This window comes from Hymenobacter lapidarius (assembly GCF_001816145.1).
Taxonomy (GTDB): Bacteria; Bacteroidota; Bacteroidia; order Cytophagales; family Hymenobacteraceae; genus Hymenobacter; species Hymenobacter lapidarius.
On record NZ_MDZB01000100.1, the window covers coordinates 1 to 57,671 of the forward strand.

General features: G+C 61.0%; 46 protein-coding genes and 2 pseudogenes (1 of these 48 running past the window's edge). 25 read left to right on the top strand and 23 right to left on the bottom strand.

The features are described from left to right. Positions 1–94: 94 nt before the first annotated feature. Both BEN47_RS23090 and BEN47_RS09475 read right to left on the bottom strand, forming a co-directional pair. Positions 95–1,667, bottom strand: a pseudogene (locus tag BEN47_RS23090) (ABC transporter permease/substrate-binding protein). Then, positions 1,655–2,638 carry an ABC transporter ATP-binding protein gene (locus tag BEN47_RS09475; RefSeq protein ID WP_070727674.1) on the bottom strand — a complete coding sequence of 328 codons (984 nt, stop codon included), beginning with the start codon at positions 2,636–2,638 and terminating at the stop codon, positions 1,655–1,657. Before BEN47_RS09475 ends, BEN47_RS23090 begins: the two are co-directional and overlap by 13 nt. A gap of 118 nt (positions 2,639–2,756) precedes the next feature. Here BEN47_RS09475 and BEN47_RS09480 point away from each other — a divergent pair, with 118 nt between their 5' ends. The 3 genes from BEN47_RS09480 (at position 2,757) to BEN47_RS09490 (ending at position 6,069) form a co-directional block, all read left to right on the top strand. Continuing rightward, complete coding sequence (locus BEN47_RS09480) at positions 2,757–3,752, top strand: DUF1028 domain-containing protein (RefSeq protein WP_070727677.1); 996 nt, start codon at positions 2,757–2,759, stop codon at positions 3,750–3,752. 151 nt (positions 3,753–3,903) lie between these two features. Further along, a complete protein-coding gene (locus tag BEN47_RS09485; RefSeq protein ID WP_070727681.1) occupies positions 3,904–5,553 on the top strand; it encodes a M28 family peptidase in 1,650 nt (549 codons plus the stop codon). A gap of 93 nt (positions 5,554–5,646) precedes the next feature. Further along, on the top strand, positions 5,647–6,069 hold the full coding sequence (locus BEN47_RS09490) for a BrxA/BrxB family bacilliredoxin (protein WP_035567043.1): 423 nt from the start codon (positions 5,647–5,649) through the stop codon (positions 6,067–6,069). A gap of 74 nt (positions 6,070–6,143) precedes the next feature. Here the strand turns inward: BEN47_RS09490 and BEN47_RS09495 are convergent, their stop codons facing one another. The 3 genes from BEN47_RS09495 to recQ form a co-directional block, all read right to left on the bottom strand. Beyond that, positions 6,144–6,644 (bottom strand): EamA family transporter, encoded by a 501-nt coding sequence (locus BEN47_RS09495; RefSeq protein ID WP_083322287.1) that lies wholly within the window; start codon positions 6,642–6,644, stop codon positions 6,144–6,146. A 65-nt stretch (positions 6,645–6,709) separates the two neighbouring features. Further along, entirely contained in the window at positions 6,710–7,042 is a 333-nt protein-coding gene (locus BEN47_RS09500) for a GxxExxY protein (protein WP_239691555.1), read from the bottom strand. 134 nt (positions 7,043–7,176) lie between these two features. After that, positions 7,177–9,381 carry a DNA helicase RecQ gene (gene recQ / locus BEN47_RS09505; protein WP_070727687.1) on the bottom strand — a complete coding sequence of 735 codons (2,205 nt, stop codon included), beginning with the start codon at positions 9,379–9,381 and terminating at the stop codon, positions 7,177–7,179. A gap of 325 nt (positions 9,382–9,706) precedes the next feature. On the opposite strand from recQ, the gene BEN47_RS09510 reads away from it, so the two are divergent. Both BEN47_RS09510 and BEN47_RS09515 read left to right on the top strand, forming a co-directional pair. Further along, on the top strand, positions 9,707–10,726 hold the full coding sequence (locus tag BEN47_RS09510; RefSeq protein ID WP_070727690.1) for a KpsF/GutQ family sugar-phosphate isomerase: 1,020 nt from the start codon (positions 9,707–9,709) through the stop codon (positions 10,724–10,726). An 84-nt stretch (positions 10,727–10,810) separates the two neighbouring features. Then, positions 10,811–11,893, top strand: a complete 1,083-nt coding sequence (locus BEN47_RS09515) for a mannose-1-phosphate guanylyltransferase (protein ID WP_070727691.1) — start codon at positions 10,811–10,813, stop codon at positions 11,891–11,893. 112 nt (positions 11,894–12,005) lie between these two features. On the opposite strand, the gene BEN47_RS09520 is transcribed toward BEN47_RS09515, so the two are convergent. From BEN47_RS09520 to BEN47_RS09530, 3 genes are read right to left on the bottom strand one after another with little or no spacing between them, the layout of a single operon-like run. Further along, on the bottom strand, positions 12,006–12,263 hold the full coding sequence (locus BEN47_RS09520; protein WP_070727694.1) for a hypothetical protein: 258 nt from the start codon (positions 12,261–12,263) through the stop codon (positions 12,006–12,008). Next, positions 12,260–13,327, bottom strand: a complete 1,068-nt coding sequence (gene rlmB / locus BEN47_RS09525; RefSeq protein WP_083322288.1) for a 23S rRNA (guanosine(2251)-2'-O)-methyltransferase RlmB — start codon at positions 13,325–13,327, stop codon at positions 12,260–12,262. The genes BEN47_RS09520 and rlmB overlap by 4 nt, the downstream gene beginning before the upstream one ends. Then, positions 13,273–14,556, bottom strand: a complete 1,284-nt coding sequence (locus BEN47_RS09530) for a GWxTD domain-containing protein (RefSeq protein WP_070727697.1) — start codon at positions 14,554–14,556, stop codon at positions 13,273–13,275. The genes rlmB and BEN47_RS09530 overlap by 55 nt, the downstream gene beginning before the upstream one ends. Before the next feature lie 388 nt (positions 14,557–14,944). On the opposite strand from BEN47_RS09530, the gene BEN47_RS09535 reads away from it, so the two are divergent. The 3 genes from BEN47_RS09535 to BEN47_RS09545 all read left to right on the top strand — a co-directional run bounded on the left by BEN47_RS09535 (position 14,945) and on the right by BEN47_RS09545 (position 16,756). Continuing rightward, a complete protein-coding gene (locus BEN47_RS09535) occupies positions 14,945–15,496 on the top strand; it encodes a Riean_0653 family protein (protein WP_070727701.1) in 552 nt (183 codons plus the stop codon). Between the two features lie 31 nt (positions 15,497–15,527). Continuing rightward, positions 15,528–16,079, top strand: coding sequence for a Riean_0653 family protein (locus BEN47_RS09540; RefSeq protein ID WP_070727703.1), 552 nt, complete (start codon positions 15,528–15,530; stop codon positions 16,077–16,079). Positions 16,080–16,198: 119 nt separating this feature from the next. Next, positions 16,199–16,756 carry a Riean_0653 family protein gene (locus BEN47_RS09545; protein WP_125921598.1) on the top strand — a complete coding sequence of 186 codons (558 nt, stop codon included), beginning with the start codon at positions 16,199–16,201 and terminating at the stop codon, positions 16,754–16,756. Positions 16,757–16,892: 136 nt separating this feature from the next. Here the strand turns inward: BEN47_RS09545 and BEN47_RS09550 are convergent, their stop codons facing one another. From BEN47_RS09550 to BEN47_RS09560, 3 genes are all read right to left on the bottom strand, one after another. Further along, the gene (locus tag BEN47_RS09550; RefSeq protein WP_070727709.1) at positions 16,893–19,904 is read right to left on the bottom strand and encodes a glycosyltransferase family 117 protein; all 3,012 of its coding nucleotides are present in this window, start codon (positions 19,902–19,904) and stop codon (positions 16,893–16,895) included. Positions 19,905–20,175: 271 nt separating this feature from the next. Beyond that, positions 20,176–20,823, bottom strand: coding sequence for a T9SS type A sorting domain-containing protein (locus BEN47_RS09555; protein ID WP_070727713.1), 648 nt, complete (start codon positions 20,821–20,823; stop codon positions 20,176–20,178). Positions 20,824–21,081: 258 nt separating this feature from the next. Beyond that, positions 21,082–21,840, bottom strand: a complete 759-nt coding sequence (locus tag BEN47_RS09560; RefSeq protein WP_070727790.1) for a biotin--[acetyl-CoA-carboxylase] ligase — start codon at positions 21,838–21,840, stop codon at positions 21,082–21,084. Between the two features lie 67 nt (positions 21,841–21,907). On the opposite strand from BEN47_RS09560, the gene rsfS reads away from it, so the two are divergent. From rsfS to BEN47_RS09595, 7 genes are all read left to right on the top strand, one after another. Further along, positions 21,908–22,288 (top strand): ribosome silencing factor, encoded by a 381-nt coding sequence (rsfS, locus tag BEN47_RS09565; RefSeq protein ID WP_070727716.1) that lies wholly within the window; start codon positions 21,908–21,910, stop codon positions 22,286–22,288. Between the two features lie 114 nt (positions 22,289–22,402). Next, entirely contained in the window at positions 22,403–24,529 is a 2,127-nt protein-coding gene (gene ftsH, locus BEN47_RS09570; protein ID WP_070727719.1) for an ATP-dependent zinc metalloprotease FtsH, read from the top strand. Between the two features lie 130 nt (positions 24,530–24,659). After that, positions 24,660–25,322, top strand: coding sequence for a LutC/YkgG family protein (locus tag BEN47_RS09575; RefSeq protein ID WP_070727793.1), 663 nt, complete (start codon positions 24,660–24,662; stop codon positions 25,320–25,322). Positions 25,323–25,368: 46 nt separating this feature from the next. Next, positions 25,369–26,151 (top strand): UDP-2,3-diacylglucosamine diphosphatase, encoded by a 783-nt coding sequence (locus BEN47_RS09580; protein WP_070727723.1) that lies wholly within the window; start codon positions 25,369–25,371, stop codon positions 26,149–26,151. Between the two features lie 134 nt (positions 26,152–26,285). After that, positions 26,286–27,176: a hypothetical protein gene (locus tag BEN47_RS09585; protein WP_070727726.1), complete on the top strand. Its 891-nt coding sequence runs from the start codon at positions 26,286–26,288 to the stop codon at positions 27,174–27,176. 112 nt (positions 27,177–27,288) lie between these two features. Continuing rightward, complete coding sequence (locus tag BEN47_RS09590; protein WP_070727730.1) at positions 27,289–28,455, top strand: zinc-dependent alcohol dehydrogenase; 1,167 nt, start codon at positions 27,289–27,291, stop codon at positions 28,453–28,455. Between the two features lie 185 nt (positions 28,456–28,640). Further along, positions 28,641–31,319: a S8 family serine peptidase gene (locus tag BEN47_RS09595; protein ID WP_094123020.1), complete on the top strand. Its 2,679-nt coding sequence runs from the start codon at positions 28,641–28,643 to the stop codon at positions 31,317–31,319. A gap of 192 nt (positions 31,320–31,511) precedes the next feature. On the opposite strand, the gene BEN47_RS09600 is transcribed toward BEN47_RS09595, so the two are convergent. Both BEN47_RS09600 and BEN47_RS09605 read right to left on the bottom strand, forming a co-directional pair. Then, positions 31,512–32,288 carry a M57 family metalloprotease gene (locus BEN47_RS09600; protein WP_070727736.1) on the bottom strand — a complete coding sequence of 259 codons (777 nt, stop codon included), beginning with the start codon at positions 32,286–32,288 and terminating at the stop codon, positions 31,512–31,514. A gap of 207 nt (positions 32,289–32,495) precedes the next feature. Next, positions 32,496–33,200: a M57 family metalloprotease gene (locus tag BEN47_RS09605; RefSeq protein WP_239691556.1), complete on the bottom strand. Its 705-nt coding sequence runs from the start codon at positions 33,198–33,200 to the stop codon at positions 32,496–32,498. Between the two features lie 485 nt (positions 33,201–33,685). Between BEN47_RS09605 and BEN47_RS09610 the strand changes: the two genes are divergently transcribed. Continuing rightward, entirely contained in the window at positions 33,686–35,152 is a 1,467-nt protein-coding gene (locus BEN47_RS09610) for a PSP1 domain-containing protein (RefSeq protein ID WP_239691557.1), read from the top strand. A 325-nt stretch (positions 35,153–35,477) separates the two neighbouring features. Here BEN47_RS09610 and fahA read toward each other — a convergent pair whose 3' ends face one another. The 5 genes from fahA to BEN47_RS09635 form a co-directional block, all read right to left on the bottom strand. Beyond that, the gene (fahA, locus tag BEN47_RS09615) at positions 35,478–36,770 is read right to left on the bottom strand and encodes a fumarylacetoacetase (protein WP_070727741.1); all 1,293 of its coding nucleotides are present in this window, start codon (positions 36,768–36,770) and stop codon (positions 35,478–35,480) included. 143 nt (positions 36,771–36,913) lie between these two features. Further along, complete coding sequence (locus BEN47_RS09620; protein WP_070727744.1) at positions 36,914–37,165, bottom strand: NifU family protein; 252 nt, start codon at positions 37,163–37,165, stop codon at positions 36,914–36,916. A 10-nt stretch (positions 37,166–37,175) separates the two neighbouring features. Beyond that, positions 37,176–38,279, bottom strand: a complete 1,104-nt coding sequence (locus tag BEN47_RS09625) for an Mrp/NBP35 family ATP-binding protein (protein ID WP_070727796.1) — start codon at positions 38,277–38,279, stop codon at positions 37,176–37,178. A 199-nt stretch (positions 38,280–38,478) separates the two neighbouring features. Then, on the bottom strand, positions 38,479–40,329 hold the full coding sequence (locus tag BEN47_RS09630) for a glycoside hydrolase family 2 protein (protein ID WP_070727747.1): 1,851 nt from the start codon (positions 40,327–40,329) through the stop codon (positions 38,479–38,481). Positions 40,330–40,501: 172 nt separating this feature from the next. After that, complete coding sequence (locus BEN47_RS09635) at positions 40,502–41,767, bottom strand: asparagine synthetase B (RefSeq protein WP_070727751.1); 1,266 nt, start codon at positions 41,765–41,767, stop codon at positions 40,502–40,504. 215 nt (positions 41,768–41,982) lie between these two features. Between BEN47_RS09635 and BEN47_RS09640 the strand changes: the two genes are divergently transcribed. From BEN47_RS09640 to BEN47_RS09650, 3 genes are all read left to right on the top strand, one after another. Further along, on the top strand, positions 41,983–43,221 hold the full coding sequence (locus tag BEN47_RS09640; RefSeq protein ID WP_070727800.1) for an ABC transporter permease: 1,239 nt from the start codon (positions 41,983–41,985) through the stop codon (positions 43,219–43,221). A gap of 38 nt (positions 43,222–43,259) precedes the next feature. After that, complete coding sequence (locus tag BEN47_RS09645; protein ID WP_125921599.1) at positions 43,260–43,919, top strand: hypothetical protein; 660 nt, start codon at positions 43,260–43,262, stop codon at positions 43,917–43,919. Between the two features lie 185 nt (positions 43,920–44,104). After that, positions 44,105–44,917, top strand: a complete 813-nt coding sequence (locus tag BEN47_RS09650; RefSeq protein WP_070727757.1) for a helix-turn-helix transcriptional regulator — start codon at positions 44,105–44,107, stop codon at positions 44,915–44,917. Between the two features lie 223 nt (positions 44,918–45,140). On the opposite strand, the gene mtaB is transcribed toward BEN47_RS09650, so the two are convergent. Then, complete coding sequence (gene mtaB, locus BEN47_RS09655) at positions 45,141–46,475, bottom strand: tRNA (N(6)-L-threonylcarbamoyladenosine(37)-C(2))-methylthiotransferase MtaB (RefSeq protein WP_070727760.1); 1,335 nt, start codon at positions 46,473–46,475, stop codon at positions 45,141–45,143. Between the two features lie 73 nt (positions 46,476–46,548). Next, positions 46,549–48,363, bottom strand: a complete 1,815-nt coding sequence (locus tag BEN47_RS09660; RefSeq protein WP_158010961.1) for an LTA synthase family protein — start codon at positions 48,361–48,363, stop codon at positions 46,549–46,551. 294 nt (positions 48,364–48,657) lie between these two features. On the opposite strand from BEN47_RS09660, the gene BEN47_RS09665 reads away from it, so the two are divergent. After that, positions 48,658–50,847, top strand: a complete 2,190-nt coding sequence (locus tag BEN47_RS09665; RefSeq protein ID WP_070727766.1) for a glutamine synthetase III family protein — start codon at positions 48,658–48,660, stop codon at positions 50,845–50,847. A 148-nt stretch (positions 50,848–50,995) separates the two neighbouring features. On the opposite strand, the gene BEN47_RS09670 is transcribed toward BEN47_RS09665, so the two are convergent. Then, positions 50,996–51,541: a hypothetical protein gene (locus BEN47_RS09670; protein ID WP_070727771.1), complete on the bottom strand. Its 546-nt coding sequence runs from the start codon at positions 51,539–51,541 to the stop codon at positions 50,996–50,998. Between the two features lie 140 nt (positions 51,542–51,681). Here BEN47_RS09670 and BEN47_RS09675 point away from each other — a divergent pair, with 140 nt between their 5' ends. The 3 genes from BEN47_RS09675 (at position 51,682) to BEN47_RS09685 (ending at position 53,795) form a co-directional block, all read left to right on the top strand. Further along, complete coding sequence (locus BEN47_RS09675; RefSeq protein WP_125921600.1) at positions 51,682–52,080, top strand: hypothetical protein; 399 nt, start codon at positions 51,682–51,684, stop codon at positions 52,078–52,080. After that, a complete protein-coding gene (locus tag BEN47_RS09680) occupies positions 52,077–52,622 on the top strand; it encodes a PAS domain-containing protein (RefSeq protein WP_070727777.1) in 546 nt (181 codons plus the stop codon). Before BEN47_RS09675 ends, BEN47_RS09680 begins: the two co-directional genes overlap by 4 nt. A 102-nt stretch (positions 52,623–52,724) precedes the next feature. Beyond that, complete coding sequence (locus tag BEN47_RS09685) at positions 52,725–53,795, top strand: NAD(P)H-quinone oxidoreductase (RefSeq protein WP_317039498.1); 1,071 nt, start codon at positions 52,725–52,727, stop codon at positions 53,793–53,795. A 109-nt stretch (positions 53,796–53,904) separates the two neighbouring features. Here BEN47_RS09685 and BEN47_RS09690 read toward each other — a convergent pair whose 3' ends face one another. Continuing rightward, positions 53,905–54,516 carry a thioredoxin family protein gene (locus BEN47_RS09690; RefSeq protein ID WP_070727779.1) on the bottom strand — a complete coding sequence of 204 codons (612 nt, stop codon included), beginning with the start codon at positions 54,514–54,516 and terminating at the stop codon, positions 53,905–53,907. A gap of 69 nt (positions 54,517–54,585) precedes the next feature. After that, on the bottom strand, positions 54,586–55,071 hold the full coding sequence (locus tag BEN47_RS09695; protein WP_070727782.1) for a TlpA disulfide reductase family protein: 486 nt from the start codon (positions 55,069–55,071) through the stop codon (positions 54,586–54,588). A 176-nt stretch (positions 55,072–55,247) separates the two neighbouring features. Here BEN47_RS09695 and ispG point away from each other — a divergent pair. After that, positions 55,248–57,235 (top strand): annotated as a pseudogene (ispG, locus tag BEN47_RS09700) ((E)-4-hydroxy-3-methylbut-2-enyl-diphosphate synthase). Between the two features lie 154 nt (positions 57,236–57,389). After that, positions 57,390–57,671, top strand: partial view of a hypothetical protein gene (locus BEN47_RS09705; protein WP_204378300.1) — the 5' portion only. Its footprint extends 1,569 nt past the window's final position; the window shows 282 of its 1,851 coding nt (coding positions 1–282); the start codon lies at positions 57,390–57,392; the stop codon falls past the right edge of the window.

Sequence of the window (57,671 nt, forward strand, 5' to 3'; positions counted from 1 at the left end):
AACCCACTTTCAGTGGTTTCTTTCAGTCGGCTTTAGCCGAAACCCGCGAATTCCATTCGCAACCCAAACCTATGGACTTCCAGTCCATAGTCGTTTAGTGCCGCAAATACTGCCCCAAATCCGACACGCTTGCGATGCTCAACTGCTGCGCCTGCTGCTGGCGCATGAGCAGTGCGTAGGTGTTGTTGAAACCCAGCGGGGCCAGCCACTCCAGGTTGTAGCGGCGGCGAAATTCAGTGCGCACGTAGTGGAGCACGGTATCGGGCCGGCCGCCCAGGGAGTCAACCACGGCGGGCGTGGGCTGCAAGAGCACTAGCAGGCCGGTGCCGGTGTACTCGGGATACATATCGATGGCGCCATCACGCAGGGCCTCGAAGCAGATGGTGGTGCCGCCGAGGCCGGTTTTGGTTTGCACGGCCAGGCCGGTGTTGCCGCGAATGAGGGCGGCATACATTTCGGCCAGAATGTACTGCTCGGCAAAAATCTTGGAGCCCAGGCGCACCACGGGCGCGCCGGCCACGGCCGGCCGGGGTGCCCGCCACAGCCCCCGCCGCCGCAGAAAGCCCTCGGCAATGGCTTGGGGCGACTGGTGCAGGTAGTCGGCGCGGTAGTTCAGGTTGGTCATCACCGAATCCGAAATCTGGCCAGCGAGCAGGGCCAGCACGGGCGCCAGCTCCGGGTGCTCACGCAACAGCGCCGGCCGCACCACGGGCACGGCGTAGTAGGGCGGAAACACGCGGCGGTCGTCGTGCAGCACACGCAGGTTGTAGGCCCGAATGCGGCCGTCGGTGGAGTAACCGTCTATCACGTCCACGTTGGCGTTGCGGGCGGCTTCGTACACCAGCGCGGGCGCCAGCACCACGTTGGGCAGGCGCGTGAGGCCGTAGGTTTTGGTGAGGCTGGGCAGGCCATCGGCCCGGCCCACAAATTCGGGGCTGAACCCGGCCAGCAGCTTGCCCGTGGCGCGGGGCAGCAGGTACAGGGCCCCCAGCAGCGGCAGCGCCACCAGCAGGCCCGCGCCCACCCGGCCCAGGCGCCGGGGCGCTCAGCCGCTGCACAGCACCCAGCGCGGCATCGAAGGCCAGCGCCAGGGCGGCGGCTGGCAGGGCGCCGGCCAGAATCATAGCCGGGTTATTCAGGGCAATGCCACCGAAGATGAACTCGCCCAGCCCGCCCGCCGCAACATAGGCGGCCAGCGTGGCCACGCCCACGTTTATCACCGCCGCCGTGCGGATGCCGGCCATGAGCACCGGCAGGGCCAACGGCAGTTCCACCCGGCGCAGCACCTGGTCGTCGGTCAGGCCCAAGCCGCGCGCCGCTTCCACCACCGCCGGCGCCACCCCCTGAATGCCCGCCAGCGTGTTGCGAATGATGGGCAGCAGTGAATACAGAAACAGCGCAAATATGGCCGGCTTCGGCCCAATGCCCAGCAGCGGAATCAGAAAGCCGAGCAGCGCGATGCTGGGCACCGTCTGGAGCACGCCCGCCAGGCCCAGCACCGCCGGGGCCCAGTGCGGCCGGCGCGACAGCCACAGCCCCACGGGCACGCCCAGCAGCACCGCCAGCAGCAGCGAAACCGCCGTCAGGCCAATGTGCTGCAGGGTTTGCTCGCCGAGCTTGCCGGCCTGCTCGTGCCAGAAAGTGAGCAGCGCGCTTAGCGTTTCCATGCGTCCTCCTCTCGTTGCAGGGCCTCGCCGAAAGCCGCCATCAGCTGCGCCACGGTGAAGGGGAATGACGGGAGCGCCGTATCGGCGCTGGTCAGCCTTTCCAACGCCTCGTTTACGGTGATTTGGGAATTGAGATTGTCGGAATCACGGCGGTTAGTATCGGCCATATTCCAATGCGAGGTTTCGACAAAAACGTCTGCCAGCGTTAGGGTGCGCAACTGTAGCGCCAGCCGCTCGGCGGCGAAGAAGCGGCGCACGAATTCGTTGGCGGGCCGGAAGAGCAGCTCGCGGGGCGTGCCCAGCTGCTGCGGCTGGCCGGCGTCGAGCAGCAAAATCCGGTCGGCCAGCTCGAAGGCTTCGGTCACGTCGTGGGTTACCAGAACTATCGTTTTGCTGCGTAATTCTTCCAGCTCCCGGAACTCGCGCCGGATGCTGGCGCGGGTCAGCGGGTCGAGGGCGCCGAAGGGCTCGTCTAGCAGGACGATGGGCGGGTCGGCGGCCAGGGCGCGGGCCAGGCCCACGCGCTGCTGCTGCCCGCCCGAAAGCTGGTGCGGCAGCTGCCCGGCGTAGCGGGCGGGGGGCAGGTGCAGGCGGGTGAGCAGCGCCTCGGTACGGTCTGCTATGGCGGCCGGGGCGTGGCCCAGCAGGCGCGGCACCACCGCAATATTCTCGGCCACGGTATAGTGCGGCAGCAGCCCCACTTGCTGAATGACGTAGCCGATGCCCCGCCGCAGGAGTTCGGGCCGCTGCGCGAGGATGTCCCGGCCGTTGATTTCTACCGTGCCGCCGTCGGGCTCAACCAGCCGGTTGAGCATCTTGAGCAGCGTGGTTTTGCCGCAGCCGCTGGGGCCGAGCAGTACCAGGGTTTCGCCGGCCGCCAGCTCAAACGAGACATCCTGCACCACGGCGTGCGCCCCAAAGTGCTTGCTAAGGTGGGAAACGCGAACAACGGGCGGCTGATGGGTTGGCATGGGGCAGGAGGGAGGCAAGGTAAACCCGGCAGGTTGATTTGGGTTTGGCCACCGGGGCGTACCCGTGGTTTTTCGCCGCGTAACTTGGCTGCATCATTCCCATCTCACCCGTTTTTACATGGTTTACCGATACCTGCTTTCCTTCCTGCTGCTCCTCTCGTTATGCCTGCCCGCTGCGGCGCAGATGTATTCCAGTACCGACCCGTTTGCGCACACGTTCAGCATTGTGGCGCGCGACCCTGCTACCGGCGAAATGGCGGTGGCCGTGCAAAGCCACTGGTTTTCGGTGGGTACTTCCGTGAGCTGGGGCGAGGCCGGGGTGGGCGTGGTGGCCACGCAGTCGTTCACCAACAAATCATTCGGCCTACGCGGGCTGGCCTTGCTGAAAAGCGGCAAATCGGCCCAGCAGGCGCTGGATGAATTGCTGGCCAACGACGAAGGCCGCGACGTGCGCCAGGTCGCCATTCTCGACAACCAGGGCCGCGTGGCCACCCACACCGGCCAGAAGTGCGTGGACATGGCCGGCCACCAGCAGGGCGCCCAGTTCTCGGTGCAGGCCAACATGATGCTTTCGGATAAAGTCTGGCCCGCCATGGCCAAGGCCTACGAGCAAAGCGCCAAGCTGCCCTTGGCCGAGCGGGTGCTGGCCGCCCTGGAAGCGGCCCAGGCCGTAGGCGGCGACATCCGCGGTCGGCAATCTGCCGCGCTGCTGGTGGTGCGCGACACCACCACCGAAGGCCCCTGGGCCGACCGCCTCGTGGACCTGCGCGTGGACGACCACGCCGCTCCGCTCCCCGAGATGCGCCGCCTCCTGAGCCTGCACCGCGCCTACGAGCACATGAACGCCGGCGACCTGGCCGTGGAGAAAAACGACATGCCTGCCGCCATCCGCGAGTATGAAGCCGCCGAAAAGATGTTTCCCAAAAACCTGGAAATGAAGTACTGGCACGCCATCACGCTGGCCAATAAGCAGCAGGTGCCCGCCGCGCTGGCCCTGTTGCGCCCCATTTTCAAGCAGGAGCCCAACTGGCGCGTCCTCACCGAGCGCCTGCCCAAAGTAGGCCTGCTCACCGTGACCGCCGCCGAGCTAAAGCAGATTCTGGCTTTGAGATAGAGAACTTACGCGCAACCATTTTTCCCGCAGAGGTCGCAGAGGTGAAACCGCAGAGGTAGCCGCTAAAAATCTGCGAACCTCTGCGGTTTCACCTCTGCGACCTCTGCGGGAAACGCTCGTTTGCTTAACGTGCACAACTCATTGTTTGAATATGAAAACGCTTTTTCTGAAAACGGCACTCGCCAGTTTACTCACAGCCAGCCTGGCCCATTCGCAAGCCCCGCTCACCGTTCCCAAGCCCGTGGCTGCGGCGCTGGCCCAGGTGCAGCCCGAAGCCATCAAAGCCCACATTGCTTACCTCGCCGATGACAAGCTGCAGGGCCGCCAAGCCGGCACGCCCGGCTACCAAATGGCCGTAGATTACGTGACCAAACAGCTGAAAAGCCTGGGCGTGCAGCCCGCTGGCGACGCCGGTACCTACATTCAGAACGTGCGCCTGCGTAAGGCCTTTCTCAAGCCCGGCGCCACGTTTGCGGCTATGGGTGCGCAAGGCGCTATGCCCCTCACCGCCGGCCAGGACTACATTGTGTACCCCAGCCCGGAGCTGCCCGCCACCAGCGTGCAGGATGCGCCGCTGGCCTTTGCCGGCTTCGGTATCAGCGCGCCCGAGCTGGGCTACGACGACTACGCCGGCCTCGATGTGAAGGGCAAAGTGGTGGTGATAGTGCGCGGGGCGCCCCGCACGTTTGCTTCCACGGTGGCCGCGGCCAGTCAGGACTTATCGGGCATTTTGCAGGCGGCGGCCCGGCACGGCGCCGTGGGGCTGGTGGTGGCCTCGACGCGCGCCGGCACCCTGCCCGACCTGAAGCGCGGCACCTACAGCGTGCTCGGGCCCAACGGCAAAGTGGCCGCTTCGCGCACCTTTGCCGTGGGCAGCCGCCAGCAGCTCTACGCGGCCGTGAACGCCGCCACTTTCCAGCGCCTCATGCAAACCGCCGGGCTGGACACGGCCCAGATGTTCGCCTCCATTAAGAGCGGCAAGCCTGCTTCGGCCCCGCTGAAAACCGCCGTGAGCGCCAGCGCCGAATCCACTTACCAGGACATCGAGAGCTTCAATGTGGTGGGCAAATTCACGGGTTCCGATGCCAGGCTGCGCGACGAGTACGTGGTGCATTCGGCCCATCTCGACCACTTGGGCATCACCGCCCCGGTGCGGGGCGATTCCATCAACAACGGCGCGCACGACAACGCTTCGGGCGTGGCCTGCGTGCTGGAAATAGCCAAAATCTACTCTAAGCTTAAGGAAAAACCTAAGCGCAGCATGCTTTTCGTACTGATGACCGGCGAGGAGCTGGGCCTGCTGGGCTCGGCCGCGTTCGCCGCCAACCCCACGGTGCCCAAGGCCAGTATCGTGGCCGACGTGAACATGGACATGCCCACCATCATCGCGCCGCTGCTGTCGGTGGTGGCGCTGGGTGGGCAGCATTCCAGCCTGCTGCAACCCGTGTCCAGAGCCGCCGCCTACATGGGCATCACCCTGGAACAAGACCCCGAGCCGGAGCAGAACCGCTTCATCCGCAGCGACCAGTACAGCTTCGTAACCGCCGGCATTCCCGCCCTTCACCTCAAATACGGCAACAAAACCGCCGACGGCAAAAACAACCTCAACGAGACCGTGCAGAAGTGGCGCGCCGTGACCTACCACAAACCCCAAGACGATATCAACGGCCTCTTCGACTTCGAGGCCGGTAAGAAGTACGTGCAGCTCTGCTTTCTGATTGGCTACCAAGTGGCGCAGAATCCGGTGCGGCCAACCTGGAACAAGGGCGACTTTTTTGGGCAGCGCTACGGCAGCCGCTGAGAACCCGCCCCGAAACTTTCCCCGGCCGCCGATGCTTTAGACCTTCGTACTTTTACAGTCCACGCGGCCCCGCCGCTTTTTAACGATAAGACAATGGCAGTTTATCCCGAATACATGGTGGCGCCCATCCGCCAGGACCTCACTGAGGTTGGTTTTGAACAACTGATGACCCCCGAAGCAGTGGATTCCGCGCTGGCTTCGAACGAAGGCACCGTGCTGGTGGCCGTGAACTCGGTGTGCGGCTGCGCCGCTGCCAAGGCCCGCCCGGCCCTGAAAATGGCCTTGGCCAGCGCCGACAAAAAGCCCGGCAAGCTAGTGACCGTATTTGCCGGCATGGAAACCGAAGCCGTGGCTAAGATGCGCGAGCACCTGCTCCCATATCCTCCCTCGTCCCCTTGCATCGCCCTGTTCAAAGACGGCGAGTTGGTGCACATGATTGAGCGCTACCACATCGAAGGCTCCGACGCCATGCGCATTGTGAACAACCTGCAAGGCGCGTTTGAAGAGTATTGCTAGATTTTATAGCGGTTGATGGGCAGCGATTAACGGTCAATGATTGACCGCTGCCCACTAGCCATTAGCCACTGAAATCAAGCATTTGGATTGGCTTCGTAAATGGTCGTTCCGGTTTCGGGGCGACCATTTTTTTGTTGGGCCTCCGCTTTCTCATCGGGCTCGCCGACGGCAATGAGGATGGCCCCGCCCGCCATAAGCGCGGCCCCGACCATAATTTGCCAGGTAAGCTTCTCCTTCAGGAACAGCGCGGCCAGCACGACCGCAAACACCAGCGACACGTTGGTGAGGGGCGATACCCGCGAGGCATTGCCCAGCGACAGCGCCCGGAACGAGAGCAGCGACGACGCGGCCGCAAGTACGCCGGCCCCAATCAGAAACAGCCAGCTTCTACGGTCAACCTTGCCGATTTCGGGCAGCAGCCCTTCCCACACCACGGTGCCCCACGAAACTAGGAGAATCAGCACGGCCTGAATGGCAAAGGCAAGGCTGGGCGGTACGTTCTTGAGGCCGGCTTTCGACAGCGTGACGACGGAAGCCGCCGCAATGGCCGCCAACAAGGCAAATACTACCCACACAGGACCACTGATTTAACGGATTTTAACGGATTAGGACGGATTTTTTGTGGTTCCGCTTTGGGCCACTACTTTTTGAGTGTCTTTACGAAACGTTTGAATTCGAGGCTGGATGCGCCGAAATTTATCAGGAGGCCAACGGGGACTTTAAAGGCTTCTAGGTAATTGATAATCTGGACGTGGTGTGCGGGCACAAGCGCTTCCAACGCTTTCATCTCAACTAATACTCGCCTTTCAATAAAAAAGTCGGCTCTGCGGGAGCCGACTTTTTTGTCATCATAATAAATAGGTAAATCAATTTCCCGCTCGGCTTTCAGCCCTTGCTTGAAAAGTTCGATGGCCAGCGCCCGTTGAAACACCACTTCCGGAAACCCACGTCCCAACTTCCGATGCACCGCCATCTAGCCCCCAATAATGGCATGCGTCAACTGATTATATTCCTCAAGATTAAGCAACCCTGTCATCACCAAAAACCATAGCGCGCGGAACCACAATAAACACGTCTCAATCCGTTAAAATCTGTTAAATCTGTGGTCTAGTTGGCTACCTCGCTGATGAACTTGATGCGCACCAGCCGCAGCTCCTCCTCGCTGAACTCGTCGCCCAGCTCCTTCATGGCCACGGCAATGTTGTCCGTAGTGGCCGACATGAAATAGTCGTAGATTTCTTCCTGGCGGTCTTCCTCCACCATTTCGTTGAGGTAATAGCCGATGTTCAGGCGGGTGCCGGAGTAGCAGATGTGCTCAATTTCCTCCATCAATTCGGCCATGCTGATGCCCTTGGACGAGGCAATGTCCTCCAGCATCATCTTCTTGTCGATTTGCTGGATGATGTAGATTTTGATTTTTGAGCGGTTCACGGCCGACTTCACCACCACGTCCTCGGCGGTTTCGATGTCGTTGTCTTCCACGTACTTCTTGATGGCGGCCACGAACGGCGCGCCAAACTTGCTGGCCTTGCCCTGGCCCACGCCCGACACGTGCGTAAGGTCGTGCAGGGTGGTGGGGTAAGTGGTGGCCATCTCCTTCAGGCTGGGGTCCTGGAAAAGGACGTAGGGCGGCAGGTTTTTCTGCTTGGCCACCTGCTTGCGCAGCTCTTTGAGCTGCGTGAACAGGGCTTCGTCGTGCCCGGCGGCTTGTTGTACCTCCTCCTTTTCCTCGTCGGCCTTCTGCTCCTCGTCGAAGTTGTGGTCCTTCGTGAGGGTGATGGAGCGCGGGTTTTCAATGAAATCAATGCCCTTGTCGGTAATGCGCACCAAGCCCAGGCTGTCGATATCCTTCTCCAAAAAGCCGTTCAGCAGGCACTGGCGCAGCACCGAGTGCCAGAACTGCGCGTCGCCCAGGGCCTTGCCCTGGCCATACACCGGCAGGGCGTTGTGGGCGTAGCTCTCAATGTGCGGGTTGTTCAGCCCCAGCAACACCTGGCCAATGTGGTTGAGGTTGAAGCGGGCCTCCGTCTGCACCGTGGCGCGCAGGGCCAGGCCCACGGCAGCTTCGCCCTCGAACCGTTCCTTAGGGTGGCGGCAGTTGTCGCAGAAGCCGCAGTCGGTGTCCAGCTGCTCGCCGAAGTAGTGCAGTAGCTGCCGGCGGCGGCACACGGCGCTTTCGGCGTAGTTGGTCATCTCGGCCAGCAGTTGGTGGGCGTTGTCGCGCTCGGTGACCGGCTTGTCTTTGCTGAATTTTTCCAGCTTCAGAATGTCGTCGTAGCTGTAGAACATCAGGCAGTTGCCTTCCAGGCCGTCGCGGCCGCCGCGGCCGGTTTCCTGGTAGTAGCCCTCTATGGATTTGGGCGCGTCGAAGTGAATCACGAAGCGCACGTCGGGCTTGTCGATGCCCATGCCGAAGGCAATGGTGGCCACAATCACGTCGCACTCCTCATTAAGGAAAGCGTCCTGGTTGTCGATGCGCACCTGCTGGTCCAGCCCGGCGTGGTAGGGGCGGGCGCGCACGTCGTTCACGCGCAGCAGCTCGGCTATTTCCTCCACTTTCTTGCGGCTGAGGCAGTAAATAATGCCGGCCTTGCCCTTGTGCAGCTTCACGTACTGAATGAGCTGCTTTTTGGTGTTGTGCTTGGCGCGCACCTCGTAGTAGAGGTTGGTGCGGTTGAAGCTGGTTTTGAAGACGCTGGCGTCGTCCATCTGCAGGTTTTTCTGGATATCCAGCTGCACTTTGGGCGTGGCCGTGGCCGTAAGGGCGATGATGGGCACGTTGCCGCCCAGGTTGTCGATGATGCCGCGAATCTTGCGGTACTCGGGCCGAAAATCGTGGCCCCACTCCGAAATGCAGTGGGCCTCGTCGATGGCCACGAAGCTGATGGTTGATTTCAGCAGAAACTCAATGGTGTCGTCCTTGGTCAGGCTCTCGGGCGCTACGTACAGCAGCCGCACGTCGCCGCTGATAACGTCCCGTTTCACCCGGTTCATTTCCGTCTTGGTCAGCGTCGAATTGTACACCTGCGCATTCACCCCAAACGCCCCCAGCTGGTCCACCTGGTTCTTCATCAGGGCGATGAGAGGCGAAATGACAATGGCCGTGCCCGGCAGCACCAGCGCCGGCAGCTGGTAGCACAGGCTTTTGCCGGCCCCTGTGGGCATGATGACGAACGTGTTGTTCCCGGCCAGGATGTTCTGGATTACCGCCTCCTGGGTGCCCCGAAACTGGCCGAAGCCAAATACTTCTTTCAGTGTGTGTTTTAACTCGGCGACGAGGGGCGGGGCTTCTTGGAGGGCAGCAGATGGCATAGGACGTAAGCTCAGGTGGCAGGCAGGCAGATGGCCCGGTTCTTAACGAAGATAAGCACTAGCCTAGTTTTCCGACGTAAAAAAATGGTGTTTTTCGTGAATTGTGGAAAACAATTCAGTCACACTAAATCGCGAGTATTTCGCTCAAGGGGAAGCAAAAGGTAGCTGAATAGCCTCATTGCGGGAGCGTGCCAGTAATAGACGATTCTGAGACTGGCGGTCGCGCCTGGTCAGCTTTGCGCTGATGCCGGGCTGCAGCATGCGCGCCGGGAGTGGGGCTTAGGTTCTTTTCCGCAATTTTGTAGCTCCATTTTCTGCTTCGCTCATGCCTGCTTCCGCTCAATTTACAGACCCCTCCCTTGCTGGCCCGGCCCCGGCTTCTGCCGATGTGCTCGCCATTGCCCGCCAGGTGCTGCACGCCGAAGCCGCCGCCCTGCACGACGTGGCCGATGCCCTTGCTGCCACCCCTGATTTTGTGAGCTGCGTGCAGGCCATTCTGCAACTCAAGGGCCGCGTGGTGGTCACGGGCATTGGCAAAAGCGCCCACATTGCCGGTAAAATAGTAGCCACACTCAACAGTACCGGCACGCCGGCCCTGTTCATGCACGCCGCCGACGCCATTCACGGCGACCTGGGCATGATTCAGCCCGAAGACTTCGTGGTGGCCATCAGCAAGAGTGGCGACACGCCCGAAATAAAGGTGCTGGTGCCGCTGCTGCGCCGCAAGGGCGTGCCGCTGGCCGCGCTGGTGAGCAACGCCGATTCCTACCTCGGCCAGCAGGCCACCTACATTCTGCACGCCCCGGTAACGAAGGAGGCCTGCCCTAACAACTTGGCTCCCACTACCAGTACCACCGCGGCCCTGGCCCTGGGCGATGCCCTAGCCGTGTGCCTGCTCGAAAGCCGCCAGTTTACGGCCGCTGATTTTGCCCGCCTGCACCCCGGCGGCACCCTCGGCAAGCGCCTCTACCTGAAAGTGGGCGACCTGAGCCGCCAGAACCAGCGCCCCCAGGTAACAGAAGATTCCCCGCTAAAGGAAGTGCTGCTGGAAATATCCGGCAAGCGCCTCGGTGCCACCGCTGTGCTCGACGCTGCCGGCCAGCTTGCCGGCATCATCACCGATGGCGACCTGCGCCGCATGCTCGGCAGCTTTTCTGAGTTGGAAAAGCTGAAGGCCCGGGATATTCTCACGCCTCACCCCGCCACTATCGACGTGGAGGATTTTGCCGCCGAGGCCTTGGCGCGGATGCAGCAGCGCAACATCACCCAACTGGTGGTAACGGAAGACGGACAGTTTGCCGGCTTCATTCACTTGCACGATTTACTGCGGGAAGGGCTGGTTTAGGGCGTATGTTGCAGCGCAACCTCCGGGCAGCCGGTGGGCCACCGCTTCCGCCTTAGATTTAAGCCACCGCTTACCTTTACCGATATGAATTCCACCTACCTCATTGTAATGGCCGGCGGTATTGGCAGCCGATTCTGGCCCTTCAGCCGCACCCATCACCCCAAGCAGTTTCATGACGTGCTGGGTACGGGGCGGTCTATGCTCCAGCTTACCGTGGACCGGTTTGCCGGCGTTTGCCCGCCCGAAAACGTGTTTGTGGTCACGAACCGCGACTATACTGACTTGGTGCACGAGCACCTGCCCGAGCTGCCGCTGGACCGGATTCTGGGCGAGCCCATTGGCCGGAACACGGCGCCTTGCATTGCCTACGCCAGCTATCGTATTGCCAAGCGCGACCCCCAGGCCACTATTATCGTGACCCCGGCCGACCACGCCGTGCTGCGCGAAGACGAGTTCCGTCGCCTCATTGGCGTTGCCGTGGACGCGGCCCAGGCCAGCGACGTGCTCATCACGCTCGGCATTCAGCCCTCGCGGCCCGATACCGGCTACGGCTATATTCAGTACATGGACGACCAGTCCTTGCCCGGTGGGCAGCTGCACAAGGTCAAAACCTTTACCGAAAAGCCAAATCTGGAACTGGCCCGCATGTTCGTCGAGAGCGGGGACTTTCTCTGGAATTCCGGCCTGTTTGTGTGGCGTGCCGAGGTTATCATCGCCGCCTTTCGTCACTACCTGAGCGACATTGCCGAGGTATTCGAAGAAGGTGCCGCCATGCTCGGTACGCCGCAGGAAGAAGCATTTATCAGCCAGGCTTACTCGCGCTGCCGCAACATCAGCATCGACTACGGGATAATGGAAAAGGCTGACAACGTGTACGTACTGCCCGCCGACTTCGGCTGGAGCGACGTGGGCACCTGGGACTCCCTGCACCGCATCGGCCAGCGCGACGAGAATGAAAATGTGGTTAGCGGCGACGTGCTGCTCTACGACACCAGCGGCTGCGTCATCAAAACCCCCCCCGAGCGCCTCGTAGTGGTGCAGGGCCTGGAAGACTACATCGTGGCCGAGTACGACAACGTGCTGCTCATTTGCAAGCGCAGTGAGGAGCAGCGCGTGAAGGACTTCGTGGCCGATGTGAAGGCGAAGAAGGGCGCGGGGTATAACTAGCGGCCAAAAACCTCACCCCCAGCCCCTCTCCAAAAGAGAGGGGAGCCTGAGACATAGTAATAAAAAAAGCCTGCTGAACAGCAGGCTTTTTTTGTGGGCATTTTGGCGATGGCTATGACTTCGGGGTCTTGTAAACGCTGAGCGAAATAGCTATAATCAAGCCGATTGAAGCGGCTTTGAGGAAGAGTAATTGCTGGTCAAGCTGCTGGCCGCGAGCCCGCACTTTGGAAAGCGCTGCCTGGGAACCTCCGGTTGCAAGCAACTTCTTTTCGGCAAACTCAGCTTCGTATTTGTAGCTGATTCTGTTGTTGAACCAACCATACAGGCTCAACAGGAAAAGGCCCGCCAGCAGCCAGCTCAGCTTTCTCATTTGCCTGAAGAAACCCGCTGCCGGGCCACCTCAAACAGCATGATGCCAGCCGCCACGCTCACGTTCAGACTCTGAATCTGGCCGCTCATGGGCACTTTGAGCTTCACATCGGCCAGGTTCAGCAGGTCCGGCGAAATGCCGTCTTCTTCCGAGCCCATGAGCACGGCTACCGGGCCGGTGAAATCCACTTCGGCGGCGCCCACGGCTTCGTCGGCTTTCTCGGTACAGGCCACCACGGTCACGCCGGACTGCTGCAGAAATCGGATGGTTTCGTGCAGGTTGTTTTCGCGGCACACGGGCAGAATGTTCAGCGCGCCCGCCGACGTTTTCAAGGCGTCGCCGTTGATTTGGGCGGCGCCGCGGCCGGGCACTACGATGGCCTGCACGCCCAGGCACTCGGCGGTGCGGGCAATGGCGCCGAAGTTGCGCACGTCGGTAATGCGGTCCAGCAGCAGCAAAAACGGCACTTTGCCTTCCTCAAACAAACCGGACACGATGCTGTCGAGCGGCGCGTAGTCAATGGGCGACACGAAGGCCACCGCGCCCTGGTGGTTTTTGCGGGTCAGGTTGTCGAGCTTCTCCACGGGCACCAGCTGCACCTGGATGCCGGCCGCGCGGGCGGCAGCCGAAATGTCCGTCACGAGGCTGTTTTTGGTACCGCGCAACAGAAAAATTTTCTCCAGGGTACGGCCCGCGTTCAGCGCTTCCTGAATCGGGCGCAGGCCAAACAGCATGTCGATGCTGGCGGCCTGGGCCGGGCGGTTTTCGTAGCGGGGGCGGTCGTTGCCGCCGCGCTCGCCGCCTTCATTGCTGCGCTCGCGGTAGGGGGAACGGCTTTCGCCCCGGTCCGAGCGGCCGGTGCGGTCGCCGGCGGCTTCGTCGCGGTTGTCGCTGCCGCCGCGGCCTTTGGGGCGGGCGGGGCGGTCGTCAAACTCGCTGCCGCTGCGCTCGGGGCGGAACTGCTTGGGGGTGACGGGGCGGTTGTCGCCGTCGTAGAAGCGGCGGCCGGCTACCGGGCGCGCGGGACGTTCGGGCCGGTCAGGGCGGTCGGTGGGGTTCTCCATTTTTCAACGGCGGCATACCAGAGCAATTCGTACTCGGGCCGGCGCACCAATTCGTAGTAATCAGGCGCAAAGGTACTAGGCCGGGGGCGGAAGGTGTAGGTGACGGGCCCGCCGTTTACGCCGCCTTCGGAATAAAACCACCGTTCCTCGCCGGTAAAGAGGCGCCGCACGCTGGGCGGCGGCCCCAGCACCACGTACAGCAGGCCGCGGTCGGTGAGCCAGCCGGCCTTGTGGGCGGCAAACAAGCGGTTGGCGGCCGTTACGCGGCCGTAGTAGCGGCGTATCAGTTCTTTGCCCAGGCTTTGGTTGCCCTGGGCAATGTCGAGCCAGAATTTATCCACGGCGCGCTTCGGGTCGGCCGCGTTGGTGAGGCGCTGGCGCTCCTGGCTGGTGGTGAGGTAGCGCAGCGGCTCAATCAGCTCGGCGGCGGTGGTCAGGGCCGGGTAGTCATTGTCTGCTACCATCACCGCCAGCGGGCCGGACAGGGCTGCGCCCGCCCCGCCCACGCGCAGGCTGTACAAGCCCGGCTCATCGAAACGCAACGGCTCGCCCGGGCGGGTAGTGGCGGAGTCCAGCACGGGCAGCACCGCCGGTCCGCCGGGCGCCGCGTTGGAGCGGCTCATGGGTGGCAGGGCCGCCACCTGGCTCACCGCGTAGCGTTTCCAGCGCACGGGCTGGTAGAGGCCGAAATGGTCCACGCCAAAGGGTTCGCCGGCTTGCACGTAGCGTCGCAGCAGGGGCTGGCCGAGGGAGTCGATGAGCACGAACGGGCGCGTCAGCAGGGCGTCGGTGAGGCGCAGCCAGGCCGTGGTGGTGGGTTCCTGGTAGTCTTCTTTGGCATCAACGGGGCTGGTGCGCAACTCCAGCACGGCCCCGCGCGGCAGGCGCGCCGCCGCCACGCAGAAGCTGAGCCGGGTGGCCTCCGTTTCGGGGCGCGGGTGCTGCTGGCGGCGCGGCACGCTGTCCTGCCACAGCGGCACCTTGGCTTCGTAGCTGGGCCACACCGTGAGCTGCAGCGCGTGGCCGGGGCCCAGGCGGGCGGGCGCGGGCAGCCGCAGGTAGAAGCGCAGGCTGTCGCCCTCGCGGCGCGTGTCCACTTCCAGGCGCGGGCCGTCGCGGTACAGGCCGGCGTAGTCAGGGCGCGGTGCGGGGGGAGCAAAGGCGCACAGCAGCGGCAGCAGCCAGCCGAGGCGGACCCAAAAGGGCGAACAGTAGGGGAGGCGTGGCACGATGAAGACGAAATTGTAAAGTCCTTTTTTTCTAACGAAGAAAACGCATGAAACGGCTGCAGGAGATGAATGAAGCGGGGAAGTGACAGGAAAAAAGCGCCCGCCGGGCCTTTTGAAAAGTGCCACAATGGTAAAAATAGTACTGCCGCGCAGCATCACCTGCGTGCTGATAACCAGTAGCTTTAGCCCGTGGTTGCCACCAGATTGGTAGCGCCGCCGCGCAGTTCCTGGTAATTGACGCTATGATATGAAGGTGCTTGCTGGGTCTGCCGTTGGTCGGCTTCAGCTCTGGTTATTGCGTGCTGTCAATAATGCGTGCTGTCAATAAGATAATAACATCACAACTATCCTTCCGCGTGCATTCGCCAACCCTCTCCCCCTTTCTGCCATGAAACTCTGCCTGTTCCTCGGCCTGGCCGCCCTGCTGGCCACCAGCGCCTGCAAGAAAGACGACTTTGATCTCGACGGCTTGGTGCCCGCGACGCAGTCTGGAAAGGACACCGGCGACTTCTTACTCAACGGCCAGCCCTATCGGCCGGGCCGGGGTAGCGCGTATCCCGGCCCAGCAGTGGGCGCCATTTGGTCCAACATCAGGGGCGGACGGAAGATTACGGTAGTAATGGGGCGCAAGTTTGACCGGGATGATACCGGCATCAACATCGTGCTGCCGCGCATCACCGGCCCGGCCGTGTTCACCATCACCGACGGCGTCAGCCCCGTGGTCATCACCGGCAACCGGTCGTACATCATCTACGGCATTACGCAACCGAGTCCGGCGCGGCAATTCCTCACCGGCCCCGCGGCCGTGGGCCGGGTTGAAGTCACGCGCTACGACACGGTGGCGCGCGTGGTGTCGGGCACGTTCGAGGCCATGCTGCGCGAATTCCAAGGGCCGGATTCAGTGGTCATCACCAAAGGCCGTTTCGATTGCAAATTTTAGTTTCTCTATTGACCCTCTCCCCCTTTCTGCCATGAAACCCTACCTGTTCATCAGCCTGGCCGCCCTGCTGGCCACCAGCGCTTGCAAGAAAGACGAAATTGATGCGCTGCCCAAGGCCACGCAGGAGGGCAAGAACACGGCCGGCTGCCTCGTCAACGGCGAAGGGTTTGTGGCCGCCGAGTCGGGCGGTAGCTTGCTGAGCAACCCCACTCCGGCCTTAGCGGGAGGCTTCTACGAGGACAGCCTTTATTACTTAACCTTGGCTGGTAAAACAAGCAGAGGAAAGACGCGCATCCGCTTGTTTTTTCGCTCACAATCGCCCGGCACTTACTTGTTCAATCAAACCACTCCCAACTTGGACCGAGCGGGGTTGCGCTACACCCTTGGGTATGCCGCCTGCGAGTTTTCAGACACCAAGGAATTTTATATCACAAACGCTCAGCACACGGGGCAAGTAGTGTTGACCCGGGCCGACCTGAGCCGTGGCATCACGGCCGGCACGTTCGAGTTCACGGCGGCCAGCACGTTCGACCCGCGCAAAACCATCACCGTCACCAAAGGCCGCTTCGACCGCCGGCAGTAAAGAGCCCCTTGTCCTCCGTTGCCAAGTGGCTGCCAATAACGAGCGCCATCACAATATAGTAGCACTAAACTTTCTTGGTTCTCCCCGTGCATTTCATTTGTCCTTTTCCACTCCCCGCCATGCGAGTCTACTTGTTCCTGCCCTTGGCCGCCGTTTTGCTCACGGCCTCTGCTTGCAAGAAAGACGAAATCGACGCGCTGCCCAAGGCCACGCAGTCGGGCAAGAACACGGGCGGCTGCCTGGTCAACGGCGAAGGGTTCGTGGCCGCCGAGTCGGGCGGCAGCCTGCTGAGCAACCCCACCCCGGCCCTAAGCGGGGGCTTCGCTTTTGACAGCGTGTACTACGTGAGCCTCAACGGCCGGTACCAGAATCGGCGGGCCACCATCCTGCTCTTTTTGCGCACCCGCGTGGCCGGCACCTACCCGCTCAACCGAACCACTTCGTACTACCCGCAAGGTGACCCGCTTCAAATATTCAGCCACGCCACGGTGACCCTGGCTGGGTCGGGCGGGGAAACGTTTGTGACCAGCGCCCAACACACGGGGCAAGTGGTGCTGACCCGAATGGACAAACACGCCGACATCAGCGCCGGCACGTTCGAATTCACGGCAGCCAGCACGTTCGACCCGCGCAAAACCATCACCATCACCAAGGGCCGCTTCGACCGCCGGCAGTAGCACTTTCTTTCACCGTCGCTTCACGCTACTACCAGAGTCTGCTCATTCACTTTGTTCATACGACTATTCAGTTAAGCAAAAAGAGGCCGTTCGCGCACTGCGAACCGGCCTCTTTTTTTCAACTACAACCCGCCTATTAGCGCGGGTAAAATTGCTCCATCAGCCCGCGGGCCTTGGTGCTGCGGGCGGCGTCGCCGCTGCGCTCTGCCGCCTGGTACACGCTTTGCAGGCCCAGGAGGTAGCCGCGCTGGTCGTCTTCAAACAGGCTGGCGTCGGGCTTGGTGGCGTAGTAGGCCAGCATCTGCTCCGAGCGGCGCGTCATGGTGTCGAGAATTTCATCGGCCCGCTTCTTCTCGCCGCCGGCTACCAGCGCCGGTACCAGCTGCGGCGAGTAGTAGTCGTAGGGAATGGTGTTATCCGGCATCAGCTCCAGGGCCTTGACGGCCACTTCCCGGGCCTTGGCCACGTTGCCATCGGCCAGGTACGCCGTGGCCAGGCGGGCAAACTTGTCGCGGTAGTTGGCCGGGAAGCGCAGGTGGTTTTCGTCGTAGAAAATGGTGGGGTCCTGCAGGCCGCGGTACTGGAAATCCTTCAGCAGGTGCTGGTAGGTGATGTCCTTTTCCACGTAGCCTTCCTCGCCGCTGCGGGGGTCGTAGGCGGGGTCGCGTAGCGGTAGCAGGCGGTAGGCCATGCCTTCGAGCTGGAAGTAGGGCTGCAGGTTCATGTAGTCGCCGGGGTTCACTGTGGAGCTGAAGTAGATGGGGCGCTCCCAGTTATTGGTGGCAATCATGTCGAGAATCACCAGATTTTTCTTCTCAATGGCGCGCTTGCCCATGCTCCACTCCATGCGGGACACCAGCTGCTTCTCGCGGTCCTTGGGGATGATGCCCAGCTTCTTAACGGCCGCCGTGTCGATGGGCAGGTAGAAGTTCGGCGTGGGGAACGACATCATGCCCGGGCCGCCTTCCTGGTACTGCACCTGCAGCAGCGGGTTGTTGTTCTGCACCAGCTGAATGAACTCCTTGAGGTTCACGCTCTGCACCGACGGGTTGGCCGCGAACGGCAGCATGTCGTTGGTGCCCTGGGCGTACCGGTCTTCGCCCATGCTGATGGGGAACGGGGCCGACTTGTAGGAGCGGCGCTTCATCTGGGCAATGTACCAGTCGGTGTTCAGGTAGCTGAGCACGGCCACGCGCACGTCGGTCCGGATGCCTTCCACCTCCTGGGCGTACCAGAGTGGGAAGGTGTCGTTGTCGCCGTTGGTGAACAGAATGGCGTTCGGCGCGCAGCTATTGAGCAGGTTCTTGGCCGAGTCCACCGAGTTGTAGCGGTCGGAGCGGTTGTGGTCGTCCCAGCCCTGGGCCACCATAATGCCGGGGATGAGCAGGCCCGCCACCAGGGCCAGGCCGGCGCGCAGGCCGTCGGCCTTCACCACTTTGCGCAGCAGCTCGGCCAGGCCCAGCACGCCCAAGCCTATCCAAATGGCAAAGGCAAACGTGGCCCCCGTAAAGGTGTAGTCGCGCTCGCGCGGCTCACGCGGCGGCTGGTTGAGGTAGAACACAATGGCCAGGCCGGTCATCAGAAACAGCAGGCCGGTCACCCAGGCGTCTTTGCTGTTGCGGCGGCTCTGGAAATACAAGCCAATGAGGCCCAGAATGAGCGGCAGGGCCAGGAAATTATTATGCGCCGGGCTCTCGCCAATGCGCGGCGGCAGATTGGCCGCGCTGGGGCTGAAGGGCGTGACCACGCCCGCCTGCTGCACGTCGGACTCGCGCCCCACGTAGTTCCACATAAAGTAGCGCCAGAACATGTGGCCCATCTGGTAGCGGAACAGGAAGCCCAGGTTCTGGCCCATGCTGGGCTTCACGCCGTCCTGGATGTCCACCCACTTCTTGTAGTTGGCCACCTGGTCGGGCTCGTAGTTGTAGATGCGCGGCAGCAGCATCTTGTCGCCGTCGGGGTAGCCGGCTTCCTGCTGGCGGGGCAGAATTTCCTTGTAGGTGCCAGTTTTCAGGTCGCGGGCGTAGCGGGGGGTGCCTTCCTCGTAGTGGTCGGGCTGCGAAAACAGGTGCGGGCCGTAGAGCAGAGGCCGCGAGCCGTACTGCTCGCGCTTCAGGTAGCTTACAAACGAAAGGACGTTCTCGGGGTCGTTTTCGTTGATGGTGGGCTTAAATGAGCTGCGAATCGGCACGATGAGGTAGCTCGAATACCCAATTAGGATAAACACGAAGCACAACATGACCGTGTTCAGCAGCTGGCTGCGGCGCTGAACCGACTGCCGGAAGCCAACGTAAATCAGGCCCGCAAACAGCACCAGGAAGAGTATTAGACCCGAGTTGAAGGGCAGGCCGATGGTGTTGACGAAGAATACCTCAAACGAGCCGGCCAGCGTGGGCAGGCCCGGAATGATGCCCACCATGATGGACGCTACAATCACCATGCTCACCACCAGTACTATAATGCCTCCTTTGGTAGTAGGATTGGCCGTGCGGCGGTAGTAGTAGATAAAGCCCAGAGCCGGCAGCGTGAGCAGGTTCAGCAAGTGCACGCCGATGCTCAGGCCAATGACGTAGGCAATGAGGATGAGCCACTTGTCGGAGTCGGCCTCGCTGGCGTGGGCTTCCCACTTGAGCATTATCCAGACCACGGCCGCCGTGCAAAGGGCCGACATGGCGTATACCTCGCCCTCCACGGCATTAAACCAGAACGAGTCGGAGAAGGCAAAGGCCAGGGCTCCCACCACGCCCGCGCTCAGTATGAGCAGGGTCTGGGAGCTGCTGGGCTCCACCGATTCGGCGGCCAGGCTGTTGGTGGCGGCGTCGCCGCGCAGCACCAGCTTACGGGCCATGCGGGTGATAATCCAGAAGAGAAACAACACCGTGAAGGCGCTGCTCAGGCCCGACAGAGCGTTGATGAGCACCGCCACCTTGGTCACGTCACCAAACGCGAGCAGCGACATCATGCGGCCCAGCAGCAGGAAGGTAGGCGCGCCGGGGGGGTGCGGCACCAGTAGCTTATAAGAGCAGGCTATGAACTCGCCGCAGTCCCAAAACGAAGCGGTGGGCTCCAGGGTGAGGAAGTACGTGGCGGCAGCAATGGCGAAAACGAGCCAGCCAACGAGGTTATTCAGGCTTTTGAAGGAACGCATAGAATCAGAAAGAGCGCAGGCCCCAACGGCCAACGCAGCAGGCAGAGGGTCGGGAAACGAAAGTTGGGAAAGTAGCTAAAGGTCAAAAGTAGGCATTGCAACGTTGCAGTTGCACGATGTTCGGGCTCCATATTTTTGGGCTAATCAGCGCCCTGGTCCGCGCCGTCCTCGCAGCAAGCCGGGACCAAGCCCCCGATGCGGCCGCCGAACAGGCCAAAAACACGAAAAGCAGCCATAAGCTGCTTTTCGTTTCTCGATCCCAAAAAAAAGGTCAGTTCTGCAGCACCAGCCGCTTGGTAGAGGCCACTTTGCCGTCTACCACCAAGCTGTAGAAGTACACGCCGGCGCGCAGGTTGCTCAGGTCCACGGGCAGGCCGGCGGCGGTGAGCTCCGGCTTGAGGGCGATGGTGCGCACCTCCTGCCCGATGATGTTGCTCACGCGCAGCTTGTAGTCGGCGCCAGGCTTCTGGTTCAGCTGCACCGTTATCTGGCCGCGGGTGGGGTTGGGGTACACGTTGAGGGTGATGCCTGCCGTACGCGCATCGAGCGCGGCCGAAGGGGTGGCCACCACCGTCAGCACGCCGTATTGCCCGAAGCCGGGTGCGCCGTGGGCTTGGCAGTGGTACGGAAACACGCCCGGGGTGTTGAAGGTGATGGAGCGCGTCTTATTGGCGTTATCCATCGCAAAAGTGGGCCAAGCGGCAATGTCCGATACCGTGGGGTGGCTGGACTGGCCCACGTAGCTCCAGGTCACCACATCGCCCAGGCTGATGGTGCGCAGGTCGGAAACCCCCGTGGTGTTGCCTGGGCCGCGGTAATAGTTGTCACCCACCAGAATGGTGATGTTGGCCGCTACCGACGGCACCAGCGGCAAAGCCAGCAAGGCGAAGAAGGCAACAAACTGCGTAAAGAGTTTCATATCGAAAGCAGAAAAAGGTGAGCCAAAAAGGGCAGAAGCCCGAATAGGACAAAGACAAGCACCGTGCCGGAATCGTCCCCGCAACATAGAACTAACGCAAGGCGCCGCCCAACGGATTGATAGACTATCAAAGGAGCCAAAAGTTGTTTGGCCAGTGAATAAATATCCCAGTAGGAAGCCCGCCGGATGCCCGCGCGATTAATTTATTTAAAAATTTAAACGCTCGGAACCTCGATGCCAAAAAGGCCGGAAAGGTTGCTACAGGTGCCGGATTTCTTGCATGCCGAAGCGCCGCAGCTCGTTTCCGACCGCTACGGCCAAGCGGCCGTCTTCTTCCACCCCGACAATCTGGCCACTCACCTGCCGGCCCTCCACCAAAAATAAATGCGTCTCCTGGTAGCGGTAGAGCGCCTGCAGGTACGCCTGCCGCAGCTGCCCCACCTGCCCGGCCCGTAGCTGCAGGTAGCGCCGCTCCAGGCACTCCAGCAGGCGCGCCGCCAGCACCTCGCGGGCATAGGCGCGCCCCGTGAGCTGGCTGAGAGAAGTAGCCGTGGGCAACGCAAACTGCTGTTGGTTGATATTCAGCCCAATACCAATGACGCTGTGTTGAATCTTTGTGCCGCTCAGGCTGTTTTCAATGAGCACGCCGCCCAGCTTTTGGTCGCCGTAGTACAAGTCATTGGGCCATTTTAGCTTGAGTTTGGGGCTGGCGCCGAGCAGCGCGCTGGCCCAGTCGTGCAGGCCCAGGGCCACCGCCTGACTCAATAAAAACTGCTGGGCGGCGGCCAGGAACGTGGGTTGCCACACCACCGAAAGCATCAGGTTTTCGGCGGGAGCGGCCTCCCACTGGTTGCCGCGCTGGCCCCGGCCAGCGGTCTGAAAGTCCGTAATTACGGTGCAGCCGTCGCTGGCCCGGTTTTGGACTATGAGGGCCTGGGCCTCCGTGTTGGTGGAGGCGCACGCCGGCAACCACAGCAATTGCTGGCCCGTGAACAAGGTTTGGGGGGTAACAACCACTTCCTTCTTTCGCGTTTCGTTAACTTCGTAGACTTTCGGCTGCAAAGCTCAAACCTAATACCTCAATATGAAAAGCACGTTGGTCCGTCAGGATTCAGACACATTGGCAGATTTGGTCATCCGCGGGATGCAGGACAAGAAGGCGTCCGACATCGTGGTGCTGAATTTGAAAGAGCTCAAAAACGCCGTTGCCGACTATTTTATCATCTGCTCGGCCAATTCCGATACCCAGATTGATGCTGTGGCCCGCTCGGTGGAAGAAGAAATTGAAAAAGTAACCGGCGAAAGTCCCTGGCAAACCGAAGGCCGCACCAACCGCGAGTGGGTGCTGCTGGACTACGTCGACGTGGTGGTGCACGTGTTCCTGCGCGACCGCCGCAAGTTCTACGCCCTCGAAGAGCTGTGGGGCGACGCCGACATCAGCTACATCGAAGCCGAGCCGGCCTAATTGCGCCAGCCCGGTTAAAATAAATACGCTGGTGAAGCGTCTACTCCAATCCGAACATTTGCTTTCGGCGGGGTGTTGGGCCTGTAGTTATACCTGATTTAACTAGCTATTTTCATGTCGGATAAAAATCCTAATAACAATAAGAAAAAGAAGCCCCTGATGCCCGCGCCCAATCCCCGGCCCGGCATGCAACTGTGGGTGTTGGCTGGCTTGCTGTTGTTTCTGATGGGGGTGATGTGGGTGAACAACACCAACTCGCCTACCAAAATCAACCAGCAGCGCTTCGAGCAGATGCTCACGGCGAGCGACGTGCGCGAAATCACCGTCATCAACGAGAAGATGGTAGAGGTGAGCCTCAAGCCCGAGGCCCTGCGCAAAACCGAGTACGCCCGGGAGCTCACGCGCCGCACCCCGTTTGGCACGGCCACTACCGGCGCGCAGTTCTACTTCCCCATCGTGGACGCCAAGGCGTTCCAGGAGAAGCTGGAAGAGCTGCAGAAGGACGTGCCGGCTACCCAGCGCCTGCCGCTCAACATTGATTCCCGCCAGAGCCCCGGCGACTACATCGGCACCTACGGCTTCATCATTCTGATGATTGTCGGCTTCTGGTTCCTGATGCGCCGCATGGGCAGCGCCGGTGGCCCCGGCGGCCAGATTTTCAGCATCGGCAAGAGCAAGGCCGCGCTGTTTGAAGGCGGCGACAAGGTGAAAATCACGTTCAAAGACGTGGCTGGCCTTGAGGAAGCCAAGGAAGAAGTGCAGGAGATTGTGGAGTTCCTCAAGAACCCCAGCAAGTTCACCATTCTGGGTGGTAAAATCCCCAAGGGTGCCTTGCTGGTAGGCCCTCCCGGTACCGGCAAAACGCTGTTGGCCAAGGCCGTAGCCGGCGAGGCCGACGTGCCGTTCTTCTCGCTCTCGGGCTCCGACTTTGTGGAGATGTTTGTGGGTGTGGGTGCGGCCCGGGTGCGCGACTTGTTTAAGCAAGCCAAAGCCAAGGCGCCCTGCATCATCTTTATTGATGAGATTGACGCCGTGGGCCGTAGCCGTTCGCGCGGCTCCACGCCCGGCGGCAACGACGAGCGCGAGAACACGCTGAACTCGCTGCTGGTGGAAATGGACGGTTTTGGTACCGACTCCGGGGTTATCATCCTCGCCGCTACCAACCGCCCTGATACCCTAGACTCCGCATTGCTGCGCCCCGGTCGTTTCGACCGTCAAATCAGCATCGACAAGCCGGACATTAACGGCCGCACCGAGATTTTCCAGGTGCACCTGAAGCCGCTGACGCTGGGCCCCGACGTGGACGCCCGCCGCCTCTCGGCGCAGACGCCCGGCTTTGCCGGCGCCGAGATTGCCAACGTCTGCAACGAAGCGGCCCTGATTGCCGCCCGCCGCGACAAGAAATTCATCACCGACCAGGACTTCACCGACGCTATTGACCGCGTGATTGGAGGCTTGGAGAAGAAAAACAAAATCATTTCGCCCGGCGAGAAGCGCATTGTGGCTTACCACGAAGCCGGCCATGCCATCGCGGGTTGGTTCCTGGAGCACGTCGACCCGCTGGTGAAGGTGAGCATTGTGCCCCGCGGTGTGGCGGCCCTCGGTTACGCGCAGTACCTGCCCAAGGAGCAGTTCCTGTACAACACCGAGCAGCTAATTGACGAGATGTGCATGGCCCTGGGTGGCCGGGCCGCCGAGGAGCTGGTGTTTGGTAAGATTTCTACCGGCGCCCTGAGCGACCTGGAGCGCATCACCAAAATGGCCTACTCCATCGTGACGATGTACGGCATGAACGCCAAGCTCGGCAACGTGTCGTTCTACGACTCCAAGGGCCAGAGCGAGTACGGTTTCTCGAAGCCGTATTCGGAAGCCACGTCGCAGCTGATTGACGAAGAAGTTCGGACCATCATCGAAAACGCCTACACCCGCACCAAGGAGCTGCTCACCGAGCGCCGCCACGAGTTGGAAGTAGTGGCCAAGGAGCTGCTGGAAAAGGAAGTACTTCAACAGGAAGACCTGACCCGTCTGGTCGGCCCGCGCCCCTTTGACACCCAAACCAACTACCAGGCCCACATGGCTGGCACTGACCGCAGCGAAACCGCCTCGGAAGTGCGCGGCGAGCAAGCCGCCGCCGGTGTCATCAGCGACCTGCCCGACCTGCACCTGCCCGGCATCGACGACGACCGTTCGACGCGTCCCGGCACCGATGTGGAAGCCGGTAGCGCCGCTTCGCCTATGTAAGCTGATGCTTCTTGCATTTAAAAAAGCCAGCCCGCAACGGCTGGCTTTTTTTGTGGGCTTTGCGGGTCCTGCGCGCTACTATTGCCGGGCCGGTTACCTTTGGGGCATTCGTTCACCAGCTTCCCTTTCCATGGCAGAATCATCGCGCGAGGCCATTCTGACCCGCATCCGCCAGGGCTTGGCGCAGCCTGCGCCGCTGCCGCCCCGGCCCGATTTTGCCGCGCCCGTGCACCCTCCGCTCACCAACTCCGACGCGGTGGTGGCGTTTGCCGAGAGCTTCCAGCGCGTGGGCGGCGAGTTCTACTACTGCGAGTCGCTGGCGCACCTGGCCGAGCAGCTGGCGGCATTTCAGAAGCGCCAGCAGGTGGGGGCGCCTTACGTGTGGGAGCCCGCGCTGCAGGCCCTGCTGCAGGCGGCTGGGGTTGCCTACTTGGCCGATGAAACCCGGTTTGTGGAGCAGGCTGACCTAGGGCTGACGTCCTGCGAAGCCTTGGTGGCCCGCACGGGCAGCATTCTGGTGGCCGCTGCTACGGCCAGCGGCCGCCGCCTGAGCATCTACCCCGACCAGCATTTGGTAGTGGCTCGACCCAGCCAAGTGGTGGCCGAAATCGGCGATGCCCTGCGCGTGGTGCAGGCCCGGTACGGCGAGCAGATGCCCTCGATGGTGTCGCTCACCACCGGGCCTAGCCGCACCGCCGACATTGAGAAAACGCTGGTGCTGGGCGCCCACGGCCCGCGCCGCCTCGTGTTGTTTCTGCTGGAAGACGACGAGTTTGCGGCGCTTGCCAATTAAAGAGCCGGAATTACCCACGCTCAACTACTTACCCTATGCTGATTGCATGAAGCCACCCCGCACGTTACCCGACCTGGCGCTGGCGCCCGGCCGCCGGGTGTATTTCGCGTCTGATTTCCATTTGGGGGCACCCGATGCGGCTTCGTCGTTAGCCCGGGAGCGGCGCATTGTGCGCTGGCTGGACGAGGCGGCCAAGGACGCCGCTGCCATTTACCTTCTGGGCGACCTGTTCGACTTCTGGTTTGAGTACAAGCACGCCATTCCGCGCGGCTTCAGCCGCTTGCAGGGCAAGCTGGCCGAGCTGACCGATGCCGGCTTACCCATCGTCATCTTCACCGGCAACCACGACATGTGGATGTTCGGCTACTTCACCCAGGAAATGGGGATTCCGGTGCTGCGCCATGAGGTGACGCAGCGCATCGGCAACCAGCTGTTTCACATCGGCCACGGCGACGGGCTGGGGCCGAAGGACTACAGCTACAAGGCCCTGAAGCGGGTGTTTACCTCGTCGCTGGCGCAGTGGCTGTTTGCGCGGCTGCACCCCAACTTCGGCATTGGCTTGGCCAATAAATGGAGCCGCCGCAGCCGCATGCAAACCGGCAAAGACGACACCAAATACTTCGGAGATGAGGAGTGGCTGCTGCAGTACTGCCGCGAGCAGGAAACGCGCCAGCACCACGACTATTACGTGTTCGGCCACCGCCACCTGCCCCTGGATGTGGCCGTGGGCCCCGGCAGCCGCTACGTCAACCTCGGCGAATGGGTCAATTATTGCTCTTACGGCGTATATGATGGCAGCGAACTGGCCCTGCGGCATTTTGAAAAGTAAGGAAAATGAATAATAAAAAGAACGTTATGCTGCGCTTAGCGAAGCAGCCCTACCGCTCAAGTAATTTAGTTACTGCTGCGGTAGAGCTGCTTCGGCAAGCGCAGCATGACGGTTCTTTTAGGTTAATTTTCTCCTTGTGCCTTCTCACCACCACCGCTTGCGCCCAAGTCACGGCGCCCTCCGCGGCGTCGGTGGCGCCCGCGGCCAGGCAGGTAGCAGCACCCGTGCAAGCCGCTCCGTTGCCTGCAGTTGACGGTGCGCCTGACGCCACCGCGTCCTGGAAACTCATCCGCCTCATCAAGCTGCCCAACCCCGGCGCGGCATCGCTGGACCGGCGCGGCGCGCTCTACGTGGCCGACGCCGACAATAACCTGCGCCAGTACGGGCCCGAGGGCCTGCTGCTGAACACGTACGCGCCCGCCCAGCCCGGCCACGTAGCCCAGGTAGAGGCCTGGAACGTGACCACTACCCTAGTGTTCAACGACGACCGGCAGCAGCTGGTCCTCCTCGACCGCTTCCTGACGCTCATCACCGAAATGCGCCTGGCCGACTTCCTGGACGGCACGGTGCGCGTGGCCACGCTGGCCCCCGACAACCGCATCTGGCTGCTCGACGAAAGCAACCTGGTGCTGCGCGAGTTCGACCCCAACACCCGGCTCGTCATTCAGAATACCCCGCTGGATTTGATTATCGGCCGCGCCCGGCCGGACTTCCGGTTCCTGCGGCAGTATCAGAACAATACCTACCTGGTGGACCGTAACACGGGGATTTACGTGTTCGACAACTTGGGGACGTACCGGAAGAAGATGCCCATTGCCGGCCTGAGCATGGTCGGCTTTCGGGGCGATGAAATGTACTACTTCGCCGACGAGGCGCTGCACTTTGCGCACCTCTACAACCAGACCGAACGCCGCGTGGCCCTGCCCGCTGCCGTGCCGGCGGCCGAGGTGCGCCAGGTGCTGGTGGGGGAGGGGTTTGCGTATATTTTCACCGCTGTGGGAGTGACAGTGTATCAATATAACTAGCGGCTGGTAGTGCCGAGCTAGGGATAATGGAGGGGAGGACAGGGGTAACCTCTGGAAAAGAGGGGCCGTTAGGTTTAGCAAGTCCTTCCTTCTTCCACCATTTCCCCTTCTCATGAAAGCACTCCGAATTCACGGCATGCGCGATGTTCGCGTGGACACCGTCGACGACCCCAAGCTGCTTGATCCGCGCGACGCCATCATCCGCGTTACCAGTACGGCCATTTGCGGGTCCGACCTGCACATCTACAACGGCAGCATTCCGCAGCCCCGGCCCATGGTGCTGGGCCACGAGTTTATGGGCATTGTGGAGGAAGTGGGCAAGGGCGTGGGCAACCTCAAGCGCGGCGACCGGGTGGTGGTGCCGTTCCCCATTGCCTGCGGGCACTGCCTGTTCTGCAACCACGAGCTGCCCGGCCACTGCGAAAATTCCAACCCCGAGCACTACGGCCCCGAAGGCGGCTTGATGACCGAAAAGGGCGGTGCCCTCTTCGGCTACACTGACCTATATGGCGGCTACGACGGTGGCCAGGCCGAGTACGCCCGCGTGCCCTACGCCGACTTCGGTCCCCGCAAAGTGCCGGACAACCTCACCGACGAGCAGGTGCTGTTCCTCACCGACATCTTCCCCACCGGCTACTCCGGCATCGACTGGGCCAACGTGAAAGGAGGCGAAGTAGTGGCCATTTTTGGCGCCGGCCCGGTGGGTATCATGGCGGCCAAGTCGGCGTGGCTGCGTGGCGCCAGCCGCGTTATCATCGTGGATACCCAGGCCTACCGCCTCGACCTGGCCGCCAAAGCCGCCAACGCCGAGGGCATTCTCTGGGAAACCCACGACCAGGTGGTGGACGAAATCCGGAGCAAGAGCCGCGGCTACGGCGCCGATGTGGTAGTGGAAGCTGTGGGCTTCGAGCCCGACCGCAACCTGCTCGACCGGGCCAAGGCCATTATCAACGTCGAAAAAGGCTCTGATAAGGTGCTGCTGGCCTGCCTGAGCGCTGTGCGCCGCGGCGGCTACGTGTCGGTGCTGGGCGTGTACTCCTCGCCCTTCGACAACTTCCCAATCCACCAGTTCTTCGACAAAGGCCTCACCATTCAGGGCGGCCAGGCCCCGGCCCACAAGCACATCGACAAGCTGCTGAAGCACGTATCCGACGGCGACGTGCGCCTCGACGATATTATTTCGCACCGCCTGCCGCTCAGCCAGGCCCCGCACGGCTACGACATCTTCCGCAACAAAAAGGACAACTGCACCAAAGTGGTGCTGAAGCCTGGCGCCTAGGGTCCCGCTGGGAACGACCACGCGGCAAGCAGCCAACGTAAACAGCTCATAGAAAAAGGAACCTTCTTACCGCAGGTTCCTTTTTCTATGAGCTGCGGCTTATTAAAACAGCCGGGATAAACTGGTCTGGTTATCTTTGGCTAGAGACGAGCTAAGCTGATTTTTATACCAGGAAACTTGCCCATATGGGAGCACCACAACGCGGGCCTACGAGCTGCAACACCACAAGCAGCACGCTGCGGCGAGGCGCAAAAACAGTCCTGTTTGCGCTGCTGCTTTCTGCGCAGGCCGTGGTGGCCCAGGCCCAGCTCCGGGCCGAGGTGCAGGCCAAGCTGGCCCCCGGCCTGCAAGCAGCCACGCTGCAAAAAAACACCCGCACCGTGCGCGTGCGCGTGACCGACCCCACGGCTTTCCGGCAGTGGCTGGGGCAGCACCTGCCCGCCGCCCACGCGACGCAGCCCACGCCTTCGGCCCGCACCCTTACCGTGTCGGGCCTGAATGGCTCTGCGCTGGCCCAGCTGGCGGCCTGCCCGCTGGTGAGCTTTGTGGACGTAGCCGACCGCCCCGCCCGCCAGGAGCGGCAACTGAACAACTCCGACTTGTCGGTAAATGCCATTGCAGCCGTGCACGCCCGTTTCCCGGAGCTGGCCGGGCAGGGCCACACGGTTTCGGTGAAGGAATTGCCCTTCGATGCGACCGATATTGATTTTAAAGGCCGGGTGGTGGGCGCCAGCGGCTTTCCGGGGCCGTCTTCGCCCCACGCCACCGACATGGCTACGCTCATCGGCGGCGCCGGCAATTCCAGCCCCCTGGGCCGGGGCGTGGCCCGGCAGGTGCGGCTTGCCACTTCCAACTTCGCCCGCCTGCTGCCCGACGAGGACCAGCAGCTCGTACCGGCCGGCATTTCGGTGCAAAACCATTCCTATGGCACGGCCATCGAGAACTACTACGGGCTCGAATCGCAGGACTACGACCGGCAGGTGCGGGCCTATCCGACCCTGCTGCACGTTTTCTCCTCCGGTAATTCGGGCCTCCTGACCAGCGACGCCGGCCCGTACCGCAACATTCCCCGCGTAGCCAACCTCACGGGCCAGTTCAAGATGTCGAAGAACACCCTGAGCGTGGGTGCCACCGGCCCTTCCGGACAGGTAGACGCCCTCAGCTCGCGCGGCCCGGCCTACGATGGCCGCGTAAAGCCGGAGCTGGTGGCCTACGGCGAAGGCGGTTCTTCCGAGTCGGCGGCCCTGGTTTCGGGCATTAGTGTGCTGCTGCACCAGGTGTACCGCGACCAGAACAACGGCGCATTGCCCGCCGCTGCCCTCGTCAAAGCCGTGCTGCTGAACAGTGCCGACGACATCGGCCGGCCTGCCGTGGACTTTGTGAGCGGTTTCGGCCAAGCCGATGCGTTGGGTGCCGTTCGGGCCATGCGCAACAAGCAGTATTTCAGCGGAACGGTTACCACGGGCTCGCGGGAGTTGTTCACCGTGCAGGTGCCCGCCGGCAGCACCCAATTCAAAGCCACGCTGGTCTGGAACGACCCCGAAGGCGCTGCCAATGCGGCCCAAGCGCTTGTTAACGACTTAGACCTAGTCGTATATGACTTGGTCACTGGCAAAGACACCTTTTACCCGTGGGTGCTGAGTGACTTTCCCCACGCCGATTCCCTGGCTTTGCCCGCCCGCCGGGGCCTCGACCGGGTGAACAACGTTGAGCAGATAACCATAAATCTGCCGTCAAACGGTCGCTACGTCTTGAGTGTGGGAGGTACAAATGTACCTCAGGGCCCGCAGGCCTTCAGCCTCGCCTACGAAATGAGCGCCCCCGGCCTGGAATGGACGAGCCCGCCCACCGCGGGCAACGTGCGGCCCGGCGCCAACACCACCCTGCGCTGGCAATGGCACGGCCCCGCCACCACCGCCCGCCTAGAATACCGGCCCGTGGGCGCGGCACAGTGGCGCGTGGTAAACGCCGCCGTGGCCCTCGCCGAAAACCGCGTTGCCTGGGCCGTGCCTGATACTACCGCGCAGGCGCAATTGCGCCTGGTAGCAGGCAGCCAGGTCTTTACCTCCGATGAGTTTGCCATTGTGCGGGTGCCGCCCGTGCGGGTAGGCTATGCCTGCCCCGATGAGACGCTGCTGCAGTGGACCCGGGTGCCCGGCGCCACGCAGTACCAGGTGTACCAGCTCGGGGCCACTACCCTAGAGCCCCTGTTGCGCACCGCCGATACCACGCTGGTGCTCAACCGCGCCCAGATGGCCACCCGGCACTATGCGGTGGCTCCGATGCTGCGGGGCAAACTGACCGAGCCCGGCACCACCATCGATTACACCACCCAGGGCACCGCGTGCTACTTCCGCTCGTTTCTGGCCCGGCAGCTGGTTGGCGATGTTGTGCGTTTCGACGTGGAATTGGGAAGTGTATTTCGATTGAAGTCGGCCACCTTGGAGCGCATGGGCACGGGCAGCTTTGAAGCCGTGCAAACCATTTCGCCGGTCACGCAAACCAGTTTTCTGGTGACCGATATTCCCCCAGGTGCCGGCCGCTACCTCTACCGCGTGCGGCTGGAAAACCTGGCGGGCCAGCAGTTCTACAGCAACGTGGAAGAAGCCTTTCTCTTGCAATCCGGTGCTGCTCAGGTGTATCCCAACCCGGTGCTGGCCGGCGACGTCCTCAAGCTTGTGGCCAACACCAGCGCCCCGGTCAGCATTCAGCTGTTTGATGTGCTGGGCAAGTTCCAGCGCGAAGCCGAAATAGAGGGGGTCATCAACAACATTGATACCCATGGCCTGAAGCCGGGCCTGTATTTGCTGCGCGTGCGACTGGAAAATCAGGCCGAGCAAATCATTCGGGTTGTCATCCAATAAGTCGTGCCTGCGGGGTTGGCTTTGGAATTCAGCTAATCACGGCTACTGCCTCGTTGAGCGGCAACAAAAAGCCCCGACTCGCAGGAGCCGGGGCAATTTGTTGAATATTGAAGCTGTCGTAAAAAGCCGGTTTTATATGCGTCTCTGCTTCAATCGCAGAATGCCTAGGATGACAGCTCCATTACCTAACGACTAGTACAGCGCATTCAAAGCCGTTTTGTCGTTGGCATTGAACGGGCGGTTGGCACCCGAACCAATGCAAGCCAACATAAAGGAGTTGGGGTCGGCAGCGGCCGGCGTGCCGGGAATCAGGATGGCGCCAACCGTGCTGGCACCCTCGTTGCTGGTCGAACCGCCGCAGCTATAGCTGCGGTCCATGTAGTCGGTGTGGCGGAAGCCGATGCAGTGGCCCACCTCGTGTGCCAGAATGGTAGCAATGTAGGTAGTGGGGTTGGCCGTACCAATGGCACCGGAGTTAATCAGAACTTGGTTGTGGGGGTCGCCAGCGCTGGTAGGAAAGCCAGCCGAGGCCAGATAGCGGGCACTCTTGGGCGCTTGCGCCAAAACGATATTGCCGCCCGATGATACCCGCGACATCGTGAGGGTCAGGTTTTCGGCGTTGTACCGAGCAATCATTTCGTCGGTGGCCGTAACGTAAGCAGCCGGTAGCGCCGTCGACACCGAAATGGTGATGTTGCGGCCCGTGCCAGTGTTCACCAGGTTGGTGGTGCGGTACTGCTCCTCGGCACCCACGCGCATAAGCTTTACCGGGCTGGGGTTGGCGAGGTCTTGCGCGGTGAGGAAAATGTCGCCTTCCACAACGTAGCCGCCTTCAACAGCGATGGCACCTTGGGAAGTAAAGCCCAGTTGCTTGATTTGGCTCAGGACTTCCTTGCTTACCTCGTCAGATTTGGTGAGGGATTCGCTCTCTTTGGAGCGGACGTTAATGCGAGTGCGGAAACGAGGCACAGGCCAGCGGCAAGCAGGTTTTTTGTAAACATATGAGTGGGTAAAGTGGAATTGGGAAAATGGGACAGTTGTGAGAGTAGGAAAAAAAATTATCAATTTAATTCATATACCTGAGTTTTTGAACAAATAAATGGAAACCCAAAAGACCCCAGCTTGATAGGGCCGGGGTCTCTTATTACAAATCAGTTTTGCAAGTTGCCGTGTCGGCTAGTACACGTAATTCAGTGCCGTTACGTCGCTCGAAGTGAAGTAACGGTTCTGGCCGCTGCCAATGCAAGCCAGCATCCACGAGCCCGAGCTAGGACCGGTAGGAGTGCCGGGGATGTGAATAGCACCCACGGTGCCGGCCCCTTCGTTGGAGTAGGAGCCGCCGCAGCTGTAGCTCCGGTCCATGTAGTCGGTGTGGCGATATCCAATGCAGTGACCCACTTCGTGGGCCAGGATGGTAGCGATGTACGTGCTGGCGTTGGCCGTGCCGATGGCGTCGGAGTTCACCTTAATCGAGTTGAAAGGGTTGCCGTCTGAGGGAAAGCCCGCCGAAGCCAGGTAAGTAGAGCCGTCAGGAGCCTTGCTCAGGAAAATCTGGCCGCCGGAGGTAACCCGCACGAAGCGAATGCGCAGGCTCTGGTTGTTATAGCGGCGAATGAGTTCATCGGTAGCCGTCACGTAAGCCGATGGCAGATAGATAGATACTTGAATGCTGATGGTGCGGCCCGAGCCCACGCTTACCAGGTTGCTAGTGCGGTACTGCTCTTGGTCGCCCACGCGCAACAGTTGGTAATCGGGCTTCTGGGCCAGGTTCTCATCGGTTATCACAATGTCGCCCTCAACGAGATAGCCGCCTTCTACCCGCTTGATGCCGTCGGTGGTCAGGCCCATTTCCTTGATTTGGCTGATTACCGCCTGTGACACGCTAATTTCTTGAGTTGGTGCTACGGCTTCCTTTTCTTTTGAGCAGGATGAGAGTGCCAACACCGAGGCGGTACAGAGGGCAGCGGCGGATAGTACATTTTTGAGTTTCATTAGTTTGTTTCCGGTTGGTAAGTGAAAAATTATTAAAGTATGGACGCAATTAGAGGAAAAAAAATGTAATAGACAACAGTATTTAGATGAAACATTAAAAATATTTCAAAGTATGCGTACGTGTGTCTTTAAATGCATTTGTGACTATACCGATAATAGCCGTTTGCCAAAATCTTGTACGTTTCTCGACAAAGTCACAATGCGGCGTTTACTGCGCTTGTTTAATGTTATGTTTGAATTTCCTCATCAAGCCAAGAATGGCTTACTTAGCGGGGCCTGCGTGGCCAAAGTGCCCTAGCCGAATTTCGTATCTTTGCTAGGACCTGAATTTTCGTGGAAAACTTATTTTCCCTCAACTATATAATTTCTTACTAGTGGCTTGTTCATCATGTTCTTCCGGCGGGGGCTGCGGCACCAAGCCGGGCGGCTGCAAATCCAACGGGGGCTGTAGCACCGGGGGCTGCAACCGCCTCAATGTTTTCGATTGGTTGCAGGACGTGGAAGTGCCGGACTCCTTTGCCGGCTTCGATATCGTAGAAATCCGCTTCAAGGGCGGCCGTAAAGAGTTTATGCGCAACGACCAGCGCCTGCCGCTGGTTACCGGCGATGCCGTGGTGGTAGACGCCGCCGGCTCCGGCTGGCACCTGGGCCACGTGAGCCTGAAAGGCGAGCTGGTGCGTCTGCAGATGCGCAAAAAGAAGGTGCCCACCGACTCCAAGGAAATCCGCAACATCCTGCGCATTGCCACTTCCGACGATGTGGAGCGCTGGGAAGCCGTGCGCGACTTGGAGAACGGCACCATGTTCCGGGCCCGGGCCATGGTGGGCGAACTGCGCCTGCGCATGAAGCTGAGCGATGTGGAATACCAGGCCGACCGCACCCGTGCCTTGTTCTATTATTCGGCCGAGGACCGGGTCGACTTCCGCGAGCTCATCCGCCGCCTGGCCGACGAGTTCCGGGTGCGCGTGGAGATGCGCCAGATATCGCTGCGCCAGGAGGCCGGCCGCATTGGCGGCATCGGCGTGTGCGGCCGCGAATTGTGCTGCTCTACGTGGCTGCAGGACTTTAAAACCGTGAGCACCACGGCCGCCCGCTACCAAAACCTGAGCCTGAACCCGCAGAAGCTGGCCGGCCAGTGCGGCCGCCTCAAGTGCTGCCTCAACTACGAGCTCGACGCCTATCTCGACGCCCTGAAGGACATTCCGCAGGTGCAGCGCCCGCTGCAAACGGCTAGAGGTGAGGCGTTTTTGCAGAAGACGGATATTTTCCGCCGCCGCATGTGGTTTGCTTTCAAAGGCGACAACAACTGGGTGATGCTGGACACGGCCCGCGTGCGGGAGCTGCTGGAAATGAACAAGCGCGGCGAGAAAATCGAAAGCCTGCTGCCTCCCCGCGAGGAAGCCCCTGAGCCCGAAGTATCGGCCATCGTGGAAGGCTCGCTCGACCGCCTCGACGATAAAATAAAGTCAAGCAGCAAGCGCACCAAGCGCAAGAAAACCCGTGGCGAAGGCGAAGTGCCCGAAGCCCGCGCCCCACGCGAAGGTGTGCATATCGATGTAACGGAAACCAGCGTCTTCCCGTGGGCTCTCCAGTACCAGTCGGGTGGACGTGAGTTCCTTCACGGTGCTGGCCAAGGTTCTGCTAGGAAGCAGGGGGTTCCTGGTAAGCACGGCAGTGAGGGTCGAGCCGGTGAGGGTATAGCTTCCTACTTCCGACGAAGAGCTGTAGGTGGCGTACATGGTGCCGTCGGCATTATAGGTAACGGCCATGGCGCCCGGCGTAACGATTACACTGCTGGTAACGTCCGCCCCGCCCCCTTTGGGCATTGCGACATAGCTTAGAGCCGTCCATTGCCAAGTGCCGGCGGCAAGTACTACGACACTTGGGGCAAAGGGTGCCGGCGGCGAGTCATTACCAACTTTTGAGCAACTAGCCAGTCCCACCAACAATAGGCAGGGAAGGAGGGTATCTTTCATGCCTGAAAACTACAGAAAAAAATCCTCTTTTTAGCGTGAAACTGTGGATATACCAAACCCTAAGTGGATAAATCAGATAATAGACAAATTGAAGTTCACAAAACTGGTTCAATGAATCTACGTTCACGAAAATCAATTTAAGATGAGTTTCGTGAACGCCTGAATCTGCATAGAATGAGGCTGGGCAAATTTAGTATTCGACAGCTGGGAGCACGGTGCCGCGCACCTCGCCAAAGCCAATGCGCACACCGTCTCTCTCGGCATAGCCGCGCATGGCCACGGTGTCGCCATCCAGGATGAACTTGCGTTCGGTGCCATCGGGCAACTGCAGGGGGCGGGTGCCGCGCCACGTCAGCTCCAGCATCGAGCCCAGGGAGTCGGGGGTGGTGCCGCTGATGGTGCCGGAGGCGTAGAGGTCGCCGGCTTCCAGATTGCAGCCGTTAGAGGCGTGGTGGGTGAGCTGCTGGGCCATGCTCCAGTACATCAGGCCAAAGTTGGTGCGGCTGATGGTGGTTTCGGAGCCCTGCGCGGGGGTAAGGGCCACTTCGAGGTGAATATCGAAGTTATGGGCGCCATCTTGGTTGAGGTAGGGTAGGGGCGTGGGTTCCTGCACGGGGCCGGCAATGCGGAAAGGCTCCAGGGCGTCGAGCGTAACCACCCAGGGCGCCAGGCTACTGCCAAAGTTCTTGCCCAAAAAGGGGCCTAAAGGCACGTATTCCCAGCTTTGCAGGTCGCGGGCGCTCCAGTCGTTGAACAGGCACAGGCCGAAAATGTGCTCCTCGGCCTCAGCAATAGGCACGGTGCTGCCCAGCGCGGTGCCGGTGCCCACCACAAAAGCCATTTCCAGTTCAAAATCGAGCTGGCGACTGGGGCCGAACGTGGGCGCGGCCTCGTCGGGGGCTTTGCGCTGGCCATTGGGGCGCTTGATATCCGTGCCGGACACCACAATGCTGCTGGTGCGGCCGTGGTAGCCAATGGGCAAGTGGCGCCAGTTGGGCAGCAGGGCGTTGGCCGGGTCGCGGAACATGGTGCCCACGTTGGTGGCGTGCTCGATGCTGCTGTAGAAATCGGTGTAGTTGGCGGGCTTCACCGGGCGCAGCATGCACACGTCGGTTTGCCGCAACAGGCAGTCGCGCACGGCCTCTTCGTTGTCGCGCAGAATGTCGGCATCGTGGCGCAGCAGCTCACTTACCCGCTGCCGCACGGCCCGCCACGCCGGCTGGCCCAGGCGCAGAAACGCATTGAGGGAGCGGCGCCGAAATACTTTGGGTTGGGCCGCCCCCAGCTCCGTTAGGTCTTCAAAGAAACCGTACTGACTGGCCGCGTACAGGTCGAGCACGTAGCCTCCAATGGCCACGGCCAGTCGCGCGCCCCGCTCTTCGGTTTCGAACACGCCAAACGGCAGGTTTTGAATGGGAAAGTCGCTGGTTGGCGGAATGTCAATCCAAGAGCGAAGGGTGGGTGAATTTAAGTCAGTGGCCATGGATGGAAAGAGTGGTGCGGGGCAAAAGTAACGTGAAGGGCGCGGGTTATGGCGGGGTAGAATGAGACCGTCCGGCCCGCCCGTTGTCCGCATAGGGAACAACGGCCGAGCCGGACGGTCAATTAACGTATTCTGAAAAACCCTTAGCGAGCTTCAACGGCCGTGATTTCGGGTACGGCCTTCTTTACGGTGTCTTCCAGGCCGGCGCGCGTCATCGGCGACATGGGGCAGGCCCCGCAGGCGCCTTCCCATTCGAGTTGGAGCACGCCTTCGGGGGTGATGTTGGCCACGCGCACGTTGCCGCCATCGGTGGCCAGGTACGGACGCAGGCTATCCAATGCCGCCTCAATACGGGGCATCAACGGATGGTCGAAAACGGGGGCAGAAGCTGGCATGTCCACGGGATTAAGGATTCATTTGAACGATGGCCGTCTTGGGAGCCACGTTGTTACGGATGCTGATTTGCCGGGCTACGGCTTCGGCCAGGTTCGCGAACAGCTGACCCACTACCGATTTAGGGTCGAGTACCGCCGGCTGTCCCTCGTCGCCATTTTCGCGGATGCTTTGCACCAGCGGCAGCTGGCCCAGCAGCGGCACATCGTGCTGCTCGGCCAGACGCCGGCCGCCGTTCTCACCGAAAATGAAATATTTGTTGTCGGGCAGCTCGGCGGGGGTAAACCACGCCATGTTCTCCACCACGCCCAGCACGGGCACGTTGATTTGGGGCTGGCGGAACATCTGCAAGCCCTTCTGGGCATCGGACAGGGCCACTTTCTGGGGCGTGGTCACGATGACGGCCCCCGTTACGGGCACCGTTTGCACCAGGGTCAGGTGAATATCGGAAGTGCCGGGCGGCAGGTCCAGGAGCAGGTAGTCGAGTTCGCCCCAGTCCACTTCGGTAATAAACTGCTTGAGCGCCGATGAGGCCATGGGCCCGCGCCATACGATGGCCGACTCGGCCGGAGCCAGAAAGCCGATGCTCATCAGCTTCACCCCGTATTTCTCGATGGGCTTAATCAGGTTTTTACCATTGGGCCCCTGAAAAACATGGGGCGCTTCGTTCTCCACGCCAAACATGGTGGGCATGCTGGGGCCGGAAATATCAGCATCCACCAAGCCGACTTTGGCGCCCGTGGCCGCCAGCGCCACTGCCAGGTTGGCCGTAACGGTGCTTTTTCCCACGCCGCCCTTGCCCGAGGCAATGGCAATGATGTTTTTGACGCCCGGCAGCAAATCGCCGCGGTTGTTGCGCAGCGTGGTCACCCGCGACGTCATGGTAATCACTACGTTGGCATCCTTGTCCACCATCGTGTGGATGGCGCGCTCGCAGGCATCGTGAATGAGCTGCTTAAGGGGGCAGGCAGGTGTAGTAAGCACCACCGTAAAGGCTACGGTAAGGCCGTCAATCTCAATGTTCTCAATCATGTTGAGCGTCACGAGGTCCTGGCCCAGGTCGGGCTCTTCCACGTAGCTCAGGGCTTTGAGAACGGCTTCTTGGGTTATGGTCATATGGCAGGCAATGCGCCGGGAAATGGCGCGCTGCAAAGATAACCCCGGAAGCGGCGGGCAGGTTCGGAACCACTCAAATTGCTTTTTTGATGCACCACGGCCTCATAAGTACCAATCCGGCCACCTTGGTTGCCGATGATTTCTCCTCAAATGCGCGTATGCTACCATCCATTAGTTGACGATTTTCTCAACGCGGCTGCTACTCCAGAAACTTCATCTGCCGCGAGGCCAGCAGCTTTTCCGGTACGCTCAGGGCGCCGGTGTGGGCGTCAATCAGGCCGTTGCGCTCGTCTTCGATGTTGGTGGCCTGGGTGTACACGTCGCCGGCAATCGGGCGCCGGCGCAGCTCCTGCTTAAAGGCGTGGATGCTGCTGGTACGGGCTTCCGCGTCCTGCGGCCCGCCGTAGTCGGGAAAGCCAAAACCGCCCCACTCGCTCACAATGAGCGGCACTTGCCGGCGGTAGAAAAAGGCATCGCCCACCACCAGCGGGAAAGCGGCCGTGCCCTCCATCTCGCCGCCCACCAGACGGTCGAGCAGCTCCCGCCAACGCGCCAGGTCGGGGGTGTAGAGGTGGGCCGTGAGCAAGTCGGACTTGAGCCGGCCGGTGTGGGAAACGTGGTGCCAGCCGTCGTTGTCCACCACCAGAAACTGCGGGTAGGCAATTTGCATGAAGTGGTAGGTATCCACGATGTACTGCCGGGTTTCGGGGTTGGTGGCAATGTCCTGGGCGCCCCAGTCCTCGTTGTAGAGGCTCCAGATAATGATGGATGGGTGGGTTTCGCTTAGCGTTACCAGCCGCAGCAGCTCGGCGCGGTGGTTTTCGCGGCTGCGGGGCGTGGAGCTGTGCGGGCTGGGCACTTCCACCCACAGCAGCAGGCCTAGCTCGTCGGCCAAGTTGTAGATGCGTGGGTCGATGCCGGCAATGTGCACCCGCACCAGGTTGCAGCCCAGCGCCTTCATGGCGTGCATGTGGAGCTGCATCTCCTTGTAGGTGGCCTGGCCGGGCTGGTAAAGAATGCCGTCGAGGTAGGTCGACTGGTTGTTGAGGTACACGTACCGGCCCCGCGCTTCAATCTTGCGCAGGCCAAACAGCGTTTCGATGGCGGAAGCGTAGCCTTCGCCGTCGATTAGCTGCGCCACCAGGCGGTAGCGGTGGGGCGCTTCCGGCGACCATAGCTCGGCACCGGGCACTTCCAGCACCACGCGCTGCTGCCACTGGCCGGGCTCCAAGCGAATGGGGAAATCCGAAGCCGCCAGCGGGGTGGTGCGGTTGGGCGTTTTGGGGTCGAACACCTGCAGGCGAATCACGTAGTCGCCGGGGTCGTGGATGCGCAGCGTCACGTTGAAGCGCACCAACTGGTCTTCTACCACGCTCACCACGCCCACGCGGGAGCGCAGGCGGTTGCGCTCCACCACTTCCAGCCACACGCTACGCACGGCGCCAGTGTAGGTCTGGTACCAGATGCCGCCGCGCTTGTACACGTGCGACTCCTGTTTGCCGCGTGGGGTTTCGGCGTCCATGTTGTCGGCAATGCGCACGGTGAGGCGGTTTACCGGGCGCAGGTTTACCGGGTCCAGCTCGTAGGTGAAAGAGGTGTACTCGCCAAAGTGCACTTCTTCGCCTTCAATGGTACTGAGCGGCTGGCCATTGAGCCACACCCGCGTTTCGTAGCCGCAGGCCCCAAACGTGAGCTGCACCATGGAGCGCGGCTGGGGCTCTTCAATTGCCGGCAGGGCAAACTCACGCTCGTACCACACCACCACCTGGTCGTGCCAGGCGGCCGCTCCCTGCTGCCCGCGGGCCTGAGCCAGGTGCTCTTCCACCGAGCCCGGCCACTGGGCCGTGTACTCGTAGGAATGGCCCGAAGCCCAGTTTTCCTGCAGGCCCACGTCGGCGTCGTCGTGCGCAAACCGCCACTGCCCGTCCAGCAGTACGTGGCTGTTCATGCGAAGCACCGCCCGGGGCAACGGGTTGGCCTTTTCGTTGTTGGGAGATTCTTCGGGGAGGCTAAACGAAAGCGAGTAGTTCGAAGGATGCAGGTCTTCCATTCGGGGCAGTGGATAAGGAGCTGAGCGGTGGGCGTGCTAAGGAGTTCACCGCTCAACTAACGGCCAAATCGCCCAGAATGATGCAGCGGCCCCAAAACCAGCCAATCAGCCACGCCCAGCGGCCCAGTACGCACCGGCCACCGGTGCCTGGCCCCATCGCTGCCCCGGTTCCTCAGGTCTTCTGCTTTTTCTTCTTCGCCGCTGGAAACAAAATATTGTTCAAAATCAGGCGGTAGCCCGGCGAGTTGGGGTGCAGGGTGAGGTCGGTGGGTTCTTCGCCCACCAAGTGCTGGTAGTCTTCGGGGTCGTGGCCGCCGTAAAAAGTCCAGGTGCCTTTGCCCAGGGTGCCGTGCAGGTAGCGCGCTTCGCCGGTTTGCTTGGTGTCGCCCATCACAATCACATCCGACTTAATGAGGCGTTTGCGGAAGGCCGTGGTTTGGCCCATAAAGCCGTGGATGGTTTTTTCGTGGTTCTGGCACAGCATGGTAGGCACCGGGTCGTACTTGGCCGAGAAGGTGAAGAGTGAGAAGTAGTCGTTCTGCTCGCCCAGGCCGCGCTCGTTGGGCTGCATGTCGATGTTGGAGTACTCGTACTCGAAGGGGTTGCGCACCAGCTGGAAATTCTCGAAGGCCAGGCAGCGGTTGAAGTTCAGCTTGGATTGGGCGTTGGGGTCGGCCGGGTCGCCGTCGTACATGCTTTCCACCATGTCAATGCCCAAGCCGGCCAGGGCAATGTCGTAGCTGTCGGTGGCCGAGCACATGGCAAATAGAAACCCGCCCCCGGCAATGAATTCCTGCATTTTCACGGCCACGGTGCCCTTCATCTGGCTCACTTTGCCAAAGCCGTTGCGCTTGGCGGCGGCCTCGGCGTCGCGCACCTGCTGCTGGTACCAGGGGTAGTTGCGGTAGGTAGAATAGAACTTGCCGTACTCGCCCGTGAAATCTTCGTGGTGCAGGTGCAGCCAGTCGTACTTCGGCAGTTGGCCGGCCAGCACCTCATCGTCGTAAAGCTGGGTGTAGGGAATTTCGGCGTACGCCAGCACCATGGTCACGGCATCGTCCCAGGGCTGCTTGCCTTTGGGCGTGTACACCGCAATTTTGGGCACTTTCTCCAGCCTCATCACGTCCATGTTGGCGTTGGGGTCAGCTATTTCCTGCAGGATGGCCGTGTACTGGGCCTCACTGATAACCTGAAACGAGACGCCACGCACCGCCAGCTCGTTTTCTGCCCCGGCCGTGGTTTCGAAGGCGAAAGCGCCGCCCCGGTAGTTCAGCAGCCAGTCGACGGGCACTTCGCGCTGCAGCAGCCAAAAGGTGACGCCATATGCCTTCAGACACTCTTTTTGGGTGTTGTCCATGGGCACCAGCACGTGGTTGGCGCGGGCCGCCAGGCCGGTCAAGGCCACCAGTAATGTCAGCAGAATACGCTTGAGCAGCATCGTTATTTGGGTAAAGGAAACGCATCCATCCAACCGGGTTGCGTCGCGGGTGGTTCAAGTTAAGCGCCGCGCGCCGAACTTTGAACGGGGCCGCCCGCCCCAGCGGGACGAAACTCCCGGCACGGCGTTGCGGGATGCGCATCTTTGCAACGACTTTTGCACGGCCCCCCGCCCGCCGGGCCACCAGTACCCACCTCCGGCCCAAGCCCATTCCCATGAGCCCCCTCGAAAACGTCCGCGAAGCCTTCCGCTCCATCCGCTCCAATTTGTTGCGCACCGTCCTCACGGCGCTCATTCTGAGCATCGGCTTGTTTGCGCTGGTGGGCATTCTCACGGGCATCGATGCCATGAAGAATTCCCTGTCGGAGACCTTCGCCAGCCTTGGCGCCAACTCCTTCGAGATTCACGCTAAGGGCTACAACAACCGGGGCCGGCGCGGGGGCGTGCAGTCTAAGCAGTACACGCCGGTCAATTACCTGCAGGCCACCCAGTACAAGAAAGCCATGGGCGAAGACGCCCAGGTGGGTATTTCGGCCTTCGTGGCCGGGGCTGCGGAAATGAAAGCCAACGGCATCAAAACCAACCCCAACATGCAAGTGGTGGCGGGCGATGAAAACTACCTGAAAATTCAGGGCTATAACCTGGCCAATGGCCGAAGCTTTTCGCAAGCTGAGCTGAATAGCGGGGCCAACGTAATGATAGTAGGGGATGAAATCCGCCTCAAGCTGTTTCCCAAGCAGAGCCCCGTGGGCAAGTACGTGTCGGCCCTGGGCCGCCGCTTCCTGATTGTGGGCCTGCTCGAAAAGAGCGGCAGCAGCATGGGCGGGGGGGGCGCCGACCGCCTGGCCCTGCTGCCCTTGGAAACCGGCAACCAAATGCCCCGGCAGCGCGCCCTCACCTACGACATCAAAACCGCCACCGACCAGCAAGGCACCCTCAACTTCCTCATTGGGCAGGCCACCGGCGTGATGCGGGCCGTGCGCCACGACCGACTGGGGCAGGAAGACAGCTTCGTGGTGGAAAGCAGCGAGTCGCTGGCCAACGACCTGAACTCCATTTCGGGCAAGGTGAAGGTGGGAGGCACCATCATGGCCTTTATCACGCTGCTCGGAGCCAGCATTGCCCTCATGAACATCATGCTAGTTTCGGTGACGGAGCGCACCCGCGAGATTGGCATTCGCAAGGCCCTGGGCGCCACGGCGGTTCAGATTCGCCGGCAGTTCCTCATCGAGGCCATCGTCATCTGCCTGATGGGCGGCACGCTGGGCATTGTGCTGGGCGTGCTGGGCGGCAACGGCGTAGCCACGTTTGTGGGTTCCGGTTCGTTTCTGGTGCCATGGGGCTGGATTGCCACAGGCCTGGTCATTTGCGTGGGCGTGGGGCTGGCGTCCGGGTATTACCCCGCCAGCAAAGCCGCTGCCCTGGACCCCATCGAATCCCTCCGCTACGAGTAGTACCAGGGGGAGCTGCACCGAAGATGCAAATAGGGTTTTTGAGCTTATTCTTGCTGGTAGCCATGCCCGGCCCGGCCCAACCCGGGCCGGGCCTTCAGGCGCACGTCGTAACCTTCAGCGGCAAAGGCCGAGGTGCAACGTTCAAACTGCCGCAAGTGGCGCTGGAAAACCGAGCGGTGGCCGAGCTTATCAATCGCCGGCTGCTGCGGCGCGTTATCGCGCCCAACGTCGATAGCCCAATTGACACTACGGGCACCCCGGCGCAGCAAATCCGGCAGGCGGCCGCCCTGGACTGCTGCTTTAGCGGCGTGCACTACACGGTACTGCTCAACCAGGGCGCCCTGCTTTCCCTGGAGCTCAACCTCGAATACCAGGGCGCCTATTACTATGAGCGCACGGACCACATCACCTTCGACCTGAACACCGGCCGAATCCTGACCCTGGCCGATGTAGTATCCGACTTTCCTAAGGCCCTGAGCGGCCGCTTGCGCGGGGCCATCAGCCGCCGTATGGCGGAGGAAATAGCCCAGGCTGCTGCCGATTACGGCGACTCCGCTACCGTAGCCGATTTACGGCAGCGCTTTGGGTGGGATGCCAGAACCCGGCAGGTCGTCTTTGCCCGCGACGCCCGGCAGGCCGGTGCCACCGAGCCGGACCTGAACGAATTTGCGCTCTCGCCGCAGGCTGTGCTTTTGTAATACCGGGTGGGGCTGCCCCACGGCTTGTTGAATTTCACACCCAATGAAACCTACACTTTCCCGTTGGCCGGGCTGCGGCCGCGTGGGCTGGCCCGGCACTTGGTTTCGGCAACTGATACTGTTCCAAAGCGGTAATAGTCCCGCGGCAGCATACATTTGCGTATCTACTCATTTGTGGAAACGCCATGACTGCCCCCTTTCCCGTACCCATCGACCAGCGCTTTGCCCAACTGATTCAGCAGTTTGGCCTCACCAAAAACAGCTTTGCCATCTCCCTGGGTAAAACTGCCAGCGTGGTGCAGCACCTCATTGATGGCCGCAACAAGCCGGGATATGACCTCCTCTGCCGAGTGTTTGAGATTTACCCAAATGTGTCGAGGGACTGGCTCCTACTGGGCCGTGGGCCAATGCTCGTGAGCGGTGAGCCTGCCACGAAGCCAGCCGCGCCAGCAGCGCCGGCTGCTTCCAAGGAGCCGCCCCTGGAACCCATCGATTTGTCAGATGTGGAGCTGGCCCCGTCGCGGCGGAGCACGCCAGGCGTGGCCGGCACCCGCCTGCAGCCCGCCGAAATTGCTGCCACTCTGGCCCTGGCCGCCGCTGCCAACCAACCTGCCCGCACATCGGCTACCGCTCCCGTTGAAATGCTGGAGGCACCTTCCAGCACTGCCCAACTGGCATCGGCCCCTGCTCAGCCAGCTGTTTTACCTATCAATACCACGCCGCAGCCTGCGCCGGTGGTCGCTGCTGAAACAGCTCCGCCAGTAGAAGCCAGCCCGCCGCCAGTTGCGCCGCCAGTAGTGCCCGTTGCCGCTCCGCAATCAGCGCCAATGCCCGCTCCGGCGGTAGTACCTGGCCCCGAAACGTATGTTGCTGCTGCCTTGCATGCGCAACACCTGCAGCATCAGTTGGCCCTTGCGGAGCTGCGCAATCAGCACCTGCAGGAGCAGCAGCAAATGCTGCGCGAAATGCTGGCCATGGCCCGTCAGAGCATGGTCTGAATAGGCTGGCGTGCGTCTGCGACGCGTTGCCGACTGGGTCCGAGCCTGCGGCTCGGGCGAGCGGTTATTAGATTCCTGCCGCGCGTTGTTCGCCGGTGAGCCGCAGGCTCGAACCCAGTCGGCAACGCGTCGCAGACGCGCGCCAGCTAATTGCTGCGTAACAGCACGTCAGTCAGTCGGCCACAAAATCCGATAAATCCGAAGAATTCGATAAATCCGCGGTTCAGACCAGAATGCCCATTTCCTCGGCGTCCATCAGGCCTAGGGCGTTTACGCCGGTTAGGCGCAGGGTTTTCATTTCGCCCACCAGCAAGGGGTCGTATTTGGCGTTTACGCGGATGTAGTTGGGTGTGAAGCCTTCCATGCGACCGTCGGTTACGTCGTCTTCAAACAGTACATCGGTCTCCAGGCCCAGGTGCTGCTCGTAGAAGAAGCGTTTTTTCTTTTCCGATAAGTTCCGCAGCTGGGTGGTGCGCTCGTGGCGCACCCGGTCCTGCACCCGGCCGGGCAGGGTTGGTGCCAGCGTATCCGGCCGCTCCGAATACGGAAATACGTGCAGGTAGCTTATGGGCAGCTCGTTGAGGAAGTTGTACGTGTCGAGAAAGTCCGCATCGGTTTCGCCCGGGAAGCCCACTATCACATCGACGCCGATGCAGGCGTGGGGCATCAACTCCTTGATGCGGGCCACGCGGCTGGTGTACAGCGCGCGCTTATACCGCCGCCGCATCAGCCCCAGAATCTTATCGGAGCCGCTTTGAAGCGGGATGTGGAAATGGGGCATAAACCGCGCCGAGGCCGCCACCGTTTCCAGAATATCGTCGGTGAGCAGGTTGGGCTCGCAGCTGCTGATGCGGAACCGGCGGATGCCCGCCACTGCGTCGAGGGCCCGAACCAATTGGGTAAAATCCTCGCGCCGCTCGCGCTCAGGTCCCTGCAAGCCAAAATCGCCTAGGTTTACCCCGGTCAGCACGATTTCCTTCACGCCGGTTTCGGCTAGTTTTTCTACCCGTCCTACCACGCTGGCCACGCTGCCCGAGCGGCTGGCGCCCCGGGCCAGCGGAATGGTGCAGAACGAGCAGGAGTAGTCGCATCCATCCTGCACCTTCATAAAGGTGCGGGTGCGGTCGCCGAACGAATGCGCCGCGTGAAACTCCGTGGCCTCCGAAATAGGGGAGGCGTGCACGTGGCCGGGCTGCCCGGCTGCGGGCTTCTTAAAATCGGCCAGGATATCAACCAGCTGAAATTTCTCGGCCGCGCCCAGCACGGCGCTCACGCCCGGAATGGTGGCAATTTCCTGGGGCTTAAGCTGGGCGTAGCAGCCCACAATGGCCACGAAGGCGTCGGGATTGTGCTTGAGTGCCTGCTGCACCACCTTCCGGCACTTGCGGTCGGCGTGGTCGGTCACGGAGCAGGTATTGATAACGTACAAATCGGCCCCGGCTTCAAAAGGCAGCTTTTGGAAGCCTTTCTCCTCAAACTGCCGGCCAATGGCCGACGTTTCGGAAAAGTTGAGCTTGCAGCCGAGGGTATAAAAGGCAACGGATTGTGGGGTGGGCATAGTCCCGCAAAGGTAAGGACGAAGGCGGGGAGCAGTGGTGCTGCTGGTAGCTACCATCCGGAAATGCCCAGCGCTACTTCTGCTCGAAGTCCTGCAGGGTGAGCTGCTGCATGGCTTTGCCCAGCTCAACCTGCGCTTTGGTCACGGGTGGGTCGCGTTCCCACACCTGCCGGCTCACGTTGTCGTAGGTCATCAGCCCAGCTGGCGAAACCGCTCCGAAGCCGTCATTAAAGCAGTAATAAGCGAAGGGAATGGGGTTGGCGGCCAGCAAGTCCCGGCTCCATACAAAGTCGTTGGCCGGCAAATTCAACTGGCGCAGGAGCGTAGCTGCCACGTCCGTTTGCGAACCGATGGTGCCAACCACCCGCCCTCGCGCTTCCGGGCGAATGGCCCCGCCGGCCAGCAGCAGCGGAATATGGAACTTGCCGGCCGCTTGATTAGCGGAGTTGCCGGGCTGCTGATGGCCATGGTCGGCCACCAGTACCAGGAGCGTGTTGGCGTACCAGGGCTGCTTCCGGGCCTCCTGCAGGAATTTGCCGAGTGAATAATCCGTGTAGTAAACCGAGTTGCGAAACAGGTTGGCTTCGCTGGTGCCAGGAAATTTATCCTTCATCGGCACGGTGAACGGCTCGTGGCTGCTCAGCGTGAAAGCGGTGACGAAAAAGGGCTGCGGCTGCTTCTTCAAATCCCTAAGCATGCGGGTAAACAGCACGCCGTCGTGCGCGCCCCACTTGGAGTTTTGTTCAGCCAAAGCGAAGTCGCTGCGCTCCGTTATCTGTTCGTAGCCTGCCGTCTGCACGTAGCTTTTCATGTTGGCAAACGCCAGCTCCCCGCCGTAGTAGTAATGGGAGCGGTAGCCCGCCGCGCCCAGACTCCGGCCCAAATGCGGCAACTGCTCAGTCTTGCGCGGGTACTTGATGATGCTGGTGGTGGGCTGGTTGGGGTAGCCCGAGAGCAGCGCCACCAGTCCTTTCTGGCTGCGGTCACCGGCGGCGTATATATCGGTAAAAAGTAAGCCCGTTCGGGCCAAGCTGTCCAGCGTGGGGGTCACGCCCCGCTCGCCGCCCACACTGCCCACCAGCTTGGCCGTGAAGCTTTCGAGGATAATAAACAGCACGTTCGGGCGCGCCTTCGTCAGCACGGCAGGGCTGGTCTGGGGCAGGGGCGGGGCCCCCACCGCCAGCGGGTAGATGCCCGCCACCAGCCGGCGCGCGGTGCTGTCCGGCATAAAGGGTTGCGGGGGCTTTGCGCGGGACCTGAGCACCAGGGCACTCATCAGATTCCAGGGCGCGTTCAGGGCCGCGTGGTTGGCAAAGGCGATGCGGGAGAAATAAACATCGCTCTGGTTCACCGGTATCTGCTGGGTGCCGCCACGCAGGGGCACCACCAGCAGGGCCGCATACAGGAGCCCCGCCAGCGCCGCGCGGCCGCGACCAAAGCCCTCTGCCAGCGGCGCCAGCCGCCCCAGCACTACCTTATATAGACCCCATCCCATAAGCAACAGCAATACCAGCAAGCCCAGCAGCAGCCCCAACGGCGCCGTGCCCGCCGAAGCCGCCATCTCCTTGGGCGAGCTCAGGTACTGCAGCGGGGTATCGTCGAGCCGGAACCCCCACGTTCGGTACAGTTCCAAATCGGCCGTAATCAGGACCGCCAAAAACGTGCCCAGGGCCGCGGTGTAGCCGGCCACCACCTGCCGGAAGGGAAACCGGGGCCACAGACTCCACCCCACAAAAAGCACAAACGGCACAATGCTCACGTACGCCACCGCCGAGGCATCCAGCCGCAGGCCGTAGCCGAAGGTGGCCAGCAGCGTAGCCGCATCGAGTTGGGAAGCTGCCTCGTGGTGGTACCCTAAAAAAAATGCCCGGCTAATGCCAAAAAGCAACAGCCAAAAAAGGAAGTAGCGCGATTGAAACGCAAATCGGTTGTTCACTCAACAAAGATAGCCGGGAGAAACACCCGGCCTAAAATGATAAAATAGGGATGACAGTGAATAGTTGTGAATCTAATTGCCATTTAGGGTTTAAAATTGATGGGGTTATAGGAGTAAAATGAAGTATTTTAGATAAACGACCTCAATTTTAAGGGTCATTTGGAATAAAAACGTTTTCGTCGCTTTATCTTTGCTGTCAGACAATCCATTATTGGTACCCTCTATTCCTGCCCGGTTACTCCCTCCATGGCCATCCTCCGTTTTAAAGCCTTAGAACTCGTCAACCAGCGCCGCCCCGTTACGGTGATTCCCGCCGCCGCGCGCCGCTCCGATAGTTTCGGGCAAAATGTCTTCAATCTGGAAGCCATGCGGGCAACCATGCCCGGCGATTATTTCAAAAAGCTGCAGGCGGCCATCAAGCAGGGCGCCACGGTGGAGCGCAATGTGGCCGACGCCGTGGCTTCGGCCATGAAAACCTGGGCCATGGCCAAGGGCGCTACCCACTACACGCACTGGTTTCAGCCCCTCACGGGCTCAACGGCTGAGAAGCACGACTCTTTTTTCGACCTGAACTCGGACGGCCGGCCGATTGAAAATTTCAAAGGTTCCGCGCTGGTGCAGCAGGAGCCCGATGCGTCGTCGTTTCCCAACGGCGGCATCCGCAACACTTTTGAGGCCCGCGGCTACACCGCCTGGGACCCCACTTCGCCAGCTTTCATCATCGAAACGGTCGGGTCCAAGACCCTGTGCATTCCCACCATCTTCGTGGCCTACACCGGCGAGGCGCTCGATTACAAGGCCCCTTTGCTGAAGTCGCTGGGCGTGCTCGAAAAAGCAGCCCTGGAGGTTTGCCAGTACTTCGACAAAGACGTGAGCCGCGTGAACACCACGCTGGGCATTGAGCAGGAATACTTCCTGGTTGACAAGGCCTTGTACGATGCCCGCCCCGACCTGGTGATGACCGGCCGCACCGTATTTGGCCACGCGCCCGCCAAGGGCCAGCAGCTCGATGACCACTACTTTGGTTCGATTCCGGCGCGGGTGCACGGTTTCATGGTAGAGTTTGAGGAGGAATCCAACTTGCTGGGTATTCCGCTCCGCACGCGCCACAACGAAGTGGCGCCCAATCAGTTTGAGTGCGCTCCCACCTTTGAAGATGCCAACCTGGCCATCGACCACAACCAGCTGTTGATGGACGTGATGGACCGCGTGGCCGAGCGCCATAACTTCAAGGTGCTGTTGCACGAAAAGCCCTACGCCGGCGTAAACGGCAGCGGCAAGCACAACAACTGGGCCCTGAGCACCGACACCGGCGTAAACCTGCTCGCGCCCGGCCGCCGCCCCAAAGAAAATCTGCAGTTTCTGGCGTTCCTTATCACCACAATCCAGGCCGTGCACCGCTACGCCGACTTGCTGCGGGCTAGCATTGCCTCGGCCAGCAACGACCACCGCCTGGGGGCCAACGAGGCGCCGCCCGCCATCATGTCGGTGTTCCTGGGCTCCATGCTGGACTCGGTGCTTGATGAGCTGGAGCGCACGGCCAAGTTGCCGCTCGACAAAGGCGATAATATCTATTTGAAGTTGGGAATTGACAAGATTCCTGCTATCTTGCTAGACAACACGGACCGAAACCGGACTTCCCCGTTTGCCTTCACCGGCAACAAGTTCGAATTCCGGGCCGTGGGTTCGTCGGCCAACTGTTCGTCGGCCATGACGGTGCTCAACACAATTGTCGCCGACCAGCTCATTGACTTTAAGGACTCGGTTAATGCCCTCATCAGCGAGGGCAAAAAGAAGGAGGTAGCCATTGTGGAAGTGCTGCGCGAGTACGTTATCAGCTCCAAAGCCATTCGCTTCGAAGGCAACGGCTACTCGGAAGAGTGGAAGCAGGAAGCTGAAAAGCGGGGCCTGAGCAACATTGCCACCACGCCCCAGGCCCTCGACGCCATTGTGCGGGCCGATGCAGCCGAGCTTTTTGCGCGCCACGGCATTTTCACGGAGGTGGAGCTACACGCCCGCCACGAAATATTGCTGGAAGAATACCAGAAAAAAATTCAGATTGAAAGCCGTGTAATGGGCGATTTGGCCATTAACCACATCATCCCCACGGCGCTTTCGTACCAAACCAAACTAGTGAACAACGTGCGCGGCCTGCGCGAGTTGGGCCTCGACGATGAAAACAGCCAGGTAACGATTGAAATGATTAAAGCCATTTCCCGCCACGTCACCACCATCAAAACCAACGCCGACGCCATGACGGAGGCGCGTAAACGAGCAAACAAACTCGGAGACGCCCGCGCACTGGCCGTGGCATACTGCGAAGAAGTAAAACCAAAATTCGACCCCATTCGCCGCGCCGTTGACAAGCTCGAGCAGATGGTGGCCGACGAGGACTGGCCCCTGGTAAAATACCGCGAACTGTTGTTCAGCCGGTAGTTAGGGGACGGAATCGGGTCCGGTGTTGGGTGGGAATTCTCGCCGCGCCCCGGTTTTTAAAGAGGTGCCTCCGTGAGGTGCCTTTTTTTGGAATGCCGCCGCAATCGTTTGCGGAATTATTTTGACTAAATTCCGCTCGTTTTCTTGCTCAGTTAACTGGTTTGGCGCTTTTTGTGGGTGCTGGCGTAGTATCTGCCAATAGCAGCGGCAGCCGGGGGCTCAGCCCATCGTCGCCTACTTCTTCGGCACTGGTGCCGGGGTCGGGTACCAGTATTTTCCAGGTGGCCCGGCGTAGCTCGTCCAGCTTTTCCAGCGATTCGCTCACGGTGGCATTGGCCCGGAGCTTGTCGAACAAGCCGCTTTTATGGCCGGCTACCAGCAGCTTTTCCAGCACCAGAGGCAACACCCAGCCCACCACGTTGGAGGCCAGCGCGCCGCGCAGCCCCAGCCGCACCAGCAGCCGGACGGTCATTTGCTCTACCAGGAGGACGCGGGCGGCGGGCAGGGCTTTATCGGCCAGGAAATCAGTCACCAGCTTCAGGTTGCCTTTCTCCACTTCGGCCCGTAGCACGTCCTGAATGCTGTCGAGGGCCCGGGCGGCCAATTGCCGGAACAAGCGGCCGGTTTGCCAGGCAGCCAGGCCGGTGAATCGGGCAGCGCCCAACAGCGCCGGAACAAAACGTGGAGTTTTCATGGGAATTCGAGCAAAATTGGCCTAAATGTGCCGCCAAAGGAACGTGGCAGTTTGCACTTGGGTTGAGCTTAGCAGTGGTTTGTGCGCGTATTTCTACGCCCTGCGCTTTTTTTTGACGAGGCCGGTGCCTTCATTTGTGTATGCCAGATTTGTTACTTGATTTAAATTTACAACAACTGCCCGACGATTATTTCAGCGGCGAGTGGCAAGTAGCTAGCCGGGTGCTGAATCGCAACGACCCCGGTAGCCCGCTGGCGCTGGCCACGCGCCTGCTGCTGGACCCCAGCCGCCTGGAAACCCAATCGGAGGCTCCCGCGCTTCCGCAGACGGGTAGCTGGGCCGTGATGCGCGACGAAATCCTCAACCGTCCCTACCTCAGCTTTGAGCTGCCCACCGAGGTCACCCGGGCGCTTGTGACGCGCCTGCGCCGCTCGGCCGATGGCTTGCAAAGCCAACTTAACCTCTACTTTGCCTCGGGCATGGAAATGCAGCTTTTCCGCCCTCAGTCTTCAATTTCGAACCTTTCAGTTAAGTCGTGAATATTTCGTCTTCCACTTCCCCGTCTGCCGGCACCTCGCAGCCCATTCCGGGTAGCCAGGGCCTCGTTGGGCCGGAACAGTTTACTTTTCTGGCCGATGTAATCCCCCAATTGGTCTGGATAACGGACCCGACGGGGTTTCACACGTATTTCAATCAGCGCTGGACTGATTTCACCGGCTTCACCCTGGCCGACAGCGTGGGCCCGGACATGTGGAACAACCTGCTGCACCCCGACGACCAGGCGCGCGCCCGCGAGGTGTGGGGCAGGTCCCTGGCTACGGGCGTCGATTACAACATTGAGTACCGCTTCAAGGCCAGGGATGGCTCCTACCGCTGGTTCCTGGGCCAGGCCCTGCCCCGGCGCGGCGACGATGGGCAGGTTATTGCCTGGTTTGGCACCTGCACCGACATTCACGAGCAGCGCCTGATGCTGGGCCAACTGGAAGCCGCTTACGCAGACCTCGAAGCCAAGGTGATGTTCCGAACCCTCGACCTGGAGCGAGAAGTGCAGGCACTCCGGCAACAGCTGGCGGGTAGTTAAGGTTATTTTTGAAAATGTGATGAAGGTGGCCTCCGAAAGAGGCCGCTTTTCGTTTTAAGGCCCGGCGGCTTTCATTTTGGGGGCGGCCTTAATCAGCGTACTATGAAAGCCGTCGTTATTCAAGAGCCCGGTGGGGCCGAGGTCCTGCAACTGCAAGACCGGAGCCGCCCGCAGCCCGCGCCCCATCAATTAATCGTGCGCGTGCTCGCGGCCGGGGTCAATCGGCCGGATGTGCTGATGCGGCAGGGCAAGTACGCCGGCAGCGGCGAGGTAAGCGGGCTGGTGCCGGGCTTGGAAATTGCGGGCATTGTGGAGCAGTGCGGCGCCGCCGTTGGGCGCTGGCGGGCGGGCGACGCAGTTTGTGCGCTTTTGCCTGCGGGCGGCTACGCCGACTTTGCCGTGGTTGACGCCCGGCATTGCCTGCCAGTGCCCGCGGGCCTTAGCATGATTGAGGCAGCGGCCCTCCCCGAAACCGTGTTTACGGTGTGGCACAACGTATTTCAGCGCGGGGCGTTGCAGGCCGGCGAAACGCTGCTGGTGCACGGGGGCAGCAGTGGCATTGGCACCACGGCCATTCAGCTGGCGAAGGCTCTGGGCAGCCGGGTTGCCATCACGGCCGGGGACGCGGCCAAGTGCGCGGCCTGCCTGGCGCTGGGGGCCGACTGGGCCATTAATTACAAAACGGAAGATTTTGAGGAGATGCTCAAACAGGCGGGGGCAGACGTAATTCTCGACATGATTGGCGGCGAATACATCGCCAAAAACCTGCGCCTACTGAAGGACGACGGGCGCCTGGTGTTCATCAACGCCATGCAGGGAGCGGCGGGCGAATTCGACGCGTTGGAAGTGATGCGCCGCCGCCTGAGCATCACGGGAAGCACCCTGCGGCCCCGCTCCGACGAATTTAAGGCCGCGCTGGCCGCTGAAGTAGAACGGCAGGTGTGGCCGCTAATAGCCGCCGGCAAATTCCGCCCATTGATTGACAAGACCTTCCCGCTGGCTGAGGCTGCGCGGCGCACCGCCTCATGGAAAGCAGCGCGCACATCGGTAAGATTGTACTGGAAACGGGGGCGTGAGGCTATAAAAAGGCCCATTGCAAAGGGGCGAGCGCACTTGCAATGGGCCTTTTTAAATATTCGTGAAATATCCTGTTACGTTAAAACGTCATGCTGAGCTTGTCGAAGCATCTCTATTGCAATAGTAAATGAATTACCAGCGCGGTAGAGATGCTTGACAAGCTCAGCATGACGGTCTTTTAGCTACAGCTACATCTGGTCGGCTGCTATGCCTGCTTTTTCCACTTAATGGTGCAGCCAATGGCTTTGGTTGAGTTGTTAGTCGCGGGCTTGCCGGCCATGATTTCGGTCATGGCATTTTCCACGTACTTGGTTTTCACCAAGGTGGCGTCTTCGGAATTATCATCGATGGCCCCGATATAGGAAACCACAAAATCGTTGCCCTGGCGCTGCAGCACGTAGAGCTGCGGAGTGCGGGTGGCCCCGTACGCCTTGGCTATTTTCTGGCTTTCGTCCTGTAGGTAGGGGAAGGCGTATTTTTTGGTTTGCATGGCGGCGTAGGAGTCGCCGGGGGCCACGCCGGGGTCGTTCGGGTTGATGGCCACTACGGGGTAGCCCTGGGAGGCGTATTTCTGGTTGAGGGCGATGATGCGGGCTTCATAGGCCTTGGCGTAGGGGCAGGTATTGCAGGTGAACACCACGATGTAGCCCTTGGCGGCTTTGTTGTCGGCCAGGGACACCATTTTGCCGTCGATGTTCTTCAGCTTGAAATCAGCGGCTTTGTCGCCCACCTGGTAGCCCTCGGATTGGGGACGCAGGACGAAGCTGCTCAGCAGCAGGACAAAACAGAGCAGGGAGAAAGGCAGTATTCTGTTCATGGCAAGAAGACGTTTGGGTTGATGATAAGAAAGAGTCGGGGCGCAACTGGCTATGAACCTGCTGTTAAATTACAAAAATCTCCGGAGGGCGGCCGTCAGCGCTGCCTTGGAAAGCTCCTGCTCGAAGGTGGCGCGCTGCTTGGTTTTGTTGTTGATTATGAGGGTGAAGGGGATGGAGCCCGTCCACTTGGCGTCTACCTGCCCCAGCCAGGAGTTTGGGTCGGTTTCGTCGAGAAGCACCACTTCGGACTTGAGGCCGCGCGCCTTCACGAAGGGCTTTACTTTTTTGTCCAGCTGCGAGGCATAGTCGAGGCTGACGAGCAGCACTTTCACTTTCTTATCGGCATTGGCGCTGCCGACCTGCTCGAAGTTGGGCAGCTCCTTCACGCAGGGGCCGCACCAGGTGGCCCAGAAATTGACCACGTAGGTGGTGTCGGTCTGCCGGGCCAGGCGCTTTTGCAGCTCAACAAACTTGATGACGGCCACCTGCTGGCCGAAGCCGGGTACCGCCGCAAGTAGTCCGATGCCCAACAGCAAATATTTGAGAGAGAACATAATGAATACCGTTTGAGGCCCATCCGCGCCGAACCATACGGCGCAGGCAGGAGCAGTGTAACACAGACAGTGAATCCGGGCCAGAAGTTGCGCCCGCCAGGGGTGGAGCCGGCCGCCGGCCGCTTTACCTTTGTGCCAGGGCGCAACTTTCGCCTTCCTTCCCTAGTTTTCGGGTTATGAATAAAACGTATTGCCCCAGCCTGACCGAGTACAAGCGCCGTGTAGCCCGCGTGGTGAACATTGGCGATATTCCGCTGGGCGGCAATTATCCGATTCGGGTGCAGAGCATGACCACCGTGGACACCATGGACACCATGGGCTCGGTGGAGCAGACGCTGCGCATGGTGGAGGCCGGCTGCGAGTACGTGCGCATCACCGCGCCCAGCATGAAAGAGGCCCAGAACCTGCTGGAAATAAAGAAAGAGCTGCGCAAGCGCGGCTGCAACGTGCCGCTCATCGCCGACATCCACTTCACGCCCAACGCGCCGAGCTGGCGGCCCGCATCGTGGAAAAAGTACGCGTTAACCCCGGCAATTACGCCGACAAAAAGAAATTTGAAGAAATAGAATACACCGACGCCACCTACGCGGCCGAAGTGGAGCGCATCCGCGAGCGGTTCCGGCCGCTGGTTCAGATTTGCAAGCAGTACGGCACCGCCATGCGCATCGGCACCAACCACGGCTCACTGTCTGACCGTATTTTGAGTCGCTACGGCGATACCCCGCTCGGCATGGTGGAGTCGGCGCTGGAATTCCTGCGCCTGTGCGAGGAAGAAAACTACTACAACGTGGTGCTGAGCATGAAAGCCAGCAACACCCAGGTTATGGTGCAGGCCTACCGGATGCTGGTGCAGAAGCTCGACGAAGAGGGCCTGCAGCCCTATCCGCTGCACCTGGGCGTGACGGAGGCCGGGGAAGCCGAGGACGGCCGTATCAAGAGCGCCGTGGGCATCGGCACGCTGCTGGAAGACGGCCTGGGCGACACCGTACGCGTGAGCCTGACCGAAGCGCCCGAAGCCGAGGCCCCGGTGGCCAAAATGCTGATAGACCGGTACTCGCACCGAGCCGCGCAGGCCCAGCCCATTGCGCCAGTGGTGGGCGAGGAGCCCATCAACCCGTTTCAGTATTTCCGCCGCGTGACGCGGGAGGTCGAGAACATCGGCGGGGCCAATGTGCCCCGTGTTATCGCTGATTTGTCGCGTTTGGAGGGGATGGAATACGCAGACCTGCGCGCGGCCGGGCAGCTGTATTCGCCGTTTCTGGATAAGTTTCAGATGTCGGATTTGGGCGCCGACTATATCTATACCGGTCAGGTTCCGTCGCCTTTCATGCTGCCCAATGGACTGAAGGAGATAGTGGACTACGGCGCCTGGCGCGACGCCGGCCACCGCGCCGACCATTTCCCCGTGCTCACGCAGGCCGAATACGCCGGGGCCGCTGAGAAGCACCCGACGCTGAATTTTGTGTTCCACAACCTGGCGTCTCTCACTGCCCCGGCCCTCAGTCAATTGCGCAAAGACCGCACCGTGGTGCTGTTTCTGTACACCGAAAATGCCCACGCCATGCCGGAAATCCGGCGCGCCTTTTTTGAGCTTATGAATGCGGGCGTTACCTGCCCGGTCATCATCAACCGGCAGTACCCGGCCCTGAAAGACGAGGAAACCCAGCTCTACGCCGCTACCGACGTAGGCGGCCTGCTGCTCGACGGCCTCGGCGACGGCATCGTGCTGAGCACCGAGTTGCTGCCGGAGCGCCCCAAAGCTGAATGGCTCACGACCATCGACAGCCTGAACCAGCTCTCGTTCGGCATCTTGCAAGCGGCCCGCACCCGCATGAGCAAAACCGAATACATCAGCTGCCCCAGCTGCGGCCGTACCCTGTTTGACTTGCAGGAAACCACGGCCATGATTCGCAAGCGCACCGACCACCTCAAGGGCATCAAAATCGGCATCATGGGCTGCATCGTAAACGGCCCCGGCGAGATGGCCGACGCCGATTACGGCTACGTGGGCGTGGGAAAAGGCAAAATCGCCCTCTACCGCGGCCAGGAAGTCATCAAGAAATCAGTGCCCGAAGAACGGGCAGTGGATGACTTGATTGAGTTGATGCGCGAAGATGGGCGTTGGATTGAAAAGGAAGTGGTGGAGGAGCCGGTGGGGGCGTAGGTGCTGAGCGTCTTTATACCTGTCGCGAGGTGAAATGATGTAGAGACGCAAGGATGCGTCTCTACATCGTATTCGTAAAGCACTTCGCAACGGCCACAATTGGCAACGGGCGCCCCGTTGCTGCCCACTCATTTCCCCGCACTTACCCCACCGCATGACCCTCTACCAATCGCTCCAGCTGGCCCGCTCCGAAGAAGACGTTAAAGACGCCTACATCAAGGCGCTGAACCTGAAAGGGTACAGCAAAAACCTGATTGATATTCAGACCAAGGAAGTGTGGTTTGAGGCTAAGGAAGGCCACCGGCACTCCACCTACGCCATGTTTACGCAGCTGATGCACTACGTGCAGCAGGCTCTGAACAAGGGCGAATACGTGCCGCCGCTGCTCGCGGTGATTGACACGCAGAAGGCCGCGATTATGAAAAGCGCGGACGTG

Bases quoted from the DNA above. Each gene is read 5' to 3' on its own strand.
- BEN47_RS09475 (WP_070727674.1), bottom strand. From the start codon at position 2,638: ATGCCAACCCATCAGCCGCCCGTTGTTCGCGTTTCCCACCTTAGCAAG.
- BEN47_RS09480 (WP_070727677.1), top strand. From the start codon at position 2,757: ATGGTTTACCGATACCTGCTTTCCTTCCTGCTGCTCCTCTCGTTATGC.
- BEN47_RS09590 (WP_070727730.1), top strand. From the start codon at position 27,289: ATGAAAGCACTCCGAATTCACGGCATGCGCGATGTTCGCGTGGACACC.
- rsfS (WP_070727716.1), top strand. From the start codon at position 21,908: ATGAAAAGCACGTTGGTCCGTCAGGATTCAGACACATTGGCAGATTTG.
- BEN47_RS09665 (WP_070727766.1), top strand. From the start codon at position 48,658: ATGGCCATCCTCCGTTTTAAAGCCTTAGAACTCGTCAACCAGCGCCGC.
- BEN47_RS09575 (WP_070727793.1), top strand. From the start codon at position 24,660: ATGGCAGAATCATCGCGCGAGGCCATTCTGACCCGCATCCGCCAGGGC.
- BEN47_RS09670 (WP_070727771.1), bottom strand. From the start codon at position 51,541: ATGAAAACTCCACGTTTTGTTCCGGCGCTGTTGGGCGCTGCCCGATTC.
- BEN47_RS09690 (WP_070727779.1), bottom strand. From the start codon at position 54,516: ATGAACAGAATACTGCCTTTCTCCCTGCTCTGTTTTGTCCTGCTGCTG.
- BEN47_RS09535 (WP_070727701.1), top strand. From the start codon at position 14,945: ATGAAACTCTGCCTGTTCCTCGGCCTGGCCGCCCTGCTGGCCACCAGC.
- BEN47_RS09685 (WP_317039498.1), top strand. From the start codon at position 52,725: ATGAAAGCCGTCGTTATTCAAGAGCCCGGTGGGGCCGAGGTCCTGCAA.
- BEN47_RS09620 (WP_070727744.1), bottom strand. From the start codon at position 37,165: ATGCCAGCTTCTGCCCCCGTTTTCGACCATCCGTTGATGCCCCGTATT.
- recQ (WP_070727687.1), bottom strand. From the start codon at position 9,381: ATGCCATCTGCTGCCCTCCAAGAAGCCCCGCCCCTCGTCGCCGAGTTA.
- BEN47_RS09540 (WP_070727703.1), top strand. From the start codon at position 15,528: ATGAAACCCTACCTGTTCATCAGCCTGGCCGCCCTGCTGGCCACCAGC.
- BEN47_RS09640 (WP_070727800.1), top strand. From the start codon at position 41,983: ATGAGCCCCCTCGAAAACGTCCGCGAAGCCTTCCGCTCCATCCGCTCC.
- BEN47_RS09675 (WP_125921600.1), top strand. From the start codon at position 51,682: ATGCCAGATTTGTTACTTGATTTAAATTTACAACAACTGCCCGACGAT.
- BEN47_RS09485 (WP_070727681.1), top strand. From the start codon at position 3,904: ATGAAAACGCTTTTTCTGAAAACGGCACTCGCCAGTTTACTCACAGCC.
- BEN47_RS09630 (WP_070727747.1), bottom strand. From the start codon at position 40,329: ATGGAAGACCTGCATCCTTCGAACTACTCGCTTTCGTTTAGCCTCCCC.
- BEN47_RS09595 (WP_094123020.1), top strand. From the start codon at position 28,641: ATGGGAGCACCACAACGCGGGCCTACGAGCTGCAACACCACAAGCAGC.
- BEN47_RS09490 (WP_035567043.1), top strand. From the start codon at position 5,647: ATGGCAGTTTATCCCGAATACATGGTGGCGCCCATCCGCCAGGACCTC.
- BEN47_RS09555 (WP_070727713.1), bottom strand. From the start codon at position 20,823: ATGAAACTCTTTACGCAGTTTGTTGCCTTCTTCGCCTTGCTGGCTTTG.
- BEN47_RS09515 (WP_070727691.1), top strand. From the start codon at position 10,811: ATGAATTCCACCTACCTCATTGTAATGGCCGGCGGTATTGGCAGCCGA.
- mtaB (WP_070727760.1), bottom strand. From the start codon at position 46,475: ATGCCCACCCCACAATCCGTTGCCTTTTATACCCTCGGCTGCAAGCTC.
- BEN47_RS09650 (WP_070727757.1), top strand. From the start codon at position 44,105: ATGACTGCCCCCTTTCCCGTACCCATCGACCAGCGCTTTGCCCAACTG.
- BEN47_RS09635 (WP_070727751.1), bottom strand. From the start codon at position 41,767: ATGCTGCTCAAGCGTATTCTGCTGACATTACTGGTGGCCTTGACCGGC.
- BEN47_RS09625 (WP_070727796.1), bottom strand. From the start codon at position 38,279: ATGACCATAACCCAAGAAGCCGTTCTCAAAGCCCTGAGCTACGTGGAA.
- BEN47_RS09500 (WP_239691555.1), bottom strand. From the start codon at position 7,042: ATGGCGGTGCATCGGAAGTTGGGACGTGGGTTTCCGGAAGTGGTGTTT.
- BEN47_RS09695 (WP_070727782.1), bottom strand. From the start codon at position 55,071: ATGTTCTCTCTCAAATATTTGCTGTTGGGCATCGGACTACTTGCGGCG.
- BEN47_RS09510 (WP_070727690.1), top strand. From the start codon at position 9,707: ATGCCTGCTTCCGCTCAATTTACAGACCCCTCCCTTGCTGGCCCGGCC.
- BEN47_RS09545 (WP_125921598.1), top strand. From the start codon at position 16,199: ATGCGAGTCTACTTGTTCCTGCCCTTGGCCGCCGTTTTGCTCACGGCC.
- rlmB (WP_083322288.1), bottom strand. From the start codon at position 13,327: ATGGAGAACCCCACCGACCGCCCTGACCGGCCCGAACGTCCCGCGCGC.
- BEN47_RS09550 (WP_070727709.1), bottom strand. From the start codon at position 19,904: ATGCGTTCCTTCAAAAGCCTGAATAACCTCGTTGGCTGGCTCGTTTTC.
- ftsH (WP_070727719.1), top strand. From the start codon at position 22,403: ATGTCGGATAAAAATCCTAATAACAATAAGAAAAAGAAGCCCCTGATG.
- fahA (WP_070727741.1), bottom strand. From the start codon at position 36,770: ATGGCCACTGACTTAAATTCACCCACCCTTCGCTCTTGGATTGACATT.
- BEN47_RS09520 (WP_070727694.1), bottom strand. From the start codon at position 12,263: ATGAGAAAGCTGAGCTGGCTGCTGGCGGGCCTTTTCCTGTTGAGCCTG.
- BEN47_RS09580 (WP_070727723.1), top strand. From the start codon at position 25,369: ATGAAGCCACCCCGCACGTTACCCGACCTGGCGCTGGCGCCCGGCCGC.